54 protein-coding genes are annotated in these 54,309 nt (G+C 67.3%); 31 read left to right on the plus strand and 23 right to left on the minus strand.

Annotation, left to right across the window (positions count from 1 at the left end; genetic code table 11):
- Nucleotides 1-241: 241 nt before the first annotated feature.
- Nucleotides 242-1,003 carry a lysophospholipid acyltransferase family protein gene (locus QH470_RS21120; RefSeq protein ID WP_280274077.1) on the plus strand — a complete coding sequence of 254 codons (762 nt, stop codon included), beginning with the start codon at nt 242-244 and terminating at the stop codon, nt 1,001-1,003.
- Between the two features lie 13 nt (nt 1,004-1,016).
- Here QH470_RS21120 and QH470_RS21125 read toward each other — a convergent pair whose 3' ends face one another.
- The gene (locus QH470_RS21125) at nt 1,017-1,328 is read right to left on the minus strand and encodes a GNAT family N-acetyltransferase (protein WP_280274078.1); all 312 of its coding nucleotides are present in this window, start codon (nt 1,326-1,328) and stop codon (nt 1,017-1,019) included.
- A gap of 170 nt (nt 1,329-1,498) precedes the next feature.
- Between QH470_RS21125 and QH470_RS21130 the strand changes: the two genes are divergently transcribed.
- The 4 genes from QH470_RS21130 (at nt 1,499) to QH470_RS21145 (ending at nt 5,294) form a co-directional block, all read left to right on the plus strand.
- Nucleotides 1,499-3,040 carry an alpha/beta hydrolase gene (locus tag QH470_RS21130; RefSeq protein ID WP_280274079.1) on the plus strand — a complete coding sequence of 514 codons (1,542 nt, stop codon included), beginning with the start codon at nt 1,499-1,501 and terminating at the stop codon, nt 3,038-3,040.
- A 40-nt stretch (nt 3,041-3,080) separates the two neighbouring features.
- Nucleotides 3,081-3,398 (plus strand): DUF222 domain-containing protein, encoded by a 318-nt coding sequence (locus tag QH470_RS21135; RefSeq protein WP_280274080.1) that lies wholly within the window; start codon nt 3,081-3,083, stop codon nt 3,396-3,398.
- A gap of 390 nt (nt 3,399-3,788) precedes the next feature.
- Nucleotides 3,789-3,935, plus strand: coding sequence for a hypothetical protein (locus QH470_RS21140; RefSeq protein ID WP_280274081.1), 147 nt, complete (start codon nt 3,789-3,791; stop codon nt 3,933-3,935).
- A gap of 237 nt (nt 3,936-4,172) precedes the next feature.
- Nucleotides 4,173-5,294: a glycerate kinase gene (locus QH470_RS21145; protein WP_280274082.1), complete on the plus strand. Its 1,122-nt coding sequence runs from the start codon at nt 4,173-4,175 to the stop codon at nt 5,292-5,294.
- A gap of 63 nt (nt 5,295-5,357) precedes the next feature.
- On the opposite strand, the gene QH470_RS38285 is transcribed toward QH470_RS21145, so the two are convergent.
- Together QH470_RS38285 and QH470_RS21155 are read right to left on the minus strand one after the other, a co-directional pair.
- Nucleotides 5,358-5,711: an antibiotic biosynthesis monooxygenase family protein gene (locus tag QH470_RS38285; RefSeq protein ID WP_425302727.1), complete on the minus strand. Its 354-nt coding sequence runs from the start codon at nt 5,709-5,711 to the stop codon at nt 5,358-5,360.
- Between the two features lie 129 nt (nt 5,712-5,840).
- Nucleotides 5,841-6,155 carry a winged helix-turn-helix transcriptional regulator gene (locus QH470_RS21155; protein WP_280274084.1) on the minus strand — a complete coding sequence of 105 codons (315 nt, stop codon included), beginning with the start codon at nt 6,153-6,155 and terminating at the stop codon, nt 5,841-5,843.
- A gap of 126 nt (nt 6,156-6,281) precedes the next feature.
- Here QH470_RS21155 and QH470_RS21160 point away from each other — a divergent pair, with 126 nt between their 5' ends.
- A complete protein-coding gene (locus tag QH470_RS21160; protein ID WP_483243944.1) occupies nt 6,282-7,208 on the plus strand; it encodes an NAD(P)-dependent oxidoreductase in 927 nt (308 codons plus the stop codon).
- A 44-nt stretch (nt 7,209-7,252) separates the two neighbouring features.
- On the opposite strand, the gene QH470_RS21165 is transcribed toward QH470_RS21160, so the two are convergent.
- Entirely contained in the window at nt 7,253-7,438 is a 186-nt protein-coding gene (locus tag QH470_RS21165) for a hypothetical protein (RefSeq protein ID WP_280274086.1), read from the minus strand.
- Nucleotides 7,435-7,692 (minus strand): hypothetical protein, encoded by a 258-nt coding sequence (locus QH470_RS21170; RefSeq protein WP_280274087.1) that lies wholly within the window; start codon nt 7,690-7,692, stop codon nt 7,435-7,437. Before QH470_RS21170 ends, QH470_RS21165 begins: the two co-directional genes overlap by 4 nt.
- Nucleotides 7,693-8,161: 469 nt before the next feature.
- Here QH470_RS21170 and QH470_RS21175 point away from each other — a divergent pair, with 469 nt between their 5' ends.
- The 3 genes from QH470_RS21175 (at nt 8,162) to QH470_RS21185 (ending at nt 9,898) form a co-directional block, all read left to right on the plus strand.
- Nucleotides 8,162-9,049, plus strand: coding sequence for a helix-turn-helix domain-containing protein (locus QH470_RS21175; protein ID WP_280274088.1), 888 nt, complete (start codon nt 8,162-8,164; stop codon nt 9,047-9,049).
- Nucleotides 9,046-9,252, plus strand: coding sequence for a DUF397 domain-containing protein (locus QH470_RS21180; protein ID WP_280274089.1), 207 nt, complete (start codon nt 9,046-9,048; stop codon nt 9,250-9,252). Before QH470_RS21175 ends, QH470_RS21180 begins: the two co-directional genes overlap by 4 nt.
- A gap of 322 nt (nt 9,253-9,574) precedes the next feature.
- Nucleotides 9,575-9,898 (plus strand): hypothetical protein, encoded by a 324-nt coding sequence (locus tag QH470_RS21185; RefSeq protein WP_280274090.1) that lies wholly within the window; start codon nt 9,575-9,577, stop codon nt 9,896-9,898.
- Nucleotides 9,899-9,931: 33 nt separating this feature from the next.
- Here QH470_RS21185 and QH470_RS21190 read toward each other — a convergent pair whose 3' ends face one another.
- From QH470_RS21190 to QH470_RS21210, 5 genes are all read right to left on the minus strand, one after another.
- Nucleotides 9,932-10,174, minus strand: a complete 243-nt coding sequence (locus tag QH470_RS21190; protein ID WP_280274091.1) for a helix-turn-helix transcriptional regulator — start codon at nt 10,172-10,174, stop codon at nt 9,932-9,934.
- A complete protein-coding gene (locus QH470_RS21195) occupies nt 10,164-11,015 on the minus strand; it encodes an ABC transporter permease (protein ID WP_280274092.1) in 852 nt (283 codons plus the stop codon). Before QH470_RS21195 ends, QH470_RS21190 begins: the two co-directional genes overlap by 11 nt.
- Nucleotides 11,012-11,941 carry an ABC transporter ATP-binding protein gene (locus QH470_RS21200; RefSeq protein ID WP_280274093.1) on the minus strand — a complete coding sequence of 310 codons (930 nt, stop codon included), beginning with the start codon at nt 11,939-11,941 and terminating at the stop codon, nt 11,012-11,014. Before QH470_RS21200 ends, QH470_RS21195 begins: the two co-directional genes overlap by 4 nt.
- Before the next feature lie 97 nt (nt 11,942-12,038).
- Nucleotides 12,039-12,470 carry a type II 3-dehydroquinate dehydratase gene (gene aroQ / locus QH470_RS21205; protein ID WP_280274094.1) on the minus strand — a complete coding sequence of 144 codons (432 nt, stop codon included), beginning with the start codon at nt 12,468-12,470 and terminating at the stop codon, nt 12,039-12,041.
- A 60-nt stretch (nt 12,471-12,530) separates the two neighbouring features.
- Nucleotides 12,531-13,187, minus strand: a complete 657-nt coding sequence (locus QH470_RS21210; RefSeq protein ID WP_280274095.1) for a dihydrolipoyllysine-residue succinyltransferase component of 2-oxoglutarate dehydrogenase complex — start codon at nt 13,185-13,187, stop codon at nt 12,531-12,533.
- 277 nt (nt 13,188-13,464) lie between these two features.
- Here QH470_RS21210 and QH470_RS21215 point away from each other — a divergent pair, with 277 nt between their 5' ends.
- Complete coding sequence (locus QH470_RS21215; RefSeq protein WP_280274096.1) at nt 13,465-15,144, plus strand: NTF2-like N-terminal transpeptidase domain-containing protein; 1,680 nt, start codon at nt 13,465-13,467, stop codon at nt 15,142-15,144.
- A gap of 48 nt (nt 15,145-15,192) precedes the next feature.
- Here the strand turns inward: QH470_RS21215 and QH470_RS21220 are convergent, their stop codons facing one another.
- The 3 genes from QH470_RS21220 to QH470_RS21230 form a co-directional block, all read right to left on the minus strand.
- Complete coding sequence (locus tag QH470_RS21220; protein ID WP_280274097.1) at nt 15,193-15,570, minus strand: DUF3054 domain-containing protein; 378 nt, start codon at nt 15,568-15,570, stop codon at nt 15,193-15,195.
- Between the two features lie 60 nt (nt 15,571-15,630).
- Entirely contained in the window at nt 15,631-16,836 is a 1,206-nt protein-coding gene (locus QH470_RS21225) for a lysylphosphatidylglycerol synthase transmembrane domain-containing protein (RefSeq protein ID WP_280274098.1), read from the minus strand.
- 81 nt (nt 16,837-16,917) lie between these two features.
- Entirely contained in the window at nt 16,918-18,513 is a 1,596-nt protein-coding gene (locus QH470_RS21230) for an adenylate/guanylate cyclase domain-containing protein (RefSeq protein ID WP_425302729.1), read from the minus strand.
- Between the two features lie 399 nt (nt 18,514-18,912).
- Here QH470_RS21230 and QH470_RS21235 point away from each other — a divergent pair, with 399 nt between their 5' ends.
- Nucleotides 18,913-20,016 carry a helix-turn-helix domain-containing protein gene (locus QH470_RS21235; RefSeq protein WP_280274099.1) on the plus strand — a complete coding sequence of 368 codons (1,104 nt, stop codon included), beginning with the start codon at nt 18,913-18,915 and terminating at the stop codon, nt 20,014-20,016.
- Nucleotides 20,013-21,113, plus strand: a complete 1,101-nt coding sequence (locus tag QH470_RS21240) for a hypothetical protein (RefSeq protein WP_280274100.1) — start codon at nt 20,013-20,015, stop codon at nt 21,111-21,113. The genes QH470_RS21235 and QH470_RS21240 overlap by 4 nt, the downstream gene beginning before the upstream one ends.
- On the opposite strand, the gene QH470_RS21245 is transcribed toward QH470_RS21240, so the two are convergent.
- Nucleotides 21,064-21,621 carry a hypothetical protein gene (locus tag QH470_RS21245; protein ID WP_280274101.1) on the minus strand — a complete coding sequence of 186 codons (558 nt, stop codon included), beginning with the start codon at nt 21,619-21,621 and terminating at the stop codon, nt 21,064-21,066. The two genes, QH470_RS21240 and QH470_RS21245, sit on opposite strands and share 50 nt — an antisense overlap.
- A 386-nt stretch (nt 21,622-22,007) precedes the next feature.
- Here QH470_RS21245 and QH470_RS21250 point away from each other — a divergent pair, with 386 nt between their 5' ends.
- Together QH470_RS21250 and QH470_RS21255 are read left to right on the plus strand one after the other, a co-directional pair.
- Entirely contained in the window at nt 22,008-22,451 is a 444-nt protein-coding gene (locus QH470_RS21250; RefSeq protein ID WP_280274102.1) for a hypothetical protein, read from the plus strand.
- Between the two features lie 209 nt (nt 22,452-22,660).
- Complete coding sequence (locus QH470_RS21255; protein ID WP_280274103.1) at nt 22,661-23,638, plus strand: hypothetical protein; 978 nt, start codon at nt 22,661-22,663, stop codon at nt 23,636-23,638.
- 172 nt (nt 23,639-23,810) lie between these two features.
- Here the strand turns inward: QH470_RS21255 and QH470_RS21260 are convergent, their stop codons facing one another.
- The 3 genes from QH470_RS21260 to QH470_RS21270 all read right to left on the minus strand — a co-directional run bounded on the left by QH470_RS21260 (nt 23,811) and on the right by QH470_RS21270 (nt 26,716).
- Nucleotides 23,811-24,539 carry a pentapeptide repeat-containing protein gene (locus tag QH470_RS21260; RefSeq protein ID WP_280274104.1) on the minus strand — a complete coding sequence of 243 codons (729 nt, stop codon included), beginning with the start codon at nt 24,537-24,539 and terminating at the stop codon, nt 23,811-23,813.
- A gap of 567 nt (nt 24,540-25,106) precedes the next feature.
- On the minus strand, nt 25,107-26,162 hold the full coding sequence (locus tag QH470_RS21265) for a hypothetical protein (protein WP_280274105.1): 1,056 nt from the start codon (nt 26,160-26,162) through the stop codon (nt 25,107-25,109).
- Complete coding sequence (locus QH470_RS21270; RefSeq protein WP_280274106.1) at nt 26,159-26,716, minus strand: RNA polymerase sigma factor; 558 nt, start codon at nt 26,714-26,716, stop codon at nt 26,159-26,161. Before QH470_RS21270 ends, QH470_RS21265 begins: the two co-directional genes overlap by 4 nt.
- 455 nt (nt 26,717-27,171) lie before the next feature.
- Here QH470_RS21270 and QH470_RS21275 point away from each other — a divergent pair, with 455 nt between their 5' ends.
- The 10 genes from QH470_RS21275 to QH470_RS21320 all read left to right on the plus strand — a co-directional run bounded on the left by QH470_RS21275 (nt 27,172) and on the right by QH470_RS21320 (nt 36,236).
- Nucleotides 27,172-28,428 (plus strand): AI-2E family transporter, encoded by a 1,257-nt coding sequence (locus tag QH470_RS21275; protein WP_425302735.1) that lies wholly within the window; start codon nt 27,172-27,174, stop codon nt 28,426-28,428.
- A 117-nt stretch (nt 28,429-28,545) separates the two neighbouring features.
- On the plus strand, nt 28,546-29,712 hold the full coding sequence (macS, locus tag QH470_RS21280) for a MacS family sensor histidine kinase (RefSeq protein ID WP_280274127.1): 1,167 nt from the start codon (nt 28,546-28,548) through the stop codon (nt 29,710-29,712).
- 259 nt (nt 29,713-29,971) lie between these two features.
- Nucleotides 29,972-30,604, plus strand: a complete 633-nt coding sequence (locus QH470_RS21285; protein ID WP_280274128.1) for a response regulator — start codon at nt 29,972-29,974, stop codon at nt 30,602-30,604.
- 82 nt (nt 30,605-30,686) lie between these two features.
- Nucleotides 30,687-31,385: a DUF1707 SHOCT-like domain-containing protein gene (locus QH470_RS21290; protein WP_280274107.1), complete on the plus strand. Its 699-nt coding sequence runs from the start codon at nt 30,687-30,689 to the stop codon at nt 31,383-31,385.
- Nucleotides 31,386-31,405: 20 nt separating this feature from the next.
- Nucleotides 31,406-32,224, plus strand: coding sequence for an alpha/beta fold hydrolase (locus QH470_RS21295; RefSeq protein WP_280274108.1), 819 nt, complete (start codon nt 31,406-31,408; stop codon nt 32,222-32,224).
- A gap of 133 nt (nt 32,225-32,357) precedes the next feature.
- Nucleotides 32,358-33,473 (plus strand): SEL1-like repeat protein, encoded by a 1,116-nt coding sequence (locus QH470_RS21300; protein WP_280274109.1) that lies wholly within the window; start codon nt 32,358-32,360, stop codon nt 33,471-33,473.
- A 20-nt stretch (nt 33,474-33,493) separates the two neighbouring features.
- Nucleotides 33,494-34,039, plus strand: a complete 546-nt coding sequence (locus tag QH470_RS21305) for a hypothetical protein (RefSeq protein WP_280274110.1) — start codon at nt 33,494-33,496, stop codon at nt 34,037-34,039.
- A complete protein-coding gene (locus QH470_RS21310) occupies nt 34,036-34,653 on the plus strand; it encodes a dihydrofolate reductase family protein (RefSeq protein WP_280274111.1) in 618 nt (205 codons plus the stop codon). Before QH470_RS21305 ends, QH470_RS21310 begins: the two co-directional genes overlap by 4 nt.
- Before the next feature lie 36 nt (nt 34,654-34,689).
- A complete protein-coding gene (locus QH470_RS21315; RefSeq protein ID WP_280274112.1) occupies nt 34,690-35,013 on the plus strand; it encodes a YciI family protein in 324 nt (107 codons plus the stop codon).
- Nucleotides 35,010-36,236: an RNA polymerase sigma factor gene (locus tag QH470_RS21320; RefSeq protein WP_280274113.1), complete on the plus strand. Its 1,227-nt coding sequence runs from the start codon at nt 35,010-35,012 to the stop codon at nt 36,234-36,236. Before QH470_RS21315 ends, QH470_RS21320 begins: the two co-directional genes overlap by 4 nt.
- Before the next feature lie 31 nt (nt 36,237-36,267).
- Here the strand turns inward: QH470_RS21320 and QH470_RS21325 are convergent, their stop codons facing one another.
- Nucleotides 36,268-37,308 carry an alpha/beta hydrolase family protein gene (locus QH470_RS21325; protein WP_280274114.1) on the minus strand — a complete coding sequence of 347 codons (1,041 nt, stop codon included), beginning with the start codon at nt 37,306-37,308 and terminating at the stop codon, nt 36,268-36,270.
- Between the two features lie 30 nt (nt 37,309-37,338).
- Between QH470_RS21325 and QH470_RS21330 the strand changes: the two genes are divergently transcribed.
- Nucleotides 37,339-37,947 (plus strand): TetR/AcrR family transcriptional regulator, encoded by a 609-nt coding sequence (locus tag QH470_RS21330; protein ID WP_280274115.1) that lies wholly within the window; start codon nt 37,339-37,341, stop codon nt 37,945-37,947.
- Nucleotides 37,948-38,158: 211 nt separating this feature from the next.
- Here QH470_RS21330 and QH470_RS21335 read toward each other — a convergent pair whose 3' ends face one another.
- Genes QH470_RS21335 through QH470_RS21350 form a run of 4 tightly spaced genes read right to left on the minus strand, consistent with a single transcriptional unit; the run spans nt 38,159 to nt 45,733 of the window.
- Complete coding sequence (locus QH470_RS21335) at nt 38,159-42,652, minus strand: MMPL family transporter (protein WP_280274116.1); 4,494 nt, start codon at nt 42,650-42,652, stop codon at nt 38,159-38,161.
- On the minus strand, nt 42,652-43,395 hold the full coding sequence (locus QH470_RS21340) for an NYN domain-containing protein (RefSeq protein WP_280274117.1): 744 nt from the start codon (nt 43,393-43,395) through the stop codon (nt 42,652-42,654). The genes QH470_RS21335 and QH470_RS21340 overlap by 1 nt, the downstream gene beginning before the upstream one ends.
- The gene (gene trmB / locus QH470_RS21345; protein ID WP_425302731.1) at nt 43,392-44,231 is read right to left on the minus strand and encodes a tRNA (guanosine(46)-N7)-methyltransferase TrmB; all 840 of its coding nucleotides are present in this window, start codon (nt 44,229-44,231) and stop codon (nt 43,392-43,394) included. Before trmB ends, QH470_RS21340 begins: the two co-directional genes overlap by 4 nt.
- A gap of 59 nt (nt 44,232-44,290) precedes the next feature.
- Nucleotides 44,291-45,733 carry a lipase family protein gene (locus QH470_RS21350; protein ID WP_280274118.1) on the minus strand — a complete coding sequence of 481 codons (1,443 nt, stop codon included), beginning with the start codon at nt 45,731-45,733 and terminating at the stop codon, nt 44,291-44,293.
- 514 nt (nt 45,734-46,247) lie between these two features.
- Here QH470_RS21350 and QH470_RS21355 point away from each other — a divergent pair.
- The 6 genes from QH470_RS21355 to QH470_RS21380 all read left to right on the plus strand — a co-directional run bounded on the left by QH470_RS21355 (nt 46,248) and on the right by QH470_RS21380 (nt 53,260).
- Nucleotides 46,248-47,033, plus strand: coding sequence for an SDR family oxidoreductase (locus QH470_RS21355; protein WP_280274119.1), 786 nt, complete (start codon nt 46,248-46,250; stop codon nt 47,031-47,033).
- A gap of 115 nt (nt 47,034-47,148) precedes the next feature.
- Nucleotides 47,149-48,285: a GTPase domain-containing protein gene (locus QH470_RS21360; protein ID WP_280274120.1), complete on the plus strand. Its 1,137-nt coding sequence runs from the start codon at nt 47,149-47,151 to the stop codon at nt 48,283-48,285.
- Nucleotides 48,286-48,586: 301 nt separating this feature from the next.
- The gene (locus tag QH470_RS21365; protein WP_280274121.1) at nt 48,587-50,062 is read left to right on the plus strand and encodes a hypothetical protein; all 1,476 of its coding nucleotides are present in this window, start codon (nt 48,587-48,589) and stop codon (nt 50,060-50,062) included.
- A 432-nt stretch (nt 50,063-50,494) separates the two neighbouring features.
- Nucleotides 50,495-52,327, plus strand: a complete 1,833-nt coding sequence (locus tag QH470_RS21370) for a phosphoenolpyruvate carboxykinase (GTP) (RefSeq protein ID WP_280274122.1) — start codon at nt 50,495-50,497, stop codon at nt 52,325-52,327.
- A 256-nt stretch (nt 52,328-52,583) separates the two neighbouring features.
- A complete protein-coding gene (locus QH470_RS21375) occupies nt 52,584-52,787 on the plus strand; it encodes a hypothetical protein (protein ID WP_280274123.1) in 204 nt (67 codons plus the stop codon).
- Nucleotides 52,788-52,960: 173 nt separating this feature from the next.
- Nucleotides 52,961-53,260 (plus strand): hypothetical protein, encoded by a 300-nt coding sequence (locus QH470_RS21380; protein WP_280274124.1) that lies wholly within the window; start codon nt 52,961-52,963, stop codon nt 53,258-53,260.
- Between the two features lie 4 nt (nt 53,261-53,264).
- On the opposite strand, the gene QH470_RS21385 is transcribed toward QH470_RS21380, so the two are convergent.
- Complete coding sequence (locus QH470_RS21385) at nt 53,265-54,017, minus strand: class I SAM-dependent methyltransferase (RefSeq protein WP_425302733.1); 753 nt, start codon at nt 54,015-54,017, stop codon at nt 53,265-53,267.
- Nucleotides 54,018-54,309: the final 292 nt, after the last annotated feature.

Here is a 54,309-nt window from a genome sequence, read left to right on the forward strand (position 1 = left end):
GTCCAGAACCACCTCAGGATGCAGCATGCCGAAACCCTAGCGACCACCCCACACCCCCCAAAGCACCCTGTCAATTCCAATACACCCCCCCCACCCCCCGCCCCCCCCACCCCCCCCCCCCCAAAAACCCCCCCTCCCGGCCCAAAAACCGGGGGGGGGTGGGGTGGGGCGGGGGGGGGGTGGGTGTAATGGAAATCACAGGGTGCTTTGGGGGGTGTGTGGGGGTCGCTAGGGTTTCGGCATGCTGCATCCTGAGGTGGTTCTGGACAATTGCGACGCCGTCTATGACTTCTATCGGGAGCATCGGCAGAATCGGTTGCAGGCCATGGGTGCTTATGCGTTGCTGGCGCGGCGGTATCGGCCTCGGATCAGTTATGCGGTGGGGGCTCGGGAGGGGCTGCGGGAGTTGACCTCTCGACGGCGGCCGTTGCTGATCGCGATCAATCATCTGTCGCAGCAGGATCCTTATACGGTGGCGGCCGCGGCGTGGCGCAGTGGGTTGCGGCCGGTGATCGGGCGGGCGCGGGTGCTGGCGAAAGACGAGCTGTTCATCGATCCGGATCAGCGTCGCAAGGTTGAGATGATGGGCGGGATTCCGGTGTTCCGCGGGAAGGACCACGGTATTCGCGCGGTGAACGCGGCGGGGCAGCGCATGATCGACATCTGTGCCGAGCGGATGGCTCGCGGCGACAGCGTCGCGGTATTTCCCGAGGGCACCTGCAACGACGTCGATCCGACGCGGGTGCAGGCGGTCGGGAGCGGGATCGGGCATATCGCGTTCCGGGCGATGAAACTCGGTGCCCGGCCCGCGTTGGTCAGCCTGGGGCTCAGCTACGGACCGCGGCCGGACCCGTCCGTGGAACCGACCGCCGACGAGGTGAAATCGGCCAGCTTCCATTTCGGGGTACCGATGGCCGAACTGCCCGCGCGGCCCGCCGAGATCGCCCGCGTGGTCCGCGACCGACTCCAGCTGGCGCTCGACGGGGCGGTCGCGGCCTACTGACGGCCTGAATCGCTCAGCGCTGCAAGCCGAAACGTTCCCGCGCCCACTGCGGCACCAGCGACTGGTACTCCGGCCGCGTCTCGATGAAATGCTGCACCATCCCGCACATCGGCAGGATGCCGAAACCCTCGTCGCGGCTCGCGTCCAGCGCGCCCTGCACGAGTGCCCGGCCGTAGCCACCGCCCTCGTAGCGGGGGTAGATCTCGGTGTGGACGAACGCGCGCTCGGCGGCGGTGTCCTGGTATTCCGCGATGCCGGCGAGTCCGCCGTCGACGTAGATCTCGAAACGATCGAGCTGCGTGTTGTTGCGCACATCGGTCGACATGGCTCGACGCTACTGTGTCTCGGGCACAATGTGGCCGAATGTGACGGTTATCGGCTTTCTCCCGCCGGGGGAGTGTCGAGTTGTGACCGGCGGCCCGGCCGCCGAGAATGCTTCACGTCGGATGCGAGCGCGGCCGATCGTCGGCCGGCCGGATCGGGGAGAAGACGCGGATGATGACTCGACGGACGGCGCGCTCGGTCGCGTGGCTGTGTGCGGCATTCCTGGCGGTGCAGCCGGTCGGTCTCGCCGCCGCCGACGATCGGCCGGTATTCGGTGCCTGCCCCGACGGCGCGGTGACGCCGGATCGCGGCGCGGACTGCGCGGTGATCGCGGTGCCGCGTGACTACGCCGCGGCCGACGGGCCACGAATCGAGTTGACCGTCAGCCGAATTCGAGCCTCCGGGGAGCGGTACGGCACCCTCTTCACCAATCCGGGCGGGCCCGGCGCCGATGCCCTCGACTACTGGGCGCGCCGCTCGCCCGACCTGCCCGCCGAACTGAGCGAGCACTACGACCGGATCGCGGTGCAGCCGCGCGGCCTGCGCTGGGCCACGCCGCTGGAGTGCGGGACCGCGGGCGCGCAGGATCGCGGGGCCACCAAGGCCGCCTGCGACAGCGCGCAGCCCGGCTACGTCGAAACCGTCACCACCGAGAACACCGCCCGCGACATGGACGCCGTGCGCGCCGCGCTGGGCCTGGACCGCATCGACTTCTTCGGCACCTCCTACGGCACGTATCTGGGCGCGGTCTACGCCACCCTGTTCCCGCAGCGCATCGATCGCATGGTGCTCGACTCCAGCGTGCATCCCGACTGGGTGTGGAACGAACAGTTCGCGCAGCAGCAACTGGCGGGCAAGCAGCGCCTCGACGACCTGTTCGCCTGGATCGCCGCCCACGACGGCGACTACCACCTCGGCGCGACACCGCTGCGCGTGTACGAGAACTGGGTACGCCTGGTGGTCGGCCAGGGCGGCGGCTGGTACGCCAACCTGACCCCGCCCCCGGCCTCGACCGCCGACCTGCCGGGCGAGCTGCCCGAGCCGATCGCACAGCTGGCGCGCGACGGCTTCAACGGCGGCCGCGACCAGATCGGACAGTTGCAGAACCTGGTGCGCACCTTGGCCTCCGGCGGCATGTCGGCGCAGGTGCCGCTGCTGGCGGCGACCGCGGTCGCCACCTACACCCGCTCCTTCTGGCCGACCTTCGCCCGCGCCATGGCCGACGCCGACGCGAACCCCGCCGACACCCGGCAACTGCGCGCGATCGAGGGCGTCGCCGCGATCGACCGCACGGGCCGCAACGTCTTCTCCGCCGTCACCTGCAACGAGAATGCGGTGCCGGGCCGCCCCGAACTGCTCGGCTCGGCCGCGGCCACCGTCGCCTCCGGCGGCAACGCCCTCGACGCCCGCGCCGATCTCGTCCGCTCCGGCGTAGCCTGCGCCGACTGGGACCCGGTCACCACCCCCGTGCCCATCGCCGGCCGCGGCCTGTCCACCCCGCCCCTGGTCCTGCAGAGCCGCCACGACGCGGTCACCGAATACGACGGCGGCCCCGCCATGGCCGCCGCCCTGCACGGCTCCCTCATCACCGTGGAAGGCGGCGACCACGGCACCTTCGGCCGCAACAACCCCGCCGTAGACCAGGCCGTCCTCACCTACCTCCGCACCGGCACGGTCCCCATCGACCACGCCGACCAGGCCCCGATGAACTGAACATCGAACATATGTTCGATAGTGCGCTAGACTGCCTCGCGTGAAGACACATTCGACTGCATTGGCACCGGATGCTCCGGCACGGAGATGGTCGGACCTGGCCGATGTCGACCTGCTGCGCACCCTCGTCGAAACCGAACGCCACCGGCGTCGCCTGGGCGCGGCCATGGTCGCGGCCGTCGCCGAGGCCGAGCGCCGCGGCCTGGCCGCCGACACCGGCTACCGAGACACCGCAGACCTATTGAGCGACCTACTGCGAATCAGCGCCTCCGAGGCGCGCCGTCGAATCGAATACGCCGCACCCCGGATCCGCTCACGCTCCAGAAAGGCGTGGAGGGCAATGACAGCGGTGGGTTGAGACCGAGCCTGGGTCCCCCCGCGCCCGATACGCTCGATCCCATGATCGTCTGGCTGAACGGACCCTCGGTGCCGGAAAGACCACGACCGCAAGGGAACTGACCACGCTGCTCCCCGCCCGCCGTGCTGGTCATGGTCGCGGGTGCCGCCGCGCTCGGCTCCGTGGTCGCCGTCGGTCCGAACGCCGACGGGACGTTCTGCCGCCCCCACGCTTCCTGGTGCTGAGACCGCGATCGGCCTGAGCGGTCACAAATCCCTTCGTAGCGGCATATTTCGCCGTCCTGGCGCGAATTGTGTCCGCCGAGGCCGGAGGCTACGGCAATAGGCGGCGGACGCGGTCGAGGCGGTCGCGCCACCAGCGCACCCGGCGTCCATCGAAACCGATCCCGCCATGCCGAACTCGCCATGGCGGCTCGAGCATCTCGACGCCTACAACGCCGCCCGCTCCTGGCACAGCCAGGGAGCCCACATCATCGACACCACCGGCCCCACCCCGCCGAGTCGCGAAACTCGTCGCCGCCACGTCGAGCACACCTGAACCACAGCAGCTACCGGGACACCGCGAAGCTGTTGAAGGAACGTCCGCTACTGCCGCTGGGCCGTTCGAGATTCGAACAACTGCCGTCGGAGAGGGTGGGCAGAGCTGTACTGCTGTGTACGAGCTCGACGTCATGGCCGTGGTTGTGATGCGCGGATGGGTGCGACCTCTGTTCGGGGTGGAGACGCGGGCGCGTCTCGGGCGGCGGGGGAGTCGTTGGCGTCGGAGAATGGCGGGATGACGAGTGGGCGGCGGGTGGTGTTGGCGTTGGACAAGTTCAAGGGGTCGTTGGCGGCGCCTGAGGTTGTCGGGGCGTTGGCTGTGGGGATCGGGCGGGTGGCGCCGGGGGTGGAGGTGGTGCGGGTGCCGGTGGCCGATGGCGGGGACGGGACCGTCGATGCGTTTCTGGCCGCCGGGTGGGAGCGGGTGCCGGTGCGGGCGGAGGGGCCTACCGGGGTGGTGGGGGATTCGGTGTATGCGGTTCGGGGTGGTACCGCGGTGATCGAGTTGGCGAGTGTGGTGGGGTTGGTGAGGCTTCCCGGCGGGCGGCCGGATCCATTGCACGCGAGCACTTTCGGACTGGGCCGGGTGATCGCGCACGCGCTCGATCGGGGTGTGCGCGATATCGTGCTCGGCGTCGGTGGGAGCGCGTCCAGCGACGGCGGCGCGGGCCTGTTGCAGGCGCTCGGCCTGCGGATTCTGGATGCGTTCGGAGACGAGGTGGTCCCGGGCGGTGCGGCGCTGGCACGGGCAGTGCGGGTGGAGCGGTCCGGCCTGCATCCGGCGTTGGCCGACACCTCGTTCACCCTGGCCAGCGATGTGGACAACCCGCTGCTCGGCCCGCACGGGGCGGTATCGGTCTTCGCGCCGCAGAAGGGCGCAGATGCCGACCAGCGAGCGACTCTCGAAGCGGCCCTGACCAATTGGGCAAAGCTGATCGACCCCGACTGCGCGGACCGGCCCGGAGCGGGCGCGGCGGGCGGTACGGGCTTCGGCGCGATGGCTGTGCTCGGCGCGGTGGAACGCCCCGGTATCGACGTCGTGCTGGACCTGATCGATTTCGAAACCTATATTCGCGGAGCGGATTTGGTCGTCACAGGGGAAGGCTCACTGGACGAGCAGACCCTCCACGGCAAGGCCCCGATGGGCGTGTGCGCCGCCGCCCGCGCCGCCGGAATCCCCGTGATCGCCGTGGCGGGCCGCTGCCTCCTCACCGAAAGCGACTTACGCGCAGCCGGTTTCGAATCGGCCCTCACCCTCGCCGACCTCGAACCAGACCCGGCCCGCTCCATCGCCCAAGCCGCCCCGCTGCTGGAACGCGTCGGCGCAGACCTGGCCACCCGCTACCTGAACCACTGACCCTCCACCCGCACTCAGCGCCGACCCACCATTTCGGCGTGGGAGGTGTGCTTCCCCGCCGCCTCAGAACTCGGCCGCTACCCGGAACAGGGCTGGGTTGGGGGTGGCGAAATCCGGGGCGGCGGAGAGGCGTTGCTGGAAGCGGGGATTGCTGCGCGCTGCGTCCCAGGCCTCGGGGCTGTCCCAGTGGGCAATGTTGACCAGTTGGAAGCGGGTGTCGGGGTCGACCGCGCGATGCAGGCGGTTGTCGCGGAACCCGGGTGCCGCACTCATCAGTTCCGCGCGGGTACGCCTCGTCCCGCGCCTCGACACTGTCCCAGTGCGCCACGTTGACCAGCCCGAGCCGAGACTCCGGGGCGAGCCGGCGGTGCATCCGCGCGTCCCGGAAACCGGGTGCGGTGTGGATGAGTCCCACACGCTCGCGCCAGCGGGATACGGACTCGTCGATCCGGTCCTCGGGCAGTTCCCACGTGTCGATCAGGGTGATTCCATCGTCAGTCACCACATCATCCTGAAACCTGAACAACACTTCAGGTCAAGCGCGTCTCACACAGGGTTGAGTTCGCAACCCAACACATGATCACGGTGCCTGTCGCCCCATATCTCCAGGGGGACGAGCGCCTGACGAAGTTCCTCCCCGCGCGGAGTCAGCGAATACTCCACGCGCGGTGGAATTTCCGGGTAGATCTCGCGGTGCACGACCCCCGCCGACTCCAGATGCCGGAGATTCTCCGCGAGCACCTTCTCGCTCACTCCGTCGAGCATCCGCCGAATCCGACCGAACCGCTGCGGCCCCGCGCCGAGCACCCACATCAGATGCAGCTTCCACTTACCGCCGACGACATCGATCGCGATCGACATCCCGCACACATCGTGATCTGCGTCACGGCTGGTTTCCACTGCGACCTCCTGACCGGTTTCCGAACCTCGAGGTAAGCAACCCGACCTCGACGTGCGCTCTTCCCGAGCCTACCTGCGACGACGACCATCGGAACCGGCGCCGAAACCCAACCAGACCAGCACAGCGAAGGATCCGAGATGTCTCAGCAGACCCGTTCCGTCACCGTCGTCGGGCTCGGGCCCATGGGCCGGGCCATGGTGCGGCAGTTCCTGGAGGCCGGCGTCGAGGTGACCGTGTGGAACCGCAGCCCCGAAAAGGCCGAAGCCATGGCCGAACTCGGCGCGAAGCGGGCCGCCACCGTCGCCGAGGCGCTCGCCGCGAACGACGTGATCGTCCTCAGCCTGACCCACTACGCCGCCATGTACGACGTGCTCGGCCCGGCCGCCGACCATCTGCCGGGCAAGGTGATCGTCAACCTGTCCTCCGATTCGCCGGAGAAGGCGCGCGCGGGCGCCGCCTGGGTGCGCTCGCACGGCGCGGAGTTCCTGTCCGGCGGCTTCATGTCGGCGGGCGACAACATCACGCACCCCGCCTCGTACATCTTCTACAGCGGCCCCCGCGAGGTCTTCGACCGGCACGCCGAACTCCTGCGTCCACTCAGCCCGCAGGAGTACCTCGGCGCGGACGACGGTGTGGCGCAGGTGTTCTACCAGGCACTGCTCGTGATCTTCCATCCCTGGATGCTGGCCTTCGACCAGGCGTTGGCGGTGATCCAGCGGTCCGGTCACGACATCGACCAATTCCTGCCGTACGCACAGCGTTCCAGCGAGGCGTTCCCGTTCTTCATGGCCGAGTACGCCGCCGCGGCGAAGGCGGGCGGCTGGGGCGACGCGTCCGCGTTCCGGATGATGGACGCCGGCGCGCAGCACATTATCGACGCCAGCGCCGAGGTCGGCGTGGACGCGACCCTCTCGAACACCGCACAAGCCTTCTGGCGCAGGGCGATTGCCGCCAGCGAGCAGGCCGGTCGCGCGGTGTCGATCTTCGAACTCATGCGCGGCGGCACGGTCTGACCGTCCCGTCGATGAGGTTCCGACGCCGAGGCACGGCCGCCGGTCTATTCGTCGAGCCACTGCTCTATCCGGGTGAGGGTGGTGGACGAATAGAGTGGTGTGCCGTCCTCGGCGTCGAGCAATTGCCATTCGTGTGAATATCCGGGCGTGTGCTCGAGGTGGTAGCCCGCCCGTTCGGCGCGCGTCGTGATCGCGTCTACCCGGTCGGCGTCGGTAGGCGTGTCGTTCAAATCGTCCCCTGTGAATGTGCCTGCGGTGTAATCGTTTCCGTCCAGTATTCGTGCCGGATCGCGTTCCACAGCATGGACAGGTCCGGAAATCTCTCGCGGACCTCCGCCAGATCCGGCGCGTGCGCCGGCGCGTGTGCCCGCAGCAACGGCCGCTCGTCCCCGGTGCGACCGCACACGAGCAGCACGCGGATGCGCCAATGGTCGAGCCGCCAGACGGCCAGCCACTCCCCGGCTTCGGTGCGGCGCTCACACATCCCGCTCCCGGGGCGGCCGGTCGTGGTCGAGCGTGCCTGGCTCCGGCTGTGCCAGCTCCGACAGTTTGTCGAGTATTTCTCGCAGGGTACGCAGCGATGGTTCGTCCACTGCGGGTGATTCATCCGGGGCAGTGGGGAATTCGTCGGACTCCTTTCGGTTCGCGTTCGAGAATTGATGCGGCACAGGGGCGTTCGGGTGTACGCTGGCTGCTATCTCGTCCGGGGGCAACGCATTCTGATCGGTGACTGGGATTCCGAGCACTCTGCACCTCCGAAAAGTGTTTTTGCAGTGGCGATCTGGTACGTCCGGTCGGTGTCGGGCGTGCATCTAGAACACACCCGCGCAGGTTTCTACGCAATGCTCGGGCACGAATGTTCGGCAGAAATCCGGCTCCGTTTCAGTAGCCGGTGAATTCCTGTTCGAGTAAAAACACGTTTTCTCAAACGAGCCGCCCCGGAGGCCCATTCGATGTCACCGACAACCGATACGAACATCGCCCGCCGCATGCTCGGCCTCACCCTCGAGGCCATGCGCAAGCAGGCGGGCATCAGCCGCGAGGCCGCCGCCGACTCGATCGGCCTGGCCAGATCCACCCTCTGGAAGATCGAGACCGGCCAGAACGCCCGCCTCTACCCGGTCCTGATGCAACACCTCTGCGAGCTGTACCAACTGACCCCGAAGGAAACACGAGTCATCACCGAACTCGTCAAGGAAACCAAGGCGAGCGGCTGGTGGCAGGCCTTCGCCGACGATGCGATCCCGAAGGAGTTCGGGTTGTTTCTGAGTCTGGAGGACGCAGCCGACCGAATCACGTCGTACCAGACCACTTTTCTGCCTGGGCTGCTGCACACCGTCGACTATCGACGAGAGCTGATCTGGACCGAGTTTCCGAACAAGCCGTCCGCTGAAGTCGAGCGGATGCTGGAAGCCGGTATGAAGCGCCAGGAGAGGCTCACCCGGATGAACAAGCCGTTCGCCCTACACGTGATGATCGATGAGTCCGCACTGCGGAGGACGACGGGTAGTGCGCGAGTTATGGAAGCGCAACTGCGTCACCTGGCCGAGGCAAGGCCACTGGAAGACATGTCGATTCGTATCGTTCCGATGTCCGCTGGCACCTACCGGGGTCTGATGGTCGGGGCGTTCGTGATCTTGGAGTTCCCTGCCCATCCGAAGATCGAACTGACGATGCCGCCGGTCGTCTACGTGCAAGGCTTCGTCGGAGATTTGTATCTGGAGCAGCCGGAAGAGGTTCGGCAGTATCGTGAGGTGTGCGCCGACATCGAACGGCGGGCGCTGGATGAGGCGGACAGTCGCGCATTCATCTTGGAGATCGCAAAGGAGTATGCAGCGTGAGCGTAGACCTGACCCAAGCCCGATGGTTCAAGAGCACCCGCAGCACGGGGTCCAAGGATTGTGTCGAGGTCGCGTTCCTCGATGCGGGTCTGGTGGGGGTGCGTGACAGCAAGAACACGTCCGGTCCGGCGCTCGTCTTCGCGCCGGGCGAGTGGGATGCCTTCACCGCTGGTGTGCGAGGCGGAGAGTTCTCCTGCCCCTGAGTGCTGGTGCTCGTCCAGATAGGTTGCAGTGGTAATCCTTTCGTCATTCCGGCATGGTTTTGGCCGGAATTTGGCTGCATGGTGTGGATCCCGGCCAAGAGCGTGCCGGGATGACGGGAACGGTTTCGCATGGATGTTCCTGGACGTGGTACCAGCGCTCTCGGCGGCACGGCCCTGATCCGATGCTCGGATCAGAGCCGGTGCTGTTCAAAACTGATTCCGGCGGTGCAAGGGCTCGGTAAGCGTCCGCCAAGGGTTTCGGGATTTCCTTTCGGTCGTCGGGTGCTGACAGCGGGTCGCACCAGGTGTCGGAAGGAAGACCATGTTCCATTGGTACGTCGGAATGCTCGCGTTCAGCGGCATCGTCATGATCGTCATGGCTGTCGTCAAGGGTGGGCAGAGCGAGACGGCTCAGTGGTTCAATGCCGCCTTCGGTGCCGGATTCCTCGGCTACGCGGCATATTTGGCGTTCATATTCGAGGGTGGCAGCTACCTGATCTTCTTTCAGGCGTTCTTCGTGCCGGTGCTGATGGTCGTGAACTTCGTCCGCTCGACCGACTGGACTGCTCTCACCACGAAGCCGACCCCGACCCAGCAGGCGTGGCGCGCGTACCAGAAGGAACAGGACCGTCTCGCGAAGCTCTGACGGCGCACACCCGCGTCCCTCCGACGTTGCGGCTCAAGCGGATTCGGATTCGGAACCCAATCGGGGGAACGGCGTGGTGGAGAAGACCACCTCCACCGCTACCCCGAAGAACTCCGAAATGCGCAGGGCGAGATGGAGGCTCGGGCTGTACTCGCCGCGTTCGAGATATCCGATGGTCTGGTAGTGCACGCCCAGCGCCTCGGCCAGCTGCCGCCGCGAGATGCCGCGCTCGGCGCGCAGCATCGCGATGCGGTTGTAGATGACCTCAGTAGGCACGCTGCATCGCCTTCTCGCGACGCGTCGCCACGCTCGAACCCGACTCCCGACGAGCCATGCGCCGCAACATGATCGGCGCGATCGCCAGCCCGATCGCGGCCCAGACGGCGAAGACGCCGAAGGTCTCCCAGTGCCGCCACGAGTGCCCGAGTTCGACCACCGCCGCCTCGTCCGGCAGCAGCGCCGAGCGCATGCCGAGGCCCATCCAGTAGATCGGGAACACCTGCGCGAGCCCTTGCACCCAGCCCGGCATCGAGGTGATGGGATAGAAGATCCCCGACACCGCGACCAGCCCCATGATCGGCATCGACGCAAAGCCGACACCGCGCGGGTTCTCGAACACCGAACCGATGATCGCACCGATCGGCAGGGTCGCGAGCAGGCCCAGCACCAGTACCCAGATGAGCGTGAACCAGCCGACGAGACTGTCCAGGCGTATCCCGCCCACGACGGCCGCCCCCGCCACCAGCATCACGGCCACCTGCACCAGTACGGTGCCCGAGGTGGTGATGATCTTGCCGATCAGGTAGCCGACCATGCCGTTGGGAGTTACCTTGGCGCGCAGCAGGGTTCCGTCTTCGCGGTCCATCGTCAGCCACTGCGAGATGCCCATCAGCCCGGTGGAGGCGACCAGCAGGCCCAGGATGCTCGGCAACGCCAGCGAACCCAATCCGATTCCGGTTCCCTCGAATTGGCCGTCGCGCATGAAGAACAACGCCACCAGCATGAGCACCGGCCAGAAGTACTGCATGAACAGGTCCTGGCCGTTGGTGTGCAGCTGGCGCAACTCGATCAGTCCGCGGGTCGCGCCCGCCCGGACCGCCGCCGCCATCGGTGTCATCGCGTGACCTCCTCGAGGGTGTGGACCTCGGCGCCGGTCTGCCCGGATTCGAAGCGCTGCACCAGGGTCATGTAGGTGTCCTCCAGCGAGGCGCGGCGGACCTCCAGCTCATCGATCGCCGCGCCGTACTGCTGGAACAGGTCGTAGACGAACTTGGTCGACTCGGTCGTCGTGTGGACGAACCGCTGGTTGTCGCGGGTCCACTTCACCTCGGCCTCGCCCTCGATCCGCCGGGACAGCTCGTCGGCCGAACCGTTCGCGATGATGCGGCCGCCGGCCAGGATCAGGATGCGGTCGGCCAGCTTCTCGGCCTCGTCGAGGTCGTGCGTGGTGAGCATGATGGTGGTCTGCTCGTCGTCGGCCAGGCGGTGCATGAGGTCGTGGAATTCGCGGCGGGCCTGTGGGTCGAAACCGGCGGTGGGCTCGTCCAGGAACAGCAGTTCCGGGCGGCCGACGATACCGATCGCCACGTCCAGGCGGCGGCGCTGGCCGCCGGACAGGCTGCTGATTCTGGCGTCGGAATGTTTGGTCAGTCCGACGGTCGCGATCAATTCGTCGGTGTCCCAAGGTTTTTCGATCGCCGCCGTGGAGTACGGCGCGTAGTACGCGCCGATCTGGGACAGTAGCTCCCGCACGCGCCAGCGGCCGTGGTCACGCCAGGACTGCAGCACCACACCCAGCCGCGCCCGCCACGCCTCATCGCCGTGCGCGGGGTCGATGCCCAGTACCGAAACCTCTCCGGCCGAACGCATCCGGAAGCCCTCGAGAATCTCGATCGTGGTGGTCTTGCCCGCGCCGTTGGGGCCCAGCAGCACCAGCACCTCACCCACGCGGGCCTGAAAAGTCACGTCGTGCAAGACATCCCGGTTGCCGTACCGCATCCGCAAACCCTGGACATCGAGCACCACGTCGTCGCCTACCGTCATCCCACCCTCCGTAGCACACTAGAGATGGGATGTAGCATATCTACTACATCTCGGGGCGAACAAGGGAATTTCGGGACCTCGCGAGTCTCCGTACCGGTTACGTTGTGGTGCAGAGGAATTCGACGGCGGCCGCGTATCCCTGGATACCCATGCCCGCGATCACAGCGGTGGCGATGGGCGAGATGTAGGAGTGATGCCGGAACTCTTCACGGGCGTGCACATTCGAAATATGCACCTCCACGATCGGCACCTCCGGAATCACCAGGGCATCACGCAGCGCCACCGAGGTATGGGTCAGCCCACCCGGGTTGATCACGATGCCGCCCTCGGCCCCCCGAGCCGCATGAATGCGATCGATCAGCGCACCTTCGGAATTGGACTGAAACGACACGACCTCACGCTCGAATCGCGCAGCCGTCCTACGGCACAGCGCAACAACATCGTCGAGCGTGTCCGACCCGTAAACCTCAGGCTGACGAGTCCCCAGCATGTTCAGATTCGGGCCGTTGACCACAAGGATCGGTGCCATCCCGCCACCCTAGCCCGACAGATCGGTCGGTACGCCGAGACCCGCCCCGCGGCCGTCTCGTCATAGTCCGCGTGGACCCTCGGCGCGTAGGTCCTCCACCTTGCGCATGGCCGAACGTAATTCCTCGAGCCATTCCTCGGCGTGCTGGCCGGCCAGTTTGACCGTCCAGGCCAGGGCGTCGGCTCGGGAGCGGGCTACGCCGGCGTCCACCAGGGTGTCCAGGACCTTGCGTTCCGGCTGGCGCAGGCGGGTCATGACGGGAACCGCGGAGTGGGTGAACAGGATTCGCTCGCCCTGCACCGAGACGCCCCAGGCGACGCTGCGGCCGTAGCGGCCCTGGGCCTCCTGCGCGATCTGCATACGCGCCGGGCGGGTGGATTCGCGGAAGCGTGCGACGAGCCCTTCCCAGGTGGCGCGGGGTACGGCGGTAGTGGGCGGCTCGTCGCCTACCTGCTTCGCGGCGGCAGGTTGGGGGTCGGCGGGCTGGTCGGCGGCAGGTTGGGAGTCGGTGGGCTGATCGGATTCGGGAGTGGGGAGGGGCAACTCGCCGATCACGATGATCTCGTCGCGGTCGATTTCGATCGTCGGCGAGCCCTCGAACCACTCGCTCGGCAACCTCCCGGCGAACCAGTCCGGTGCGTCGGCGGCGTCGGGGAGATCGGCCTGTTGCCAACCGCCGGGACGTCCGAATGCCCGGCCACGCGGTCCGTGTCTCATGGTCTTACCTCGCTTGCGATAGATGCGTTGTAACAGTGATTACAAGATTACGCCGTGCAGCGCCTGATGAATTCCGCTGTCGGAGAACGGCTGCGAGACGGACGCATGATCAACACGGCAGACGATTGGGCGCCCTATGCGCCGGATGTCGCGGTTCGGGCACTATTCTGGTCTCTGAGCATGGAGAATGCGGGCGGCGCCAAGCCGGCGCCGGGACAGTTTTATTCGGGTACCGTTGGTCTTGTTACTGGAGTGACAAGAGTGAAGAGTGGGCGACATGGATGTGTGGGGATCCCGCCGCTTTCGCGTTCGCGGCGCAGCGGCTCTTGCGGGCGCGGTCGCCCTGGTGGTCGCGCTGGGATCGTGCGGCCTGGACGACAAGCCGGACAGCCCCCAAGCCATCGTCGAGAAATTCACTCAACTGCTGGATGATCGGGACGCCGAGAGTGCCGCGCAGCTGACCTCATATCCCAATGGCGCGGAAGCCGCGCTGCAGAAGTTGTTCGACGGGCTCAATCCCGGCAAACCCGATTACGAGGTTGCTCAGTACATCGGCCTCGACGGCGATTCGGGCATGTTCAACCTGAAGGCCGACTGGAACTTCGGGCCCGGCAAGGACTGGACCTACGATCTGCAAGGCACTATTCGCAAGCTCGCAATCGGCTGGCGCATCTCGTGGGAGCCCAATGTGGTGGCCCCGCAACTGGACAGCCAGCGCAGTATCAAGCTTGTCCGCACCGACGCCCCCGCCCCGAAGGTCAACGACAACGCGGGCAACACGCTGATGACCGAACAGGTGATCAACGTGGTGAAGCTCGATCCCGCCAAGACCTCGGACCCGGTGGCCTCCACCAACGCGCTGGCCGACGCCATCGCTCCGGTCGCGCCGCTGATCACCGGACCGTCGCTGATGCAGCAATTGGCAACGGCGCAGGGCAAACCGGTGGTCGCGGTGCAGTTGCGCGAGGACGATTTCGCGATCCTGGAGCCGCGGATGGCGCCCATCCCCGGCGTGGTCATGGAGAAGGAGCCGCGGCTGATCGTCACCGATCGCCGGATCTTCTCGCCGCTGACCGACGCCTTCCGCAAGGTGTGGCAGGAGAATCGGGACAACCACGCGGGCTGGGGCGTGAAGCTGTTCGAGGCCGACGGGCGTGCGGTGACGCAGCTGGCCGGGCAGCAGGGACCGGCCGGTCCGGATATCGCCTCCACGCTGGATCAACGGTTGCAACGGGCCGCCGAGGACGCGGTGGTGAGTGCCGGGACGGCGGCCTCGATCGTGGCCGTGCAGCCCTCCACCGGAGCCGTGGTGGCCGCCGCGCAGAACACCTACGCCAGCGAGCAGGGTCCGGTCGCGTTCACCGGCGCCTACCCGGCCGGGGGCATGATCGAGCTGTTCAAGCAGGCCGCGGCGATCGCGAAGAAGAAGGCGCCGCAGGATGTTTCGGTGCAGGACGCGGCCGAGGTGGCGGCCACGCTCGGGGTGGGCATCGGCTTCAAGGTGCCGGGCCTGGAACAGACCACGGGCCGGCTGCCGATCGGCGGGCGCGGGGTGGAGCAGGTACGGCAGGGCGGGGCCGACCCGATCCTGGCCAGTCCGTTCGGGATGGCCATCGCCGCGTCCACCATCGCCCGCGGTTCGGTCGCGCCGCCGATGATCGAGATCGGCCGCCCCGCCACCACCGAGGCCGAACTGTCGCCGCTGCCCGACCCGGTGCTGCAACAATTGCGCCGCATGCTCACCGACGATGCCGCCGGCGGCCCCGAACTGGCCGCGCTACGCCGATACGCAGGCGTAACGGCCTACGCCGCGACCGCCGGAACGAGTGGCTGGTTACTGGCGAACATGGGCGACCTGGCCTTCGCGATCCACATCGACAACGTAGACAGCGGCGACGCCACCTCGCGCATGGCGGCCCGCATGCTGCAAGCCCTCGCCGCCCCGGACGACAAGTAAGCGGGCCTGAGCGCTGGTGTCACGAAAGAGCCAGATGGCGCATAGAGGTCAGCGCACGACTCGCCACGCCAGTCGCCAGCCCAAGAGGAACAGCGCCAGCACCGTCGCCGCCACGATGATGAAGCTGACCGCGGTGCCCTGACCGCTGACCACGCGCAGCAGCATGCCGACCACCAGCGTCGACAGCCACACCACGACACCCGTCGGCCACAGCGGTAGCGGATCGAAACGCCTTGGCACATCGGAGATTCCGTTGCGAGCAGTGAACCACGCCGCCAGCAACCACCCGACGATCAGCCCCGCGCCGAACGGCCACAGCGTGCGCAGCAACCCGGTGAGCACCGCCTCGTCGTGGCTGCGCCGCCCGATCGCGCAGAAGACGATCACTAGCAGCAGGTCGACCACGAACGGAGCCAGTTTCCTCACGCGGGACAGGGTAATGGGACGGCGTGACACCTCTCGCCCGAGGTTCCCGCCCTAGGCGGGCTAGTCCTCGTCGGGGCGTTCGGTGGGTGTGCCGTCGGCCGGTGCCGGGGTTGCCTTGTCGGATTCGGAAGGCTCGCCCTCGCGCGGGCGCTTCTCGTTCAAAAGACGCTGTTCGGCGAGGATGGCCGAGCGGCGCTCGAACTCCTTCTCGAACTCCGCGTCCTCGGCCTGCGGCTTGCGGAACAGGAACGCGAACACGATCCACCCGATGATCGCGACCAGAATGAAACTGACCATCCGGTAGACGAAGGCGGCGGCGACCGCCTGGGCGGCGGGCAGCCCGGCCGCGGCGGTGAGACTGTAGACCAGGGTGGCGTCCACGTAGACGATGCCGCCGGGCGCGAACGGTATGGTGCCGACCGCCTTGCCGACGCTGAACGCGATCAGCAATCCGGCCAGTCGCGGCTCCGCGCCGACCGCGTAACAGGCCGCGCCCAGGCAGGCCACGTCGCCGATCCGGTGCACCACGGCCCACCAGGCGACCAGACCACCGTCGCGCCGCCCCAGCTCCACCGACTCCAGCTGGTGCAGGATCTCGTGCACCTTGTCCATGCCGCTGTCCGGCGCGTGGTGGCGAATCCGGTTGACCAGGCGCAGGATCCGGCGGACCAGCGACTCCAGCGTGCCCGGGTTGTTCGAGACGTAGTTGCCCGCCCAGATCAGCGCGATCACCGCGGCCACCGGCAGCACCAGCTTCCACGGCCCGACCTGATCGCCCACCAGTACGGCCCCGCCCACCCCGAGCAGCACCATGCCGGCCGCGGCGACCACACCGGACATCACCAGCTGCCAGGACGCCACGATCGGGCTCGCGCCCCAGCGCCGGGTCTGGCGATAGGTGAAGGCGGTGGAGAAAACCTGACCGGCGGGCAGCGTCACCGACATCGCGGTGGCGCCGTACACGACCGCCACGGATTTGCGCTGGCTCACCGCCACGCCACCGGCCCGGAGCAGCTGTTTCTGGATCCGCCCGAAACCGCTCATCGACACTGCCTGCACGAAGACGCAGACCGCGACCCAGCCCCAATGGATTTCTGTCAGATTTCGCCACGAATCGTGCAAACGGGGCCAGAGATAAACACCTTCGGCGATCAGCAGAGCCGACAGGCCCACCCCGAGAACCCATTTCGCCCACCAGAACCGCCCCCGGCGGCCCGGCTCGGCGGGCGACTCGGAGTCGCCGGCTAGTTCACCATGGGCCCTCACGTCCGTCAGCCTAACGAACGGTCCTTTTGGGATGCAGCCCCCTGGTTTCGGCACGTGTTTCGCGCCGTGCACGCAGACCGTTCAGTCCACTATCGAGTCGGGGCGCAGTTCGGCGTCCGCGCCGGTGGCCTCGGTGTGGTGATTGCCCAGCGGCTTCGGCCAGGCCAGGCGGGTTTTACGGCGTCGGCCGCGCAACTGCACCTCGTCGCCGGATTCCCAGAATTGCTGCTCCCGCGCATCGGCGAAATACAGCGCGCTGCCCGAACCGAGCACCCGGCCGGGATGTTCCTTGGCCAGTTCGGTCAGGCGGGAAGCCTCGTTGACCGGATCGCCGATCACGGTGTATTCGAAACGATTTGCGGCCCCGATATTTCCGGCCACGGCCAGGCCCGCGGACACCCCGATGCCGATATCCAGGCCCGGTACCTCGCGCAGAGCCTCACGCAGTTCCCGGGCCGCGGTGAGAGCGGCCGTCGGTGCGTCCGGGCGATCCAGCGGTGCGCCGAAAATTGCCAGCGCCGCGTCGCCGACGAATTTGTTGATCAAGCCGTTGTTGCGATCGACGACATCGACGACGACGCGGAAGAACTCGTTGAGCAGGCTCACCACCTCGGTGGGCGGCCGCTCGGCGGCGGTCGCGGTGGAGCCGACCATGTCCACGAACAGCACCGCGACGAACCGGGTCTCACCGCCGAGTTCGGTGCCGAACTCGAGCGCGCGCCGGGCCACCTCCTCGCCGACGTGCTGGCCGAACAGCTCCTGTAGTTCGCGGCGCTGGGCGGCCTCCTCCATCATTCGGTTGAAGCCGACCTGCAGTAGGCCGATCTCGCTGCCGTCGAACACCTCCACCTGCACATCGCGCGCACCTTCCTGGACGCGGTTGATGGCGCGCGAAAGCTGGCGCACCGGATCGGAGATGCTCGAGCCGGTCAGCATCGACAGCGCCAGCGCCTGCATGATCACCACGCCGCACAGCAGCAGAATCGACACCGCCAGCGACCGCGCGGAGAACTGCACCTGCGAGGTGATCTGGGTGACGCACAGCAGCACGATCGCGATGGTCGGCGCGAAGGTCCCCATGCCCCAGGTCATCGCCATCCGGGTGCCGACGCCGGGGGTGAGGGTGTGGTCGAAGGTGCCGGTGGACAGCGCGTGCGCGGCGACCGGGCGCAGGATGCGCTCACCGAGCATGTAGGTGAAGCCGAACACGATGGTGGCGGCCATACATTCGGTGACGATGACCGCACCCGCCAGCTCGGGCGTGTCGACGATGATGGTCGCCGCCAGCACGCCGCCGCCGACCAGCCACAACAGCAGATGCACGATGGCCTGCCGCAGCGGCGCGTGCAGCGCGGCCATCTGCTCCTGCCGACTCGGCGGGCCGCCACGCAGTTGCCAGCGCATCACCGGGCGCAGCATCAGCGCCGACGCGGTCACGCTCAGCGCGCCGCCGACGACGAACACCGTCACCGGAATCAACAGGCCGGTGCGCCGCACACCCGTAGGCGAACCCTCCGGCGAGGGCAGGCCGTACTGGATGAACGCGTACACCAGAATCGCACCGAAGGCGTTGGCCGCCAGCATCGATGCGAGGTACAGCGGCCAGCGCGTTCGCATGGTCTGTTTGACCGCTTCCAAGGGTGCGACTCCAGCGGCGGTCCGGGGCGATTCGGTCATCTGGGCACTGTGATCGTTTCTGGTACCAAGGGCGCTAACATCGTTCACCAATCTAGCTGCCCCCGCTTCGCCGAGGCTTCGTGCGCAACTGACAGCCGCCATCCGTTGAGCACGTGTGCCGACGTGTCCGACCGGTTATCCCGATCGCAACGAAATCAGAGCATCGGCACGCCCGCACTCTCCATTCGTCGTGGTCTCGCAACGTCCGCCAGTCAATGGGTCGCCGGCGTTGATGATCTACCGACCGGAAGATGCAGCTGGAGCGAGCGGCAACCTTCCCCTCACCAATCCTCCACTGTTGTCCGCGGTGGCTGCTTGAGCCGTCCATCTCAACGAAGCCGTCACGACACGCCGTCAAAAATGAGCGCAAATATTCATCGCCCCGGTAGGGTTGTAGCTATGCCTGATTCCGAGACCCGCACCGTGCACTCTGCGAGCCCGCGGATGGTGACGTTGGTTCGTGAAGCCAAGGGCTGGTCGCAGGCCGATCTAGCGAACGCTAGCGGTGTGACCCAGGGGTTTGTGTCCAAAGTGGAGAATGGCTTGACCGAGCTGACTGCCGAGCGACTGGCTGCCTTCGCCGAAGCGCTCGACTGTCCGACGTCTCTGCTGACCAATCATGAGGCGCAGCAGGGGATTGAGGTGTCGTGCATGTTCCATCGCCGTCGGCAGAGCAGGATCACAGTCGGAACTGCGAAGAAGATTGAGGCCGTTAGCCACCTGACGCGGATCACGGTCGACGCGCTTCTCGAAGAAGCCGAAGTTGATCGCGGCGCTGAGACCATCCTCGAGCGGATGGACATCGACGACTTCGACGGCGACGCCGCCCATATCGCACGACTTCTACGGGCGGGCTGGCGCATCCCGAGTGGTCCGATCGGCAACCTGCACGCACTGCTCGACGGCATCGGCATCGTAATCGTCATCCGCACATTGGATTCCGCAGCTCAGGATGCCTTCAGCACCTGGCCACGAGGCAAGACACCCCTCATGGTTGTCCGAGCTGGGCTACCGCCGGATCGCGAGCGGTTCAGCATCTGCCACGAGCTGGGCCACATCGTGATGCATGTTCTACCGAATCCAGAGCAGGAGAAGCAGGCTGATTTGTTCGCGGCCGAATTCCTCATGCCCGCGGACGACATACGCCCGCAGCTACTCAACCTGACCACCCGTGACTTCCCCCGGCTGATGGACCTCAAGGCGCAGTGGAAGGTGTCAATCGCCGCTCTGATCCAGCGCGCGAAGACGCTCGATCTGATCAGCGACCGCCAATTCCGGGAATTCCGGATCAAATTATCCAAGCTCGGATGGAATACCGTGGAACCTATCGATCTCCCCGTTGAACAGTCGGTTCTGTTGGACGGCGTCATCGAGACTCACCGCACCCGATACGGTCGCAACGATGCTGATCTTGCGCGGCTCGCCTACATGACGCCGGAAGCATTCAGAAAGCACTACTTGCGCGAAACGAACAGAACCAGTCTGCAGGCGGTGAGATCGTGAAGGGTATTGAGGAAGCACTGATCTTCGACGATTCCGACCAACTGCCGAACTTCGGGCCGCCCTTCATGGCGCACGCACCCGCCTCGTCGGCACCGATCCTCGCACCACTGACCCGATCTCACGACGTGGGTGCAGTGATCACGACTTGCAGCGAGCCGACCGCGAAGGAGGCGATCCGCGCCATACGGAAAGAGAACGCGCGCGCGGCGATCCTCCTCGATGCCGAGCGCTACCGGGGCGGAAGTCGCGGCATCGGTGCCCGATGTATGACCACCGACTGGATCAACATGCAGACGAGGATCGGTCTGCGCTGGGCCCTCACCGACTCTGGTTACATTCCCGCCGGAGATCTGGATGCGTTGCGTGCGGTGCTCGCCTGGGGCGCGGAGGCGACACAAGTAATCACCGCGCTGCCGCTGGCAATCCAATGGTTGACCGTCGACCGTGATCACCTCATCGCCGAGCTGACCGCAGCCGTTCAGCCCGTCGCGCTGATGCTCGAGTCCAAAGGCGATCCACTCGCGGCAAAAGAAGCCGTAACGGGACTGATCGCGGTATTGCGCTGTCCCACACCGATGCTGCTATTGCGCTCGGATACCTCTGTGCTGGGTGCTCTCGCACACGGGGCAGCAGCAGTCTCTGTCGGCACCAAGTCCGGGTTGCGTCACATCTATCCGATCGCCGCCGACGATGACAACGGATTCATACCTCCACCGTGCCCGTCGGCGTACGTGCCTGCACTGAAGTCATACAAGCGGCTCACCACCATCGAAGACGGCATCACTCGAAACCCGGATCTCGATCTATGGAGATGCAACTGCAGCGTGTGTCATGGGCGATCGATCGCGTGGATCGTGTTCGCCGCCGACCCGGAGGCCGCAGCATTCGAGCACTCACTCGCTGCCCAGTCCGATGTGGCGAGGGCTCTCCTGGCCCACCCGCCGGCTACCCGCGGAAGCGAATGGAAGATGATGTGCGCCCGCGCTCAGGTGGAGCACGATCGGATCGTTAAACGGAACGACAAGACATGGGAACCTGCCGACGCCCTCAGTGCGTGGGTGTCGTCGACACCGCACCCGCAGGCGAGTACCCCGTAGCCAGCGCCCACCCGAACAGCTGCTCCTCCTTGTGCCGGGTTGACGCCAATCGCCGCGCCGTCGCGATCGGCCCGCTGCGCCCCTCCACCAGCACCTCGTGCCCTCCAGAGCGTTCCGCCACCACTCCAACCCCAACGACATCAAACTTCGAGAGGGTCCATGCCGTCGGTCCGCGGACTCCGGTGGCGATCCACAACCCGGCACCGTAACCGGCGAGTGAGTCCAGCGCGTACAACGCGTCCGCAGGTCTGGTAGCGGTCGACACGAGACCAACGATCGACACTGCAGGCCGGGGCGGCATCTCGCCCAGATCAGTCGTCCATGATTCCCAGATCACCAGGGTGGATCGGTCGAGTTCCGGACCGTATCCCTTCTTGACGCGTTCCTCCCATACTTCTGCGTCTATCTCCACCACTGGGAACACTGTGAAGTCGCTGACGGTGGTCTGGGGCAACACCACGCCAGCCCATCCGGCCGCCTCGACACCGTGTTCCACCCCTGCCGGCACGGCATGACATCGTCCAGAGTTTCGTGTGGTAGCCATCAGCGTGCAACGGTAGACGCCAGTGGATCATTGCCGCCAGACGCCGAGCCAACTTGTGTACGGTCCACTGCGAACATGCAGATCATCGTCGGTCCTCTTGCGACACAGCGAAACCAATCTGAGAACTTGTCGGGGCCCACCTGGCACCGATCCTGGTGTCCAGACGCCATCGTCCGCGTCGCCTCCGACGGGGCCGAGGCGCTATGCGTTCTATGCCCAACTGCTGGGCGCAGCGCGGCGCGCTGGACTGGACGCCCCGGTGGTCGGGTACTGGCCGTAATTGCATAGCAGCATGGCGCGTCGTACCTCCGAGTTGTCGAATCGGGCGCGTGATGCCTCACAATCCGAGCGTGACGGGTGAGGGTGACGAGTACGGCTTCGACGAGATTCCACTGGCAGAAACGGCATTGGCCGGGCAACTGCTCGACCGGCTCACCGCCAGCGAAGCCGACGTCATCCACGCCTACACGTACGACTCCCACGACGTCATCAACAAGTCGTTGTGGGGGCAGATCGAGATGACACCGACGAACGAGCGCCGCATTCGCCTGATCAGGTCAGGGCTGGCGAAGTATCCGCTCGAGACCGCTGTCCGCGTTACCCTTGAGGTCGAGGCCGCGGAGTACGGCATCGTCGATCAGGATTCGATGTACGAGTTGGTTGACGAAGACATCATTCACCACGGGTTCTTGTCGACACGTTGCGTGAGTCGAGCCGTGGGAGCTTGCCGGAGCGAGCCCGGCAAGCTGCACGCAGATGGGCGCAGTGACGTCTCGAGCAGGCAGGCCCGGTGATCGCGGATATTCAATAACACAGTCGTCCCCGGTGGCTGTCCCGGTGCCGGGCGTGGACGTGTTTGTTGGCCTCTGCGGTAGTCCACGACATCGGCGGCAGTGGGTCACCGACGACGGTGTGACAGTGTGGAAGATGACCGGTATGCGGCTATGAGAGTGCGTTCGGACGCCACAACTAGCCATCGGCCCGCGGCAGAGGTTCTTCGTCGGTGGTCATGGCTATCGGGAGGCTGGGCAAGCTTGCCCAGCACCTACGATTGGAGTACGGCATGGCGAGCCCCGAGAGCCTCTATGCGCTCGGTCTGTTCCAATATCCAGCATTAGGTCGAATGATGGAACGAGCCAAGCGTGGCCGTGAACTGAGTGCATGGTCGTTAAAGCCTGTCCACCCCGACAGCGGCAGTGTGATGGACAGAGACGACGACAGCCACTTTCAGAATCACACACCCCACGGCATCGCGGGCGCGGCACTCTTTCCGATCATGAATGCGATCGACTCGCTGGTTGTGACCTGTGTAGTACTCGAACAGGTTCCGCGGGCAACCCCGTTCGACCATCATCCGCCAAGTGTGATGTCGCTGTGCCGGACGGCGTTCGAGTCGGCATCGCAGGGTATCTGGATGCTGTCGCCTTCCGACCGAGACAAGCGGAGACGGCGCGCTGCGGGAGCTTCCATGGTCGGAGCTGGCCAGAAGTCGAGCCATCTGCGCGTCGAGTTGGAAGCTCACGACGACGGCAAGCACGTGCTTCCCGAGCCACACCTGTCGGGCATGCGTCGACACCTCAAGTTCGCGATCGAGGAGCGGGACCGGTTGGAGAAGCTGAACCGCGAACCGGATAGCTTCTCCACGATGGTCAGCAAGACAGGTGATTGGCTGGCGAAGAATCCTCCACAACACCTCCAGTCGGAGTTGAACTCGGTCGATCTCCCCACCAGGATCAGTCAGCAATACCGTCTCTGTTCCAGCTTCACCCATGGGTACAACTGGGGAACCGATTTCTGTTCTGGCATCGGCGACATTGGCGCAATGCTCTCCGACGCCATCGCTGTCGCAGTATTCGTGACTGAGGCCGCCGTCGCCCTGTACGAAGCACAAGCAACCAATCCGCGATCATCCGGTCGAGCGAGTCACTACCCGCCGATAATTCAACCGACCATCGATCAGTACACGTCGCTGTTCGGATAGCCGGACGCCTCCCCCAGGCTCATCATGGTGGCATCTGCGCACTTCAAGCATGCTATTCGTAGTTCACATACGAGACTTATGCGCTGGTTGTGCGTGACCGTTCATCACGTGTGGCCCCAGCGTGTGAGGGCCTGCAACCACTCGTAATGGCTGCTCAGTGGCCCTCTCAGCGTCAGGCTCTATCAGGTGGCGTGAAGTTCTTCGGCCACAGCGTTTGTTCGTCGAAATGCGCGCCGCTTAGGTCGGCGCCGGTAAGGTCCGCGCCAGACAGCAGCGCGCCGCTCAGGTCGGTTCGCGCCATATACGCGCCGCTCAGGTTCACATCGCTCAAGTCTGCTCTGATGAGTTTCGCGCCGCCCAACTTGGCATCGCTCAGGTTCGCACCTCTCAGGTACGCGCTAGTCATGTCGGCGCGCGTCAGAGTCGCGCCGGTCAGAGTCGCGCCGTTCAGATGTGCCCGTGTCAATCTCGCCTGGAGCAGGTTTGCGCCGCTGAGGTCTGCGCCGGTCAGATGTGCATCCGTCAAACCTGCCTCGGTCAATCTTGCATAGTTCAAATGCGCCCCGGTGAGCCTTGCTTCGGGAAGGTGCGTGCCCTTCAGGTCCGCGTTACGCAGGTCTGCATTGCTGAGCTTGGCGCCGCTCAAGTCCGCGCCGCTGAGGTCCGCGCCGGCCAGGTCTGCTGACCGGAGGTCGTAGACAAATGGCGACCACTGCTGATGATGTCGACGGATGACCGCCGACGCTGAAAGCCGCACTTCGGAATCCGCTGGACTCTTGGATGATCGTAGATAGGCGCACAGCAAGCTGAGGCACACCTGCGCTTCTTCGTGAAGTTCGTTGACTGATTGGTTCTGACCACCCGGGAGAGTGTTGTTCCAGTCGTCGGCCAGAGCCGCCAAGGCGTAGATCCCCGGCCTGCCGGACTGCAGGTTTGTCGTGGGCGAGGTGCTCAGCGCAGGTCGTATAGCGTTCTCGTAGGGCCCTGACCCGTTCCAGCCCGTGGGTTTGCGTGAAGTGCCTCTCCGCCTGCTTCCTGGTCACCAGGACACCGGCCAAGGCGATCAGCGCCACCACCACAGCCAGCCCGCCGGTCAGCACGGTGGCAATCGGCTGGGATAGCCCGCCACTCGTTGGCGGTGTGGGCGCAATCGTGGGTATCGGCACAGTCGTGGTGGGGATCGCCGGAGCACCAGGTGCCGGATTGTATTGCGCGCCAGCGGTTCCCGCGATACCGGCAGCCGTCATCATGATCGCGACAGTTGCTGCGACCCCGAAGCTTCGTCTCACGCGGTTGATCGTGTCACCGATTCGTTCCCGTATCGAAAGAACGGTCCGGGATCGTTTCCGACTGGGGTGTGCACCTATGCAGGAACTGTGGTTGAAATTGCTTCCAAGGGCGCTGACACGAGGACCAATCTAGCGTTTCGCGAATATGAGCACGTGCCCGCGGCGGCCCGGTGCGCTGCCTACACCAGCGTGTCCTGGCCTTGATGTGCGCCGGTGCCGTAATGGATCTCGTAGATGTCGTCGCCCAGCGGGACGGAGTCGCGCTCGATCTGCTCGCGCCAGTTCTCAGGCCATCGCGTGGTCCGGATCGACCACCGGACGCCGTCGAGGTGGATGCCGGTCAGCTCGACGTCGCTCAGGTCGGCGTGGGTGAAGTCGTTCAGCATCTGTTCGAGGAACGCCAAGTGATCGGCGAGTTCACCCAGCGACTTGCGCAGCCGGACGAGCTGCTGTTCCGGACTGCGGAGTCCGAGGACCAGATCCTCGAGATCGTCGAGCCGCCGGCGCGCGAAGTCGCCGACGACGCGGATCCAATCGTTCACGGCGTCGCGTGTCTCGCTGCTCGGCATCACCCTCCTTCCTGACAGGGCTGCTTGCAGACGTGCGATCAGGTTCTGTACGTCGGCGTGCAGCTTGTTGTTCCGTCCTTTCCGGTCGAATGTCGAGGCGGGATCGTCGCTGCGAGGGGCGAGGGCATCGCGGCCGCTCTCGACCAGGTAGATCCGGATCTGGTCGCGTCGGCAGGGGAAATCGGGATCCACAACGGTCGTGCCCAATTCGAACAGTGTGTCCCCACCGTTGCCCTCGACCGGGGCGAGCCGGTTGAACTGCGCACGGATCTCGGAGAATTGCTCCACGGTGACGTAGCCCGCCGTGGCGGACCAGGACGCATGCCGGGCAACGGCGCCCAGCTCGAACGCGTAGCAGGCGCGGAGTTCCAGACGGACCCGCAGCGGCATGGTCGCGAGGGTGCGCGAGGCCCATTCCAGCGAACCGCCGATCTCCGGGGTCTCGGTGCCGGACGGGATCGGCGGGGGAGTCGAGGGCACGATGGCGGCCAGCCCAGCCTCGAGATCGAGTCGGCCGCGCAGGTCGTCGAGGAGACCGTAGTGCCGCTCGGTCAGGAGGGCATCCTGCAAACCGGCGTCCAGATCGAGCCGCTCGGCCAGTCCGTCGAGGAAGTGTCGGCGGTGGGTGGTCAGCCAGCGGTCGTTTTCTCGCGAACGAGAGGTCATCGCTGTGCACCTCCGCTCAGGTGAATCGCGATGGCGCGGCGCGCCTTCGACAAGTTCGATCGCACGGTGGCCGGATGTAGTCGCAATATGGCGGCGATCTCGGCCGGTTTGTAGCCCTCCATCGTCCAGGCCATGACTTGTCGCTGCCGCGGTGGGAGTGCGGTCAGCGCGCGGTAATAGTCGTCCTGTTGGATCCATTCGTCGATGTCGGAGCACGTGGGCAGCAGACTCGACTGTTCGGGTTCGGCAATCAGATCTTCGTCGAGCGCGGCGACGCGGCGGACCAGCTCGCGCCCGGCGACCCGTCGTGCCCAGGCCTTGGGCGAGGTGATCGTGGACCAAGCCCGCCACGCCTTGGCCATCGTCTCCTGGACGATGTCGGCCGCGTCGGCCGGCCGCGCGCCTTGCAGGATGAGGAATCCCATCAGCGGTGGAGTGAATTCGCGGTAGAAGGCGCCGAACTCTGCCAGGCCTTCGGCATCGACACATGCGATGGTCGGGCGTGGACGTGCCGGGACGCGCAAGTCGGCGCCGGTCGGGTCGGGCTCGTTCATCGCTGCCCTCTCGCCCGGCCCACTGTCAAGGTCGTGTGCAGACCACCAGGACCGTCGTGTGAATCCACGTGGCTGTGCTCCGGCAGAGTCCGGGCGAGTTCTGCCATGTGCATCCGGTGTCCATTCTGCTGCAAGGTCTTCCATCGCAGCCGCAGCCAAAGGGCCGCGACGGCTGACGCGTTTCCTACCAGGCCCGCGGTCAGGCCGGCGAGCATCAGGTTCATCGGGGTCGCTCCTCCATCGATCCGGTGTTGTCACAGGGGTAGAGGCTCGTACTCGGCCGAACGTGCACCCGGACGGTGAATTCGTGCCATCGATCCGGCGTTTCGCGCCGGTGCGGTCCCGCGCGCACACGTGCCGGTAGCGGCCGGTGCGGTTAGGCTCGCGGCGTGAGTGACGTGGGGAGCAGCCGCGACGACGGTGCGGATACGGCCGGGGGCGCCTCGGCTCCGGCGGTGAGTGGCGGCGGGGGAGCGGCGGTTCGGGAACGGTCCGCTCGGCGCGCCGCGGAGGCGGTGCATCCGCTGGTGCGGGAGGCCGCCGAATGGTCCTGGCGGTTGCTGATCATTCTGGTCGCGGTGCTGGCCGTGGCCTATCTGGCGCATCGGCTGACCACGGTGGTGATTCCGCTGGCGATCGCGCTGTTGCTGGCGGCGCTGCTGTCGCCGGTGGTGGATTGGATGCAGCGGATGGGGCTGCCCCGCTCCGTCGCGGTGCTCGTCGCGCTGATCGGGTCGCTCGGGTTGCTGGCGGGGGTCTTCACCTTTGTCATCGAGCAGTTCGTCAACGGCCTGCCGCAGTTGACCGACGAATTCAAGACCAGCATCCATACCATTCAGGACTGGCTGATCAACGGTCCGATGCACCTGAGCAACGACCAGATCCGCAATGCGGGCAACACCATCATCAAAACGCTGGAATCCAATCAGGATTCGCTCACCAGCGGCGCGCTGACCACCGCGGCGGCGATCGGGGAATTCCTCACCGGCATCTTCCTGACGCTGTTCATCACCATCTTCTTCCTCTACGGCGGCGATCAGATCTGGCATTTCGTCACCCGGGTCATTCCGACCGAGCAGCGGCAGCGGGTGCGCAAAGCCGGGCAGTTGGGCTTCGGGACGCTGATCGGGTTCGTGCGGGCCACCGTGGTGGTGGCGGGCGTGGACGCCATCGGCATCGGGGCCGGGCTGGGGATCCTCAACGTGCCGCTGGCGCTGCCGCTGGCCTCGCTGGTGTTCATCGGCGCGTTCATCCCGATCGTCGGTTCGGTGCTGGCCGGTTCGGTGGCGGTGTTCCTGGCGCTGATGACCAAGGGTCTGGTCACCGCCCTGATCGTGCTCGGCATCACGATCGCGGTGATGCAACTGGAAAGCCATGTGCTGCAACCGTTGCTGCTGGGCCGGGCGGTCCGGATCCATCCGCTGGCCGTGGTGCTGGCGATCACCGCCGGTGTGGTGCTGGCGGGCATCGCGGGCGGGCTGCTGGCCGTGCCGTTCGTCGCCGTACTCAATACGGCCGTCCGATCGCTGCTGGCGGACACTCCGGAGGAGCTGTATCAGGACCTCAACACCGGCGAACCCGACGAGCCGATGTTCCACGCCGAACCCGATACGCCGGACGAGGGCCGCTACTCCCTGCCCGCGCCCGGGGGCGGAGCCGGAGCGGCGGCCACGGAGGAGCGGGAGAAGACCGACGATGCGGGCGACAGCTGAGTCGCGGGCGACGATGTCGACCCTGGCGCGGACCGAACTTATCGCGGCCGCAACGGTTTTCACGGGCGTCGGTCGTCCGTGGCGCCGGGGCGGGCGCGGTGCGGCGGGAGGGCGATGATGGCCGCTGGGCGCGCGGACGATGCTGCGGCGACGGCTCCGCTGTGGCGGGCGGCGCAGGCGTTTCGGCTGGTCACGGTGTTGTATGCGGTGGGGCAGCAGATCGCTTCGGTGGATTCGTATCGGGAGCCCGGGCTGAGCTGGCTGCTCATCGGGGTACTGGTGGTCTGGTCGGTGGTGTCGGCAATCCTGTTGTCGCAGTGGGCCGATCCCGAATCGGCGCGGCGGCACACCGCGGTTGTGGTCGGGGACCACGCGGTGGTGATCGCGTTGATGGCCTCGACCCGGCTGGTCGCCGACTACGACTGGTATCACGGGCACCAGACGCTGCCCACCACGCTGTGGGCCGCGAACGCGGTGATGTCGGCGGCCATCCGGTGGGGTCCGGTCGGCGGTGTGCTGTCCGGGGTGCTGGTCTCGGCGGTGAGTGTCGCCGTTCGGGAGCAGTGGGAACTGGATCTGTGGAACGACGCCACCGCGCCGGTGCTGGTATCGGTCGGGCTGGCGATCGGCCTCGCGGCCAGTACCGCGCGCCGAGCGCAGCGCCAACTGGAGGCCGCGATGCGACTGACGGCGGCGGCGCAGGAGCGCGAGCGGCTGGCGCGGGAGGTGCACGACGGTGTGCTCCAGGTGCTCAGTTACATCAAGCGTCGCGGCAGCGAGATCGGCGGCGGCACAGCCGAACTGGCGCAGCGGGCCGGGGAACAGGAGGTGGCCCTGCGGGTCTTGATCTCCGAGCAGGGCGCGCGCTCCGAATCCAGTAGCACCCACGTCGATCTGCGCCCTCGGCTGACCGCGCAGGCGTCTCCGTCGGTCTTCGTCTCCACACCCGGCGACCCGGTGCGAATCGGCGAATGGACCGCCCGGGAAATCGCCGCGGCCGTGGCGGCTGCACTGTCGAACACCGCACTGCACGCCGGAACCGACGCCAAAGCGTATGTGCTGCTGGAGGATATGGGTGATGCTCTGGTGGTGAGCATTCGTGACGACGGTCCGGGCATCGCCCCCGGGCGGCTCGCCGACGCGGCCGCCGAGGGTCGAATGGGTGTGGCGCGCTCCATCGTCGGCCGCATCGAGGCTCTGGGCGGCGAGGCGGAACTGCTCACTACGGACGAGGGCGCGGAATGGGAGTTCCGGGTGCCCCGTACCGCCGGTGCCGGATGGTGAGCGCCGTCGTGGCGGAAGTAGAGGGCGCGGATATCCGGCCCCCGCAACGAGTAGCGGTGGCACGGCCGGCGGGGGAGACCGGACCGGTGTGGGCGACCGGCGCTGGTACGGAGGTGCGGAGGATCGGGGCCGGTGCGAAAGATCGGACTGGTGCGGGCGACCGGCCGGAAAGGAGACGATCATGACCGGAGACGCTGCGCCGGACGAGGACCGCGCTGGCGAACGAACGGAAGATGATGCCGCCGAAGGTATTTCGGTGATGGTGGTGGACGACCATCCGATGTGGCGCGACGGCGTCTCGCGCGATCTCACCGAGGCCGGATTCCACGTGGCGGCCACCGCCGACGGTGTCGGGTCGGCGACCCGACGCGCCGCGGCCGTGCGCCCCACGGTGGTGCTGATGGACATGCAACTCCCCGACGGCAACGGCGCTCAGGCCACCACAGAAATACTGCGGGTGTCGCCGCACAGCCGGGTGCTGGTGCTCTCCGCCTCGGCCGAACGCGGCGACGTGCTGGACGCGATCAAGGCGGGCGCCACGGGTTACCTGGTCAAGAGCGCCTCGGCGGCCGAACTTGTCGCGGCGGTGCACGCGACCGCCGCCGGGCAGGCGGTGTTCACGCCGGGCCTGGCCGGTCTGGTCCTCGGCGAGTACCGCCGCATCGCCAGCGCGCCCCCCGACCGCGACGAACCGCACCGCCCGGCCCTGACCGACCGCGAGACCGAGGTGCTGCGCATGGTCGCCAAGGGCTTGTCGGCCAAGCAGATCGCCACTCGGCTGGGCCTGAGTCACCGCACCGTCGAGAACCACGTCCAGGCCACGCTGCGCAAACTCCAGCTGGCCAACCGCGTGGAGCTGACCCGGTACGCGATCGAGCAGGGCCTGGAGTAGGCCGCAGGCGCTCCGGAAGGCGCATTCGACATCAGGGATTGCCCTGATGTGCGGGAACGCTGCCGTCGGTACCCTCGACGGCATGGGTGGTGAGACGGTTTCGGCTCCTGGGACGCGATCGGCGCCGGAGCCCGGCGGCGCGGTGGGCGACCGCGACCTGCGAGTGTCCGATGCCGAGCGCGAGCACGTCGGGATGCTGCTTCAGCGGGCCGTGGGCCTGGGCATGCTGTCGCTGGGTGAGTTCACCGAGCGAATGGATACCGCGCTGGCCGCCAAGACGCGCGGCGAGCTGAACGCCGTGCTGGTCGATCTGCCCGGTATCCGGATGGCGGGTCAGCCACAGCCGGCTTCGCCGCCGCATGCGAAGGCGCCCTCGTTCGGCGCGGCCCGTCCGGTGGCGGGAGCCTCCTCCGGCGACAGGATTCGGTCCCGGCTGTCGGGCATCACCCGCAAGGGGCGATGGCAGGTGCCGCCGGTGCTCTACCTGAACAACCAATTGTCCGGCGTCACTTTGGATTTCACGCAGGCGATCATGTCTACCCAGGTGGTGGAGTTGCGGGTGGACGATTTCTGCAGTTCGCTCAACCTGATCGTGCCCGCGGAGGCCACGGTGGATCTCAACGGCCTGGACCTCATCGGTTCCAGCGCGAACAACAAGGTGCGTACCGGTCCGCCGATCGGGCCGTTGCATCTGGTCGTCAGCGGGCGGCTGCGGTTCGGGTCCGTCACGGCCAAACAGCCGTTCGGCGCGCAGTGGCGGCGCCTGATGTCGGGTTTCTGACCGGCGGGTAAGGTCGGGCCATGGCCGATGGCGTGGCGGGCGCGACCGAACCGGAGCCGCAATACCGTGCCGGACAGGGCGAACCGCTGCTGCTGTTGCACGGTCTCCTGCTCACGTGGGAGTCGTGGGGCGCGGTTCTCGACGAATTGTCCGGCGACCACGAGGTTTTCGCACTCACGCTGCCCGGACATCGGAGCGCCCCCGCGCTGCGCCGCCCCGCCACCTTCGCCGCCTTGGCCGATGCCGTCGAGCAGGCCATGGACGAAACAGGCTGGCGCACAGCACATCTGGTCGGCAACTCGCTGGGCGGCTGGCTGGCCCTGGAATTGGCGGCGCGCGGCCGAGCCCGCTCGGTGACCGCCATCGCGCCGGGCGGAATGTGGGAGGAGGGGGCGCGGACCGCCTCCCGGCTGCTCGGCAAGTACCGCGCCTTCGCCCCGGTGATCGGAGTCGGCACGGGCAGGCCCCGCTCCATGGCCCGCAGCCTGGTGATTCCGCTGCTGGCCCACCGGCCCGCCGCCGTGCCGCACCGCCTCGCCACCACCGTCGCCACCGCCCCCGCCTACTGCGACATTGTCGAAGATCTCGCCGAAGACCCTGCCCTCACAACAGGTTTCACCAAATTGGACGAGATCTCCGTCCCGGTCACCATCCTGTACTGCGAGCACGACCACGTGCTACCACCGCGATTGCACAGCGCCCCAACCACCACTCCACCCATCGAATCGAAAACACTTCCCGGCGTAGGACACGTCCCGATGCTCGAGGCACCCGAACTGGTAGCCGCCGAGATCCGAGCCGCCGTCACCCGCAGCCGCACCCCCACCCTCCCCGGCTAGCGAATCCCGGAAGAGGTACGGCATCCCCACTCACACCTAGGATTCGAGTATCCGGCGTGGCGGCGAATGTCGAATTTGTGCGTCTGGCGGTTCGGGTGGGTGATCGAGTGTTCGCTTGGCGGAGGGAGATTTGATGTTCATTCGTCAGTGGTTCTATGGGGACACCGCCAGGGGGATTGCGGATGCGGTCCGCGGCGACTCCCATCCCGATCTGATCCCATGGATGGTCGCGGAGGAACAGCCCGAGATCGAGTACGCGCTCAGCGACGATTACGCCCTGACGCTCACCTTCGAGGATCCCGACGCGACTCTCACCACGGAGTCACTACGCGGGCTGTTCATGCCGGGGCCCGACCCGCGCCGAATGGTCATCGAGGTGGCGAATGGTACGAGGTCGCCGCGGGGCATATGGTCACAGGACCTGAACCTCAATGAGATTCGTTCGCTGGCAATGCTTTTGCTGACCGCAAAAGATCTTTCGGGTCCGATCGAACAGCATGCGAAGCGTCATCGGTGGAAGCCGTTCACGGCCATGCAGTGCGGTGTGATGCTGCACAACGCGGGCGATATCCGCGGCGCGTTGCGGTATTACCGCAAGGCCGCGAGGGACGGGAACCTCGCTTCTCGTCTGATCCTCGCGGACATTCCGTTCACCCTCGCGCCCATCCCGCTCCCGGCTTGCGAAGCCCTGGTGGCGGTCGGGGCACTGGCGCTGCAGAGCGGAGAATCGGATCTCGCCGCCCGCGAGTTCACCAGGGTGGCCAAATCCGGTGATTCCCAGGGATATCCGCTGGGGCACTGGGGACTCGCGGTCGCCGCATTGCGGCGCGGTGACAATGTGACCGCGGAATACCATTCCCGCGCCGCGGCTGTGTCCGGTCTCCCGGAGGCCATGTGCTTGTTCGGGCAACAGCTGGCCGCCCGGTCCGATCTCGAGCAAGCCGAGCATTGGTTCCGCAGCGCCTACGAAAAGGGCTGCTCCGACGCGGTGGTCGGCCTGGCTCAGCTGCTGTGGCGGCACGACCCGGACGAAGCCTTCCGCATTCTGGACACGGGCGCGCAGAACGCGAACGCGGACGCCATGCTGTGCCTGGGTGACGCGTTGAGCGCCTCGGGCGAACCTCAGCGCGGACGATGGTGGAGGCGGCAGGGCGAACTGCTACAACAGGTCCGACCGGTCGAACAACCGCTGCGGACGTTGCAACTGTGTGCGGAGGCAGCTCCGCCCGACCGGCCACGAGCCGGGTAGAACCTGCGGGGAGCATTGTCATGTCTGCCAAGTTGGAACGGGAACTACTCATCCTCGTCCGCCAGTTGCGGCGGGCATCGTCTTGTGCGCAGACGCTGCAGACCATCCGCCATGCCACCCAGGCATTGGCGCCGCGGGCAGCGGCGCTCGACCCGGACCGAGACCATCACTGCGCCGTGCTGCAGCTCTACCACTACCTCGACTCCGCGAGCCGCTCCGCGATCGCAGAGGCCGACAATCCACCGAGCAAACACACGCAGATTGCGGACTATCTGGTGGCGGTTCTGCAACTACTTCGCCGCGCCGAAGGATTCAACGACCTGATCCCGATCCAATCCCTTGTGACCCATATCGGTCCGAGCATCTACGCCCTCGACGCCGACTCGATCCACCGATGGGCACTCGTACGTTTCTACGGGTACACGTGCTGGAAGTACGAACACACGCGGACCCAACTGTTGCGGACGAAGAAAAATCTGGGAGAGGTGTCGGATCGGGGTGGTGGTGTTCGTAGCAGTAGTGAGGCCGCCCAGCGGGGGCGGCGCGAACCAGGGAGAGCACCATGAGCACCACATTCACTGTCGACTTCTTCTGCAGCCTCGACGGCTACGGCATGGCGAAGGGCTGGCCCGGATACTGGGGGAAGGAAGGGCCCGAGGTCGTCGAGGACCGGGTGCGCACCTTCGCGCAGGACCAGGTGCTCGTCTTCGGCGCGACGACGTTCCGGCAGTTCCGGCACTTCGTGACCGCGTTCGACGAGCCGTATTACCAGAGCCTGAACGAACTGCCGAAGATCGTGTTCTCCAGCACGCTCGAGGAGCCGCTCGGATGGCAGAATTCGACGGTTCTCAACGAGGACGCGGTGACCGCGATCGAGCGCCTGAAGCGCACCACGGACGTTCCGATGCGTTCGCACGGCAGCATCGCGCTGAACCGAGCTCTGCTCGCCGCCGGCCTCGTCGACCGGCTCGAGGTCATCATGTTCCCCGCCGTCTCGGGCCGCGCCGGCGACGCGGGCCTGCTGCACGGCGGAGCGGAGTTGGATCTGGAATTGGTCGAGTCGACGGTGCTCGACGGCCGGACGCAGAAGCTCGTGTACATCCCGCACGTGCACGGCAAGATTCCCGAGGGTGTCGGGCCGCAGCCCCGGAAGGACCAGGGCGCGGTTGCCGACCGATAGACCACACCACCTCGACGAGCAGGAGATGATCTGCACATGCGGTATCTGGTTTCCGTCATCGACGACAAGAGCAATCCCGGCAGCACGGACCGGCAGCCCGCGATCAGCGAGTTCAACGAGCGACTGATGGCCGAGGGCTATTGGGTTTTCGCGGGCGGGCTTGCGGACACCGACACGGCCACGGTCATCGATAACCGGGGCGAGCAGGCGGTGTTCAGCGACGGGCCGTTCGTGGAGTCGAAGGAATACCTCGCCGGTGTCTGGGTGTGGGAGGCCCCCGATCTGGACGTGGCGCTCGCGCTCGCCGCCGAAGCGTCGAAGGTCTGCGATCGCAAGATCGAGGTGCGGCCGTTTCAGTGAACGATATCGAGGAGGCGATCACCCGTGCCCACCACGACGAGTGGGCCCGGGTGGTCGCCAGCCTGACCAGGCGCTTCGGCGATCTCGACATCGCAGAGGAGGCAACGGCCGAGGCGTTCGCGACCGCCGTCGAGCGGTGGCCGGGCGACGGCATACCGCCCAACCCCGGCGCCTGGCTGACCACCACCGCCAACCGCAAGGCCATCGACCGGATCCGGCGCGAGAACAAGCGCGACGACAAGCACAAGGAGGCTCGGATCGTGTACGACGACACCCCACCCGAGCCGCTGGGCGCCATCGACGACGACCGGCTCCGGCTGATCTTCACCTGCTGCCACCCGGCGCTGGCAATGGAAGCTCGCTTGGCGCTCACGTTGCGCATGGTCGGCGGTCTGACCGTGCCCGAGATCGCACGAGCCTTTCTGGCGACCGAAAGCGCTGTGGGGCAACGGATCACGCGTGCCAAGGCCAAGATCTCGGCGGCCCGCATCCCCTATCGGATGCCGTCCGCCGAGGATCTCCCGGCGCGGGTCACCGGCGTGCTCAGCGTGCTGTTTCTCGTCTTCAACGAGGGCTATCTGGCGACCGGTTCCGACACCGAGCCCGTACGGCAGGACCTGACCACCGAGGCGATCCGGCTCACCCGCCTGATCCGCGCCCTCCTGCCCGAGGACGGTGAGGTCGCCGGGCTGCTGGCGCTGATGCTCCTGATCGAGGCCCGCCGCACCGCCCGGGTCTCGGCCGGCGGCGAACTGGTCGCCCTCGACGAGCAGGACCGCGGCGCCTGGGACAAGGCGCTGATCGCCGAAGGGCACCAGCTGGTGCGCGAGCGTCTGGCTGCCGGAGTGGCTCCCGGCCGCTATCAGATTCTCGCCGCGATCAACGCCGTGCACACCTCCGCCCGCGACGTCCGCGACACCGACTGGTCGCAGGTCCTCGCCCTCTACGACCAGCTCGTCCGCCTCGACGCCTCCCCGGTCGTCGCCCTCAACCGGGCCATCGCCCTCGCCGAACTGGACGGGCCGGAGGTCGCGTTGGCCGCCGTGGACCGCCTCGAGGACAAGCTGGCCGGATACCACGCCTACCACGCCACCCGGGCCGACCTGCTGCGCCGGTTGGGCCGCAGTCGGCAGTCGCGCGCGGCGTACGGCAAAGCGATCGAGCTGGCGGGCAACACCGCGGAGACCGCCTACCTGAGCCGTCGCCGCGACCAGCTCGGGTAACCCACCTTGCAGACGTGGTCTGACATCGGTGCTACGTGTGGATGGCCGGTAGTTCGCGGCCGTAGTGCTCGGCGATTGTGGTGAAGGCGCGCTTGGGTTCCCAGGGCATGTCCGGGTAGGTGTGGCCGCGGCCGTTCTCGAGGACCTTCACGATGCCCAGGCTGGCGAGGTCCAGATCGGTGCGGGGGTCGGCGCGGTGCGGGTAGTTGTACAGCGCGAACAGGAAGACGAAGGTGCTGTCGACGCCCTCGGAGTCGAAGATCTCCAGTAGTTCGCTCAGATACGTGGCCTGCCCGGTCTCGTCCCGGGTGTACTCGCTGTTCAGCCTGACGGGGTCGCCGGTCTCGGGGTCGTATTCGACGATCTCCATGCTGCGTGGTGCGACGTCGCCCGCGCCGTGCCAGGTCGCCGTGCCGAAGCCGGTGATGGCGACCGGCTTTCCCTGGGCGACGAGATCGCGCACGCCCTCGCGGAACCGATCCGCGACCTCGGCGGAGCGAATGAGCTCGAGCGATACGAAGTCGAACGGTGTCCAGTCGATTCGCTCGAACTGTATGGCGCAGTAAGTGATTCGGCCCCGGAAGTGTTCTCGCACGGCGGGCAGGGCCGTGGCGAAGAAGTCGTCCAGACGGGCGCTCACGCCCGCGAGCCGCTCGGCTCGGCCGTCGGGGTCGGCCAGCAGGAGGCGCAGGCGCTCATCCACATTCGCGCCAGGTAGCCAGCCCTTGTTCATGATGGTCAGCTCGACTCCGGCGACGAACACCACTTGGGTTCCCCGCTGCCGCAGGCGTTCTGCTCGCTCCGCGCAGTCGATGAACAAGGCTCGGATCTCCTCGGGCGTCAGATCCAGTGGGTACGGCGAGAACCAGACCTCCAGACCGAGTTCGGCGGCGTGGCGGGCGGCCAGTTCCAGCCGCTCCGGGTCGCCGCCGATGATCTGAACGGCGTTGCAGTGCAAGTCATCTCGGATGATGGTGAGTTCGCGTGCGACGGTCTCGGGATTCCAGTCCGTTCTGGAAATCCTGCCCGCGCGCACGAAGCCGGTGTCGTAGGTCATTCCTTTGCCGCGCATGTGCGCTGTCCCTTCTGATGCGGATGGGGGTTGCGTGAACGGAAGAAGCAGGCCACGCGCGAGGCACTGCGCGCGGCGGCACTGCGGCTGGCCATGGAACGCGGACCGGACAATGTGCGCGTGGACGACATCGCCGAGGCGGCCGGTGTCTCGCCGCGCACCTACAACAACTACTTCTCCAGCCGCGAACAGGCGATCGTCGCGGCCGTCACCGCCGAACGCGAGGAACGAGTCGCGGCAGCCGTTGCCGCCCGCCCGCCCGAGGTCCCCCTTGCCGAGGCCGTTATCGAAGTGATCGTGGAGCAGTACACCGCCCCCGCCGACACCGCCCGGGAGGCACTACTCCTGATCACCCGCACCCCCGCCCTACGCGAAGCCTTCCTCCGAACCACCACCGTGATCACCGAACCGCTGACCGCCGTAATAGCCACCCGGCTCGACGACCCCACCGGCCTCACCTCTCGCGTATTGGCGGCCGGGGTCGCTGCTGCCATCCGCGTCGCCCTTGAACAGTGGGTTCAGCCCGCGAGCGGCAGTCTGGTGGTGGTATCCGGGTCGCTCGCTGATCTCTTACGTTCCGCCCTCATGCCTCTCACTCCGGCCTTCGACGCGGCCGAACGGCGAGCAGCATCGAACTAATCGCCTTGACCCACAATGTGATTCGCGCTGAGCCCGTGTGGTGACGGCCCGCGATCGCACGGCCGGACCGATAACGATCGCGTGGAGTGATCGCCCGCTGGCATGCTGAGCCTGGATGGAAGTGCCCGCAAGGCAAGGGTTCTGGACTTGCGGGTACCTCCGGGGACCGTACGCGTGGCGACGGATGGACGGGGCGTCATCGCGGCGGGGTTCAGTCCCGGTTCTGGCGGCGGAGCAATTCGTTCACGCTGACCGTGCGGCCCGCGCCGCCGGAGTGCTTGCCCTCGTCCGGATCCGGGTGTTCGGGGCGGCGACGGGAGGAGCGGAGGTCGGCCATCCAGCGTTCGATGGTGTTGCGCTCGGAGTCGTCCGGCGGGTTGTCGGCAGGGGCGTCCGGCGCTTCGCTCGGGTTCGCCGATTGCTCTGGCGCGCTGGGGGACTGGTCCGCCACACCGTAGTCCTGGTGCTCGGGAGCCGCATACGACTGCTCGGGCGCGGTGTAAGCGCCGGGCGCACTGTATCCCTGCTGGGATGCGGAGTAGGCCTCGCTGGAGGCACCGTACCCAGGCGAGGTGCTGGACTCGTCGGCCGAACGGTACCCACGCTCGGTCGTGGTGTCGGACTCGTCTGAGGCACCGTAGTCCTGCGCCGGCGCGGAGTAGGTCTCGCGGGAAGACCCATGATCCTGTTGGAAGGCGGTGCGGGACTCGCCGAAGGCGCCGGAACTCTGCTCGGACGCGATGTTGGGTTCGCCAGAGGGACCGTAATGCTGTTCGGCTGCGGTGTTGGGTTCGCCGGCGGCACCGTATCGCTGTTCGGTTGCGTTGCTGGGCTCGGCGGCACCGTAGCGCTGTTCGGTGGCGGTGTCGGGCTCGGCGGCGGAACCATAGCCCTGTTCAGGTGCGGGGTAGGGCTCGCTGGTGCCTTGGTTCTGCTGGCGTGAGTAAGGCTCGTCGGCCGCGTTGTAGTCCTGGCTGGGGGCCGGGTAGGGCTCGCTGGTTGCGCTGTAGGCCTGGTGGGAATCGGCGAACGACGTGCCGGGCGGGCTGTAGGGCTGTTGGGGTGCGGCGTAGGGCTTTTCGGTTGTCTCGTAGGACTGTTCGGATGCTTCGTAAGCGCCGTCGGTCGGGCTATAGGTGCGCTCGGGAGCGGGGTACAGCTTGCCGGGTGTGGTGTGCGACGACTCGGGCGAACCGTAGGGATCCCCTGCTGGCCGGTACGGCTGTTCCTGGGCGGAAGCGTTTCCGAGTGAGTCGTAGGTGTCTTCCGAGGCGGTGTAAGCGTTTCCGGGAGAGCCGTAGGCGTCTTCCGCCGCTTCGGACTCGCCGTAGGACTGTTCCGACATCGGAGAAGCCTGTTCAGGCGCGGTGAAATTCCGCTCGAAGGCGCGCGACTGTTCACGTGCGGCGTAGGGCTTTTCGGACGTGCGGTAAGGCAGTTCCGGCGTTGCGGAAGACTGCTCAGGTTCCGTGAACTTCCGTTCCGAGGACGGGAACGACTGTTCTGTTCCGAGATAGGCCTGCTCTTGGGCTGGCGCGGAATCCTTTGTCGGCGAAGCGGTCTCGTGGCCGGGGCTCGACTGGAACAGTTGCGCGCGGCTGGCGGGATGCGGCGCTACGTTCGGCTGGGGCGGCAGCACCCGCGGTGTGGTGCCTACCGGCGCGGTGGGTTGCGTCGGCTCACCGGGCGCGGCGGGCTTCGCCGGTTCGGTAGGCCGAGTCTGGTCCTGCGACCGGATTGTCCGTGGCGGCAGCGGAGGCCGCGCCGTCTGCGGCGTCGAGATGGAGGGAGTCGACACCGAGGGAGTCGACACGGAAGGCACCGAGGCCGAGGGCGGCTCCGGAATCGGCCCGGAAAGCGGCGGCCGAATCGGCGTCGGAGCAGCGGGCCTCGATGGCGTTGTCTCCGTGGAGGATCGGGGCGAGTCCGGGGGCGTCGGCGCGGAGGGCTGCGTACGGACGGGGGTCGTCGGCATGCCCTCGGAGCGAGGAGTCACGCCGATTACGCCCGACTGGGGTTCGATGGCGCGCGGCAGTTTCAGGTTGGTCTGCGGAGTGGTCTGCGGCGCGAACGGGCCCGGCTGCGGGCCGCGGCTCTCCTGTCGCGGCGTGGTCGGATTCTGTTGCGTCGTACCCGAATCCGGCGACGCGGAGCGCTCGTCCGGAGCATCTCCGGCCGAATCGTCCTGCTCGGTACCGAGATTCAACAGCGACCTGGCACCGGACGATTGCGGCGTGGAATCGGACGGCAATGCGGTGGCACCGGCCGAGCCGCTACCCGAATCCTCCTGCCCCGCATCGGAACCGGAGAGATTGCCGGTATCCCCCGGCCGCCCCGGCTCCGTTCGTATCTCCCCGAGCCGCTGCGTCGGCGCTTCGCCGTCCACACCGCCGATGAACCGCGCGCGCTTGGGCTTCTTCTTGCGCGCGGGTTTGGCCGGAGTGCCGTCGGCCAGCACGGGGATCTGCAGCGTCACCGGATCGGTGACCGGAGTGGTCTTCACCAGGTCGACCAGCTCGTCGGTGCCCGGACGCTCGTCGTCGAGAATGGGCTCGCCGAGACCGATCTTCTGCTGGATCTTCTTCATCCACTTCGGCGCCCACCAGCAGTCGTCACCGAGCAGTTTCATGGTCGCCGGCACCAACAGCATGCGCAGCACGGTGGCGTCGATGAACAGCGCGGCGATCATGCCGTAGGCGATGTACTGCATCATCACCAGGTCGGAGAACGCGAACGCGCCCGTCACCACCAGCAGGATCAGCGCGGCCGCGGTGATGATGCGGCCGGTCTGGGCGGTGCCGATCCGGACCGCCTCGGTGGTACTCGCCCCCATCGTGCGCGCTTCGACCATGCGGGAGAGCAGGAAAACCTCATAGTCGGTCGACAAGCCGTAGATGATCGCGATGATCAACACGAGCACGGGCGACATGATCGGCTGCGGCGTGAAATTGAGCAGTCCGGCCGCGTGCCCGTCGACGAAGATCCAGGTCAGAATGCCGAGCGTGGAGCCGAGGCCGAGCGCGCTCATCAGCGCGGCCTTGATCGGCAGCACCAGCGAACCGAAGGTCAGGAACATCAGCAGCGTGGTGACCAGCACGACCAGCGCGATCATCAGCGGCATGCGGGACAGCAGCGCGTCGATGCTGTCCTTCTGGATGGCCGGCTGCCCGGTCACCAAGAACTGCATGTCGTCGGGGACCGAGATATTCGTGCGCAGATAGTCGATCGCCTCGTCGGCGGTCGTGGTGTCGGCATCGACCAGTGTCGCCTGCGTGGCCCACACGTTGGAATCGCCCGGCGGCGAATCCGGCGTCTTGAACTTGGTCGCCAGCCCCGGCGCCTCGTTGGCTTCCTTCAGGATGTTGTAGATGCCGCTGGGGTTGTCGGTGACCATGACCAGTTGCAGCGGGTTGGACCGATACTGCGGGAACAGCTGGTCGAACTGCTCCTGTGCGACGCGGGTCGGATTGTCCGGCGGCAGATAGGTTTCGCTGATACCGCCGAACTTCAGGTCCTTGACCGGAATGATCAACAGCAGCAACAGAATGCACAGCGGGATCGCCACCTTCAGCGGGTGCTTCATCACCCACTGCGTGCTCTTGCCCCAGAAGCCGTTCTCGATCTCCTCGGCGGTCTTGGTCTTGCGGAACCACTTGAGCCCCAGCATGTCCACGCGGCGACCGAGGATGCCGAGCAGTGCGGGCAGCACGGTCAGCGCCGTCAGCGCCGCGAGCAGCACCGTCGCGATGGTGCCGTACGCGACCGACTTGAGGAAGCCCTGCGGGAACAGCAGCATGCCCGCGCTGGCCGCGATGATCATGGTGGCCGACATCGCGACCGTCCGGCCTGCGGTCATCACCGAGCGCCGAACCGCCGAGGCGGTGGTGTACCCCTCGGCCATCTCCTCGCGGAAACGACTGACCATGAACAGGCCGTAATCGATGGCCAGGCCGAGCCCGATCATCGAGACGACCGGACTGACGAACGAGTTCACCTCGGTGAACTTCGTGATCGCCATGACGATGCCGTTCGCGCCGAGCACCGTCAGGCCGCCGACGATCAGCGGCAGCGCGGCCGCGACGACACCGCCGAAGATGAAGAACAACAGCACCGCGACCACGGGGATGGCGATGACTTCCATCCGCTTCTGGTCCTGCGCCATGGTGTCGTTGAGCGTGCCGGAGACCGCCTGCATGCCCGCGACCTGGACCTCCACGCCGGGGATGTCGAACACATCCTTGATCTCGCGGAAGTTGTTCACCATCTCGGTGTCGTTGGAGCCCTTGACGGCGAGGGTGGCGAAGGTGCTCTTCTTGTCCGGGGAGGCGACGCCCGTCGTCGTCCACTGGGCGCCGCCGGTGGCCCGCCAGTACGCGACGTTGACCTTGTCGATCTGATCCGGATATTGCTTCGGCAGGTTGATCAGGCTGTCGGTGATCTTCTGGCTGAACTCGGGATCGTCGACTGTCTTCCCGTCCGGCGCGGTGTACAGCAGAATCACGTCGCCGGTGTGGTCGCGGCCGTACGCCTCGTCCTTCAGCTGCGCGGCCTGCGTCGACTGCGAGGTCGGGTCGTCCCAGCCGCTGGCGCTGAGGTGTTTCTCGATGCCGAAGCCGAACCCGCCGAGAGCGAGCAGGGCGGCCACGACCGCGGCGAGAACGAGGAAGCGAAATCTGTAGACCAGGTCGCCCCAGCGGGTGAACACTAAGCGACTCCTTGAGCGGGGCGGGAGGTGAGCAGGGCCGACAGCGGCCGGAAGGGCTGCAGCCAGGCTCCCTCTTCGGGCAGCGAGTCGAGGGAGACCCGGGGCAGCGGTTCGCGGAACACACCCGGGATGTCCTCGAGGTCGATGAACTCGAGGATATCGGACGTCACCGCCCAGCTGGCGTGCTCGCGGAATCCCAGCACCTGCACCGGAACTCCGCTCGCCGCGAGCTCCTCGAGTGGCTCGCGGAAGGCCTGGCCGTCGGCGGACGCGACCATGATTCCGGCCAGTCCGGCATTGCGGCGGCGCGTCTCGATATGCGCCAGCATGTCGCTGTCGACGTCGGAATCCTCGTCGATCTTGGGCTTGGCGAAGACCGCGTAGCCCACGTTGCGCAGCGCCTCCACCCACGGGCGGACCACATCGGCGGTACCGGGCGCGATGTTGGTGAACACCGTCGCCTCCGCCTCGACGCGCTGCACGCTGCCCACCGACAGCTCGGCGGTGCGGGCCAGCAGCCATCTGCCGAGCGCGTCGAAGCGCGGCCGGTACGCCGCGGTGGGCCGGCCACCGAGAATCGCGCCCAGGCCCATATCGAGGTTCGGGGCGTCCCAGACGAGCAGCACCCGGCGCACATCCGAAGTATTACCCGATCCGGGTGCGCCCGCGTGCCCCTCCGAGGAGGTGCCGTGCATTATTCCGGCAACATCCATGACCTCGTGGGCCATCTCGCTCACGCTCATAAGTCGATCTTCCCCCAAATGAGCTCGGTGATGGCGCTACCGGCACGATGTGCCTTGCTTTCGAACTTGGTCACGGGGCGGTCGAACCCGATCGGCGCGGTCGCGCGGAATCGCTCCGGATCCCCGCCGGTGGCCTCGTTCATGCCGATGAGCTGTGGTTCTTCGGCGCCCACCGCGGCGATGTGCTCGGCGTATCCGGCGTGGTCGGTGGCGACGTGCAACACGCCGCCGGTCTTCAGGCGCCTGGCGATCAACGCCACCGTGTCCGGCTGCAGCAATCGCCGCTTGTGGTGCCGCGCCTTGGGCCACGGATCCGGGAAGAAGACTCGAACGCCCGTGAGCGAATTTTTGGCAATCATGTGTTCGAACACGTCGACCGCGTCGCCGCGCAGCAGCCGGATGTTCTCGATGCGCTCGCGCTCGACACGCTGTACCAGCTGCGCCAAGCCCGGCTTGTAGACCTCGATGCCGATCAGGTCGAACTGCGGTTCGGCCTGTGCCATGGCCGCGGTGGCGGTGCCCGTGCCGCAGCCGATCTCCACGATCAGCGGCGCCTCGCGGCCGAACCAGGCGGCGGCGTCGAGCGGGTCGTCGGACACCTCGCGGCCGATGCGCGGCCACGTCCGCTCCCACGCCTGCTGCTGGGACGGGGTGAGCGCGCCCCGCCGCGAGCGGAAACTGGTGACCCGGGGATACAGGCGTGAGCCCGTCGGGTGCCCGTCGCTCCCGGCTGTGTCGATGCGCCGTCCGCGGGGCCCCTCGTCGTGGCGCAGGCTGCCGCCCACGGGCCCGTCGCTCCCGGCGTTGGGGTTCGCGGCGTCGTTCACGGCGTCCATTGTCCAGTATTCGATGATTAGCGCAGCAATCGACCGCACCGACGGCTGTGGCGCTGCATTCAGGCCGCCAAGGTGTCGGTGCGGCGCAGGACAGGCTCGGACCGCTGGCGCAGCGGCCGGCCGAGGACGACTCGTGTTGCCGTACCTGCCATTTCGAGCAGGCCCCGCCAGCTTGCCGGAGTCGCCAGCACCGACCAGACAGTCCGCGATGTGGTGTCCGTCACCGGGACGCCCGCGATCCGGTCGGCGAGCCAGTTCAGGCTGAGCGGAGTGGAGAGCGGCAGCAGCGAGAAATGGTCGCTGAGACGGTCGCGGAGGTAGATGACGGTGGTGCCGCCGCGGCGGTAGCGGTCGAGTTGGGCCTCGACGCCGTCGGCGTGGATGATGCGGTCGTGCACCGGCTGTGTCACCAGCACCGGGCAGCGCGGGGCGGCGGTGCCCAGGCGCAGGTCGTCGAAGACGGCGCGCATTTCCGGTTCGGCCAGGATCTCCTCCAGCGGGCGGGTCAGGTAGTCGGAGACGTTGTGCCGGGCCAGTGCGCGCAGCGCGGCGAGCGGGGTCAGCCGGGCCGCCTGGTCGACCAACTCCTGCCCCTCGGGGGAGAGGTGTTCGTCGAGGATCCGGCCCAGCACCGGATAGATCTTTCGCAGCGCGGCGATCACGATGGCCGGGAAACCGGCGTAGCGGCCGCCGTTGAGCCGTACGAAGACCTGGCCGGGATCGCCGACCGGCGCGCCCATCGCCGCACCGACGATATCGAGTTCGGGCGCGTAGGTCGGTGCCATCTCCACCAGCCACGAACTGGCCATGCCGCCACCCGAATAGCCCCACACCGCGACCGGCGTGCCGGTGTGCAGGCCGAGGGGTGCGAAGCGCTGGGCCGCGCGGATGCCGTCGAGCGAACGGAAGCCGGGCTCGCGCGGGGCGCCGAAGTGTCCGCTCGGGCCGCCGTGGTCGGCGATGCTCACCGCCCAGCCGCGCCGCAGTGCGTTGGCGACCAGCAGATATTCCAATTGCGTGATGGAGCCCGGCACGAAGGCGCCACGGCGCAGGGCGTAGGACGGCGCACATTGTTCGCAGACCGCGTCGATGGCCGATTGGAACGCCAGCAGCGGGCGCTCGGTGGTGCCCGGGTCGTCGTCGGCGGGCAGCAGCACGGTCGTGACGGCGACTTCGGGGTCGCCGTGCAAATCGGTGCTGCGGTACAGCAGTTGCCAGGCACGGACTCGCTGCGGGATGAGGCCGAACAGCGCGACCTGCACCGGGCGGCTGCGCAGGATCGTGCCGGGGGCGTAGTCGGCCAGGTCGGCGGGTGCGTGGCGGAACGGGTCCTGCGACGGCAGCAGGGGGCGGGTGGTCTCGCGGATGTCCGCGTCGCCGCCGACTTCGGTCTCCCGGCGGGCCGCATCGATGCGGCCGATGGTCCTGACGAATCCGGCGAGCGTGGCGACGCCGGGTATCGCGATGCCGCCGACTCTTTCGACGACGCCGGTGACGGTCATCGCACTCTCCTCACTGTCCCCACGGCCGGCGGCGAGCGCGCGTGATCCCGAGGTCGGCCGACCCCGCCGCCACACCGGCGGACGATCGTTCCAGAATAGGTGACCACCGCCCACACAAACAGCGGATGACCCGCCAATTGTGCTGTGCCACAATGGGAACCATCACAGTGCGGCGGGCCTTCCCGACTTCCGCCCAGGCTTCCCAACTGCGACGATACGTTTGCCGCCCGCTGCCCGCCATAGCCATACCAGGGTCGATGTGAGTGGACACACAGCATCTGTCGGCTGCTCCGGTGTGGGCGTGAGATGGATGCGGAATGAGTGGAACGGCTGCGGGTGTGTGGAACGGTGCGGATGTGGGCGGAACGATGCGGCCGTGCGGGACGGGTGCGGGTGCGGGTGTAGCGGGTGCGGGCGTCGGTGGAATGGGTGCGGGAATGGGGATGGGGTGCGGGAAGCGGTTTGCGGGGCTGTTCGGCGTGGGGGTGGGGCGGGGCCGCATATGCTGCGGCGCATGGAGAAACCGGTGGTCTTCGTTACCGGCGCGGCCGCGGGAATCGGACGTGCGACGGCATTGCTGTTCGCCGCGCGCGGGTATCACGTCGGCGCCTATGACCTCGACGACGCGGGGCTGCGGGAGTTGGCAGGGGAGATCCGGGCGGCCGGGGGCACCGTCGACGTCGGGGTGCTGGACGTGACGGACGGCGCGCAGTGGGTCGAGCGGCTGGGCGAATTCCATTCCCGCACAGGACGTTTGGATGTCCTGGTGAACAACGCCGGTGTGCTGCGCGCCGGACCGTTCGAAACCATCGACTCGGCAGCGCACCAGCGGATCGTGGCGGTGAATCTGGGCGGCGTCATCGCGGGCACGCAGGCCGCGTTCCCCTACCTGCGGGATACGCCCGGGGCGCAGGTCGTGAACCTGTGCTCGGCCTCGGCGATCTACGGCCAGGCCGAACTCGCGACGTACGGCGCGAGCAAGGCCGCGGTGCGCAACCTCACCGAGGCCCTCGACCTGGAGTGGCGTCGCCACGACATCCGAGTGCTGGCGGTGTGGCCGCTGTTCGTCGCGACCGGAATGCTCGCGGGGGTCCAGACCGGATCGACCCGATCATTGGGTGTGCGGCTGACCGTCGACGATGTGGCCGAAGGGATCTGGCACGCCACCCGGCGACGCGGCCTGCTGCCGCGGGTGCACTACTCGATCGGCGCACAGGCCAAAGTCCTTGCGGCGGCCGGGAAATACGCTCCCAACTGGGTCGTTCGTACCGTCAACGCGCGCATCGCCCGCTCGCGCTGACACGGTGCGCGCGGACCGGGCCGCGAGGCCCGCGCGCATTCCCGGCGAACTCGGCGGTCGATGCCGACAACCGGTTCCGTTTCTGACAGAATTGCGCGGCGGAAGGGGGTTACTCGTGTCGACACCCACCGCATCGGGGCGCGTGAACGATCATGGCGGTCCCGCACCCGAACTCGATCAGCTGATCGCCGGCCTGCGCGTCGGTGCGGGCCACGATCCGCAGATCGCCGACCAGCTCGTGGCCGCCGCGAGCGAGTGGCGTCGCCCGCCGCGCATCCAGGTGACCGGCCGCGCCCGCGCGGGCAAGACGACGCTGCTACAGGCGCTGGCGCTGATGTCGGCGGTGGAGACCGAACCGGTGGACGAGCCGGGCCGTCCCGATCCCGTACTCGACGGCGATCTCGTGGTGTATGTGGTGTCGGCGTCGCTGCAGGCCGCCGACCGCCGGATCCTGGCCGAACTGCCCCGAGACCGGACGATCGTGGTGCTCAACAAGGCCGACGCGATCGGTTCCCAGTGGTCCGAAGCCGTCACGACTGCCGACCAGATCGCCTACGGCCTCGGCGTGCCGGTCCTGCCGCTGGTCTCCGCGCTGGCGGTGCGCACCCGAGCCGGAACGCCGAGCGACGACGATCTGCGCACGCTGCGTCGCCACGCCGCCAACACCGATCCGAACTTCACGCTGTCGCCGGAACTGTTCACCGCCCCCGCCGCCGGTCCCGACGTGGCCGAGCGCACCGAGGTGCTTCAGCGCTGGGGCTTGTACGGGGTGTCGTGCGCGCTGGCGGCCCTGCGCTATGAGCCGGAACTCGGCCCGCGCGAACTGCTGCAGCTGTTGCACGCGGTCAGCGGTATCGATCCGGTGCACGATCTGCTGCACCGGCGCTACGAGCAGATCGGCGCCCAGCGCGGCGGCGCGTTCCTCGACGAACTCGCCCGCCTGGCCGCGCGCTCGGTACCGGGCGTCTCCGCGAGCGCGACCCGCGGCCGCGACCTGATCGAGGACTACCTCGCCGGCGACGAGGCCCTGTGGCTCGGCCTGCAAGCCGGCCTGGCCTGCCCCGTCGTCCAACACCTGGCAACCGGTTACCCGGCTCCGCAACCCGCCGACGCCGACGACGCCCTGGCCCGAGCCCAGCGCTGGCGCGCCGTCGTCGCCAGCGATATGCCCGCACCCGCCCGCCGCGCCGCCGTCCGAGTCCACAACGGCTACGTCCGCATCTGGGAGCGAATGAGCAGTGCCGGCCTCTGACCCCACCCACCCAGCACCCCCCGCCGCCCTACCCCCCGACCCCCAGCCGCCAACACTCCGGCCCGGGGACTCGTCTTCCGCACCAGCGCCTCCCGCTGGTTCGTCGGCAGCTGCGCCACCGGCTGTACCGGCCGCAGCACCGCATCCCGGTGATGCTGCTGAGCAGTCGGCTCATGTTGGGCCGTCGAGTCCGTCAGCCTCTGGGCCATCGACTTCCGCACCTGCGGAGTCCGCAGTGCCGTCGACTGGCGCATCCGCTGGGGCATCGACTCTCGCTGGCGACGGGGCGGGGGATGAGCCGGTGTTGCCGCCGGAAGTGGCTGCGGTGGTGGCGCGGTGGAATCCGCAGGGGAGTGCGTTGTTGGAGTCGGTGCCGGTTTCGGGGGCGCCGGAGGTCGCGCATTCGGTGCCGGTCGCGTTGATCGGGCCCGCTGATACGAACACCACGTTGTTGCGGACCGAGCTCGCGCGGTTCGAGCCGCATATCGACCTGTCCGAGCCGCAGACCGATCCCGCGGTGCTGGTCGCGCCGCCGCCGGTGGCGCTGGTCCTGATCGATGCCGGTACCACGCTCGGGGCCGCGCTGCTGGATCTGGTGGGGCGGTTGCGGACCGGTGGTACGCGAATTGTGTTCGCTATGAACGGGATTCACGCGCATCCGGATTGGCGTACGGATTTCGAACGCAACCGGGCGCTGCTGGTTCCGGTGCTCGGCGCGGACCCGGATCTGGTGGCGGTTTCGGCGCGGCTCGCGGTGGCCGCCCGTGGTTCCGGCGACGCCGCGCTGCTGGACCGGTCGGGTCTCGGCGCCCTGCACGCGTATCTGACCCGGGCCGTCGGGGCCGGTGGCGAGGGTCGCGCGGCGGCGATCATCGCCCAAGTGCTCGGCGAAACCCGTCGGCGTATCCGCGCGCAGGCCGAAACGCTGCGCTCCGGCGCGTCCGTGACGCAGTTGCGGGAGGAGCGCGCCACCCTGCTGGCCGCCCGCGACGGCGGCCGGGCGCAGGCCATGGCGGCGCTGCGCAACCGCTTGCATCTGGCCCGGGTGGATCTGCTGCACGATGTGGGCGCCCGGATCCGGGCATTGAACGCCGCGGCCCGCACCGACGTCGAACGTCTCGCCCGCCGATCGGCCCGCGCATACCCGGACGACCTGCAGCAGTCGGTGAACCAGCTGACCGTCGAGCTGGATGCGGTGGTCGAGCAGCGCCTGGCGGAACTGACCCGCCAGCTGGAGTCCGGTGGCCCGGCAGCCGAATCCGCCCGCGAGCCCGTCCGATCACGATCGGATCCGCCGCCGCGCCTGGGCCCCGACCTCGAGCCCCGGCATCGCGGCCTCGAGGACACGTTGATGATCGCCCTCGGCGCCTCCGCCGGTTTCGGGCTCGGACGGCTGGTCGTCGCGCCGCTGGCCCTGGTGCCCGAACTCGACTACGCGACCGTCCCGGTGACCCTGGCCCTCGGCGGCGGCGTGGCGTACTGGGTCGTCCGGGCGCGCGGCCACCTCGCCGATCGCGCGCATCTGCGGCAATGGGTGTCGGACGCGCTGGTGAACGTCAAGGCGCAACTGGAGCAGCGGGTGGCGACCGCCTTGGTGGAGGCCGAATCCCGGCTCACCGATCAAGTGGTGCGAGCCACCACCGTGCGGGTGCTGGAAACCGATCGCCGGGTCGCGGAATTGGAACGACAGTTGCGCGAACTCTCCGCCCAGCAGCCCGCCCAGGTGGCCGCGTGCGAACGCGACTTGGCCGTTATCGACAAAGCCTTCCCGGAGTAAACAAGGATCGATACGGGGAGACGCGAAAGGCCGTGTGGCGGTCTCCCCACGCCGGCGTACCCGTGTGTGACGCATCACACGCTGTACGGATGCCGTGACGCCTATTAATAGGCTCGGACCGCCTATGAGCCCCGGAAGTGCGGCATTACCGATCAGTATCCGTCCGTCCACATCTCCGATATGGAGGATTGCCGGGCATCTCGACCGGGTACCGAGTGAGCGACCCCATTCCGTACCTGGGGTCACATCGCGTTAACCTCTTAATCAAGGAACCTGGGCGTCCGCTTTCGTCCTTGTACGCCGCCCAGCCGGGGCGTGCTTTCGGCAAGCCGGAGCGGGTACCCACCGCCAACGGTGGCTCCCCCGGCGTCGCGGGCTGTGCCACAGCCCTCGAATCCACCCCTCAGAGCCGCCCGTCTCAGGAGAGTTTTCATGACCTCAGTGACCATTCCTGGTCTTCACGGATCCGATGGCACCGCACCGACGGCGCACGCAGGACTGCTGGCCTGGGTGCAGGAGGTCGCAGAACTCACTCAGCCGGACCGCGTCGTCTGGGCCGACGGCTCCGACGAGGAGTGGGACCGGCTGACCACCCAGCTGGTCGAGGCCGGCACCTTCAAGAAACTCAACGAGGCCAAGCGCCCCAACTCCTTCCTCGCGCTCTCCGATCCGTCCGATGTGGCCCGGGTGGAATCGCGCACGTTCATCTGCTCCCGCGACGAGGCCGACGCCGGCCCGACCAACAACTGGGTCGACCCGGCCCAGATGCGCAAGACCATGGCCGACCTGTACCGCGGGTCGATGAAGGGCCGCACCATGTTCGTGGTGCCGTTCTGCATGGGTCCGCTCGGCGCCGCCGACCCGAAGCTGGGCGTGGAGATCACCGACTCGGAGTACGTGGTCGTCTCGATGCGGGTGATGACGCGCATGGGCAAGGCGGCGCTGGAGAAGCTGGGCGCCGATAAGCCGTTCGTAAAGGCGCTGCACTCGGTCGGCGCCCCGCTGGAGCCGGGCCAGGCCGACGTCCCGTGGCCGTGCAACGACACCAAGTACATCACCCACTTCCCGGAGGATCGCGAGATCTGGTCCTACGGTTCGGGTTACGGCGGCAACGCGCTGCTGGGCAAGAAGTGCTACTCGCTGCGCATCGCCTCGGCCATGGCGCACGACGAGGGCTGGCTGGCCGAGCACATGCTGATCCTCAAGCTGATCTCGCCGGAGAACAAGAACTACTACGTGGCCGCCGCCTTCCCGAGCGCCTGCGGCAAGACCAACCTGGCGATGATCCAGCCGACCGTGCCGGGCTGGCGCGCGGAGACCCTGGGCGACGACATCGCCTGGATGCGATTCGGCGAGGACGGCCGCCTGTACGCGGTCAACCCGGAATACGGTTTCTTCGGCGTCGCGCCGGGCACCAACCACAGCTCCAACCCGAACGCCATGGCCACCATGGACGCCGGCAACACCGTCTACACCAACGTCGCGCTGACCGACAACGGCGACGTGTGGTGGGAGGGCCTGGAGGGCGAGCCCGATCATCTGATCGACTGGAAGGGCAACGACTGGTACCTCCGCGAGACGGAAACCCTTGCCGCCCACCCGAATTCGCGCTACTGCACGCCGATGTCGCAGTGTCCGATCCTGGCGCCGGAGTGGGACGACCCGCAGGGTGTGCCGATCTCCGCGATCCTGTTCGGCGGCCGTCGCAAGACCACGGTGCCGCTGGTGACCGAGTCGTTCGACTGGCAGCACGGCGTGTTCATGGGCGCGACGCTGTCCTCGGAGCAGACCGCCGCGGCCGAGGGCAAGGTCGGCACGGTGCGCCGCGACCCGATGGCGATGCTGCCGTTCATGGGCTACCACGTGGGCGACTACCTGGACCACTGGATCAACGTCGGCAAGAACGCGGACGCGAACAAGCTGCCGAAGATCTTCTACGTCAACTGGTTCCGGCGTGGCGACGACGGCCGCTTCCTGTGGCCGGGATTCGGCGAGAACTCGCGCGTGCTGGAGTGGATCATCAACCGCATCGAGGGCAAGGCCGACGCCGAGGCCACCGCGATCGGCAACGTGCCCACCGCCGCGCAGATGGACCTGGACGGCCTGGACGTGAACCCGGCCGACGTCGACGAGGCGCTGAAGGTCGACGTCGACGAGTGGCGCAAGGAGATCCCGCTCATCGAGGAATGGTTCGAGTTCATCGGCGAGAAGCTGCCCTCCGGCGTGCGTGACGAGTTCGAGGCGCTCAAGCAGCGACTGGGGTAATTTCTCGGCCGATCGCGAAACTCCGCCGCCCGCACCGTCGTTCGTACGGGGCGGGCGGTTTCGTACGCCGTGCCGCAATCGTTGTGGGGTAATCGTGGTTGCCTGCTTTATCCTGGATGTGTTCTACGTCTCAGGACTGACCAGTTTCGACTGCCGGATATCGACTGGTCGACTGCACCGGTAGCCTCGAGGTTGCTCGCGGACGGGTCCCCGCCGCGGTCGCACGGGGCTGAACGTGGAGAGGTGGGTGGTGGGCATGATCGATCCGACGTTCGAAGCCATGGTTGTCCCGGAGGTAGCCGACCTTCGGCTGGACGCCCCGAGTACTCCGTTGCACCGCGCTGCGGGACGTTTGCAGGACGTGCTGCCGCCGGGCTGGTGGGTGGAAGTCGTGGATGTGCCGCGGGGTGCCGGGCGCCGCCCGGAGCCCGTGCTGCGGATCCGGATGCCCGAGGACTGACGCGCACCATTCGCCACGCCAGTTCACAGCAGACACCCGAATATCGAAACCCTACCTGCCGGTTGGCTTTTCGCAGAACGCACTATTGCATTCCGGACGGTCGCAGAGCATGCTTAGAGCAATCTGCTTCGCCCGTTTGATTTTTCAAATGCAATCGCAGGGGAGTCCGAATCATGGCGGTGCAAGTGGTCGGGCGGTCATTGATGACCAGCGACCAGACCCCACATCAGGCGAGGTGTGTCGGCCAAGGGGGCTGGGTCGTCTCGTTCCTCCCGGGCCGAACACTGACCTTGGAGCAGGCCACCGCGGCGCTACAGGCGGCCGAAGCGGTCTCGGCCGTGCGCGCGTTGGCCGGCCGGGTGGGGCTCACCCCGCTGGAGACGGTCGGGCTGGCAATGCAGGAGCCACCGTGGAACGAGCCGTCGCACACCGGCACGGGCCGCTTCTGGCGGCGCGGGCGGCCGGCCCACTAGCGGCTCAGCGCTTCGCCGCGACCACGACGAGGTTGCTGACCAGAAACTCCCGGAGTCCCGGCGTCCGGACCAGCCACCAAGCCCAATGCGGGTGGTAACGCGGGAAGGTAGCCATGATCCGCGCCCGGTCGCGGGCCTGGTCGGCCCAGCGCATGCCCTCGGCGGCGGTCACGACGAACAGTGAACGGCCGAAACGGTTCTTCGGCTCGCGGCCGTGCCTGCGCCGGTAGCGGCGTGCGGCGTACTCGCCGCCGAGATAGTGCCAGGGGCCGGTCTCGTGCCCGCCGAACGGACCCAGCCAGACCGTGTAGGAGAAGATCATCAGCCCGCCCGGCTTGGTCACGCGCAGCATCTCGTCGGCCATCAGCCACGGCTGCGGGACATGCTCGGCCACGTTGGAGGAGAGGCAGATGTCCACGGCGTCGTCGCGGAACGGCAGCGCCATCCCGGAGCCGCGCACCGCGCCCGGCACGGTCAATCCGGCGGCGTGCATCTCGCTGGGATCGGGTTCCACCGGGATGTAGCGCGCGCCGGCGGCGGTGAACTCGTCGGCGAAGTAGCCGGGCCCGCCGCCCACATCGAGCACCGTCGTGCCGGTGAGGTCGCGGCCGGTCAGATCGGCGTAGAAATCTCGCGTCAGTTCGGCGGTGTCGACGGCGATGCCGCCGTAGAACAATGCGGGATCGGTCTGCTCATGGCGAAAACTCCCGAGCAGCCGCAGCGATCGCCGCAAGGTGGCCCGTCGCGCGAACCGCACCCCCGTACTCCACATCCCCACTAGCCCGCGCACAGCGGATCAGTCTCGCACAACACCCGCCCATCCCACTTCCCGACCACGACGACATCATCGGGGCGCGCGGCTCGCCGGACGCCGGTACGTCGGTGAGGCGTGGATGACGTGGTGCGGACTGGTCGCCCTGGTGATCGCACTGATCTTGGGAGTGGGCTATAGGGTGGAGCGAACTGTCAGACGTCCGAGCGAGTACCACCTGGAGATGTGCCGTGCGCGATACCGGCTCCCGCGAACTCGATCCGGTTGCGCGGGGCGC

The organism is Nocardia wallacei, from assembly GCF_029868745.1.
In the GTDB taxonomy this organism is placed as follows: Bacteria; Actinomycetota; Actinomycetes; order Mycobacteriales; family Mycobacteriaceae; genus Nocardia; species Nocardia wallacei_B.

Excerpts from the sequence above, each read along its gene's own strand:
- QH470_RS21120 (WP_280274077.1), top strand. The coding sequence starts at position 242 with ATGCTGCATCCTGAGGTGGTTCTGGACAATTGCGACGCCGTCTATGAC.
- QH470_RS21125 (WP_280274078.1), bottom strand. The coding sequence starts at position 1,328 with ATGTCGACCGATGTGCGCAACAACACGCAGCTCGATCGTTTCGAGATC.
- QH470_RS21130 (WP_280274079.1), top strand. The coding sequence starts at position 1,499 with ATGATGACTCGACGGACGGCGCGCTCGGTCGCGTGGCTGTGTGCGGCA.
- QH470_RS21140 (WP_280274081.1), top strand. The coding sequence starts at position 3,789 with ATGCCGAACTCGCCATGGCGGCTCGAGCATCTCGACGCCTACAACGCC.
- QH470_RS21145 (WP_280274082.1), top strand. The coding sequence starts at position 4,173 with ATGACGAGTGGGCGGCGGGTGGTGTTGGCGTTGGACAAGTTCAAGGGG.
- QH470_RS21155 (WP_280274084.1), bottom strand. The coding sequence starts at position 6,155 with ATGTCGATCGCGATCGATGTCGTCGGCGGTAAGTGGAAGCTGCATCTG.
- QH470_RS21170 (WP_280274087.1), bottom strand. The coding sequence starts at position 7,692 with ATGTGTGAGCGCCGCACCGAAGCCGGGGAGTGGCTGGCCGTCTGGCGG.
- QH470_RS21175 (WP_280274088.1), top strand. The coding sequence starts at position 8,162 with ATGTCACCGACAACCGATACGAACATCGCCCGCCGCATGCTCGGCCTC.
- QH470_RS21185 (WP_280274090.1), top strand. The coding sequence starts at position 9,575 with ATGTTCCATTGGTACGTCGGAATGCTCGCGTTCAGCGGCATCGTCATG.
- QH470_RS21195 (WP_280274092.1), bottom strand. The coding sequence starts at position 11,015 with ATGACACCGATGGCGGCGGCGGTCCGGGCGGGCGCGACCCGCGGACTG.
- QH470_RS21200 (WP_280274093.1), bottom strand. The coding sequence starts at position 11,941 with ATGACGGTAGGCGACGACGTGGTGCTCGATGTCCAGGGTTTGCGGATG.
- aroQ (WP_280274094.1), bottom strand. The coding sequence starts at position 12,470 with ATGGCACCGATCCTTGTGGTCAACGGCCCGAATCTGAACATGCTGGGG.
- QH470_RS21210 (WP_280274095.1), bottom strand. The coding sequence starts at position 13,187 with ATGAGACACGGACCGCGTGGCCGGGCATTCGGACGTCCCGGCGGTTGG.
- QH470_RS21215 (WP_280274096.1), top strand. The coding sequence starts at position 13,465 with ATGGATGTGTGGGGATCCCGCCGCTTTCGCGTTCGCGGCGCAGCGGCT.
- QH470_RS21230 (WP_425302729.1), bottom strand. The coding sequence starts at position 18,513 with ATGACCGAATCGCCCCGGACCGCCGCTGGAGTCGCACCCTTGGAAGCG.
- QH470_RS21235 (WP_280274099.1), top strand. The coding sequence starts at position 18,913 with ATGCCTGATTCCGAGACCCGCACCGTGCACTCTGCGAGCCCGCGGATG.
- QH470_RS21265 (WP_280274105.1), bottom strand. The coding sequence starts at position 26,162 with ATGACCTCTCGTTCGCGAGAAAACGACCGCTGGCTGACCACCCACCGC.
- QH470_RS21270 (WP_280274106.1), bottom strand. The coding sequence starts at position 26,716 with ATGAACGAGCCCGACCCGACCGGCGCCGACTTGCGCGTCCCGGCACGT.
- macS (WP_280274127.1), top strand. The coding sequence starts at position 28,546 with ATGGCCGCTGGGCGCGCGGACGATGCTGCGGCGACGGCTCCGCTGTGG.
- QH470_RS21285 (WP_280274128.1), top strand. The coding sequence starts at position 29,972 with ATGGTGGTGGACGACCATCCGATGTGGCGCGACGGCGTCTCGCGCGAT.
- QH470_RS21290 (WP_280274107.1), top strand. The coding sequence starts at position 30,687 with ATGGGTGGTGAGACGGTTTCGGCTCCTGGGACGCGATCGGCGCCGGAG.
- QH470_RS21295 (WP_280274108.1), top strand. The coding sequence starts at position 31,406 with ATGGCCGATGGCGTGGCGGGCGCGACCGAACCGGAGCCGCAATACCGT.
- QH470_RS21300 (WP_280274109.1), top strand. The coding sequence starts at position 32,358 with ATGTTCATTCGTCAGTGGTTCTATGGGGACACCGCCAGGGGGATTGCG.
- QH470_RS21305 (WP_280274110.1), top strand. The coding sequence starts at position 33,494 with ATGTCTGCCAAGTTGGAACGGGAACTACTCATCCTCGTCCGCCAGTTG.
- QH470_RS21310 (WP_280274111.1), top strand. The coding sequence starts at position 34,036 with ATGAGCACCACATTCACTGTCGACTTCTTCTGCAGCCTCGACGGCTAC.
- QH470_RS21315 (WP_280274112.1), top strand. The coding sequence starts at position 34,690 with ATGCGGTATCTGGTTTCCGTCATCGACGACAAGAGCAATCCCGGCAGC.
- QH470_RS21325 (WP_280274114.1), bottom strand. The coding sequence starts at position 37,308 with ATGCGCGGCAAAGGAATGACCTACGACACCGGCTTCGTGCGCGCGGGC.
- QH470_RS21340 (WP_280274117.1), bottom strand. The coding sequence starts at position 43,395 with ATGAGCGTGAGCGAGATGGCCCACGAGGTCATGGATGTTGCCGGAATA.
- trmB (WP_425302731.1), bottom strand. The coding sequence starts at position 44,231 with ATGGACGCCGTGAACGACGCCGCGAACCCCAACGCCGGGAGCGACGGG.
- QH470_RS21350 (WP_280274118.1), bottom strand. The coding sequence starts at position 45,733 with ATGACCGTCACCGGCGTCGTCGAAAGAGTCGGCGGCATCGCGATACCC.
- QH470_RS21355 (WP_280274119.1), top strand. The coding sequence starts at position 46,248 with ATGGAGAAACCGGTGGTCTTCGTTACCGGCGCGGCCGCGGGAATCGGA.
- QH470_RS21370 (WP_280274122.1), top strand. The coding sequence starts at position 50,495 with ATGACCTCAGTGACCATTCCTGGTCTTCACGGATCCGATGGCACCGCA.
- QH470_RS21375 (WP_280274123.1), top strand. The coding sequence starts at position 52,584 with ATGATCGATCCGACGTTCGAAGCCATGGTTGTCCCGGAGGTAGCCGAC.
- QH470_RS21380 (WP_280274124.1), top strand. The coding sequence starts at position 52,961 with ATGGCGGTGCAAGTGGTCGGGCGGTCATTGATGACCAGCGACCAGACC.